Raw genomic sequence first — 57,671 nt, 5'->3', positions numbered from 1 at the left:
TGATGCTCTTCTCTACGCAACTGGACGCAAACCAAATGTAGAACCACTTCAACTTGAAAACACTGATATCAAACTAACTGAACGTGGTGCTATCAAAGTAGATAAACATTGTCAAACAACTGTTCCTGGTGTCTTTGCAGTCGGTGATGTCAATGGTGGACTTCAATTTACCTACGTTTCACTTGATGACTTCCGTGTTGTTTATAGCTATCTTGCTGGAGATGGTAGCTACACGCTTGAAGACCGTCTCAACGTACCAACCACCATGTTTATCACACCCGCTCTTTCTCAAGTCGGTTTGACTGAAAGCCAAGCGGCTGATTTGAAACTTCCATACGCAGTCAAAGAAATGCCTGTTGCTGGAATGCCTCGTGGTCATGTCAATGGAGATCTTCGTGGTGCCTTCAAAGCCGTTGTCAACACTGAAACAAAAGAAATTCTCGGTGCTACTATCTTCTCTGAAGGTTCACAGGAAATCATTAACATCATCACTGTTGCTATGGATAATAAGATTCCATATACTTACTTCACAAAACAAATCTTCACTCACCCAACCTTGGCTGAAAACTTGAATGACTTGTTTGCGATTTAACCTAAGATACACTTATGACAAAAAACAACCCTACTAGGGCTGTTTTTTCTTTTCAAAAATCTCAAATCTATCTTTTCCAGCTTTTATGATATAATAGAAACATGAAATTAAAAACTACTTTGGGCCTTCTTGCTGGGCGTTCTTCTCATTTTATTTTGAGTCGTCTTGGACGTGGAAGTACGCTGCCTGGAAAACTGGCCCTTCAATTTGATAAAGATATTCTACAAAATTTAGCGAAAAACTACGAGATTGTTGTAGTAACTGGTACCAATGGGAAAACCTTGACGACCGCTCTTACTGTCGGTATCCTAAAGGAAATTTACGGTCAAGTTTTGACCAATCCAAGTGGTGCCAATATGATCACAGGGATTACAACGACTTTCTTGACTGCAAAATCTTCAAAAACTGGAAAAAATATTGCCGTCCTTGAAGTCGATGAAGCAAGTCTCTCACATATCTGTGACTACATCCAGCCGAGTCTTTTCGTCATCACCAATATCTTCCGTGACCAAATGGACCGCTATGGTGAAATTTATACGACCTACAACATGATTTTGGACGCTATCCGAAAAGTTCCTACTACTACTGTACTCCTTAACGGTGACAGTCCACTCTTTTACAAACCTGCAATTCCAAATCCTGTTCAGTATTTTGGTTTTGATTTGGAGAAAGGTCCAGCAAAACTTGCTCACTACAATACTGAAGGTATCCTCTGCCCTGAGTGTCAAAGTATTTTGAAATATGAGCTAAATACATATGCCAACTTGGGAGCTTATATCTGTGAGAATTGTGGATGCAAGCGTCCTGACTTGGACTACCGTCTGACTGAACTGGTTGAATTGACCAACAATCGCTCTCGCTTTGTTATTGACGGACAGGAATACGGTATTCAAATCGGTGGACTCTACAACATCTACAATGCTCTGGCTGCGGTTGCTATTGCCCGTTTCTTCGGTGCAGATTCTAAACTCATCAAGCAAGGTTTTGACAAGAGTCGTGCTGTATTTGGTCGCCAAGAAACCTTCCATATCGGTGACAAGGAATGTACACTGGTCCTCATCAAGAATCCTGTCGGTGCTACACAAGCCATTGAAATGATTAAACTCGCTCCTTATCCATTTAGTCTATCGGTTCTCCTCAATGCAAATTATGCAGACGGAATTGATACTAGCTGGATTTGGGATGCTGATTTTGAACAAATTACCGATATGGACATTCCAGAAATTAATGCTGGTGGTGTGCGTCATTCAGAAATCGCTCGTCGTCTACGTGTTACTGACTATCCAGCTGACAAGATTACTGAAACAAGTAACCTGGAACAAGTTCTTAAAACTATTGAAGTCCAAGACTGCAAACATGCCTATATCCTTGCGACCTATACAGCTATGCTGGAATTCCGAGAATTACTAGCAAATCGTCAGATTGTTAGAAAGGAGATGAACTAATGGTTTATACTTCACTTTCCTCAAAAGATGGCAACTATCCTTACCAGCTAAATATCGCCCACCTCTACGGCAATCTCATGAACACCTACGGAGATAATGGGAATATCCTCATGCTCAAGTATGTAGCTGAAAAGCTGGGTGCTCATGTAACAGTTGACATCGTTTCTCTCCATGATAATTTCGATGAAAACCATTACGATATCGCCTTTTTCGGTGGTGGCCAGGACTTCGAACAGAGTATCATTGCTAGTGACTTACCTGACAAAAAAGAAAGTATCGACAACTTTATCCAAAATGACGGAGTTGTCCTTGCTATCTGCGGTGGCTTTCAACTACTAGGCCAATATTATGTTGAAGCTTCTGGAAGACGCATCGAAGGTCTTGGCGTCATGGGACACTACACGCTCAACCAAACCAACAACCGCTTTATCGGTGACATTAAAATTCATAACGAAGAATTCGATGAAACCTACTATGGTTTTGAAAATCACCAAGGCCGCACCTTCCTCTCAGATGACCAAAAACCACTCGGTCAAGTTGTTTACGGAAATGGAAACAACGAAGAAAAGGTCGGTGAAGGTGTTCACTATAAAAACGTCTTTGGTTCATATTTCCACGGGCCTATTTTATCCCGTAATGCAAACTTAGCCTATCGCTTAGTCACTACTGCCCTCAAGAAAAAATACGGTCAGGACATCGTCCTTCCAGCTTATGAGGATATTCTTAGTCAAGAAGTTGCTGAAGAATACAGCGATGTTAAAAGTAAGGCCGAATTCAACTAATATTCCTATTCCAACATGCCATCAGCTGTTGGAATTTTTTTATGCTTTTTCTCCTTCTTCCTTGCATTTTTTCCCATTTTTTGCCAAAATAGAGGGGTAGAAAGAAGGTAGCTTATGTCTAAATTACAACAAATTGAAACATATCTTGAATCAGAAAAACTAGACGTCGCTGTCGTATCTGACCCCGTCACAATTAACTATCTCACTGGCTTTTACAGTGACCCACACGAACGCCAAATGTTCCTCTTTGTCCTTAAAGGTCAAGAACCTCTACTCTTTGTTCCCGCGCTAGAGGTTGAGCGTGCAACCAGCACCGTATCATTCCCAGTTGTTGGCTATGTGGACTCTGAAAATCCTTGGAAAAAAATTCAAAACGCCTTGCCTCAAGTTGAATTTAAGCGTGTAGCTGTTGAGTTTAGCAACCTTATCTTGACCAAGTACCATGGCCTCCAATCAGTATTTGGAAAAGCTGAATTTGAAAACTTAACACCATTGATCCAACGGATGCGCCTCATCAAATCAGCCGATGAAGTTAAAAAAATGATGGTAGCTGGTCAGTATGCAGACAAAGCTGTAAGAGTTGGCTTTGATAATATTTCATTAGATAAAACTGAAACAGATATTATAGCTCAAATCGACTTTGCATTGAAACAAGATGGTTATGAAATGAGTTTTGATACTATGGTCTTAACAGGAAATAATGCTGCAAACCCTCATGGTATCCCTGCTGCTAACAAGGTTGAAAACGATGCTCTTCTCCTCTTTGACCTCGGTGTTATGGTCAATGGTTATGCATCAGATATGACTCGTACAGTCGCTGTTGGTAAACCTGACCAATTCAAGAAAGATATTTACAACTTAACTCTTGAAGCTCAACAAGCTGCCCTTGACTTCATCAAACCTGGTGTGACAGCGCATGAAGTAGACCGTGCAGCTCGTGAAGTGATTGAAAAAGCTGGCTACGGTGAGTACTTCAACCACCGTCTCGGTCATGGTATTGGTATGGATGTGCATGAATTCCCATCCATCATGGAAGGAAATGACATGGTTATCGAAGAAGGCATGTGCTTCTCAGTTGAACCTGGCATCTACATTCCTGGTAAAGTCGGTGTCCGCATCGAAGACTGTGGTGTTGTAACCAAAGATGGCTTTGACCTCTTTACAAGTACCAGCAAAGACTTGCTTTATTTTGATTAAAAAGTATATTACAAAAAATAAGATGGAAAAGAATAACTTTTCCATCTTATTTTTTGATTTGATAATACATTTTATCAGCGATATAACCTTTTCGTTCAACTGCATTTGGAATTGTCTTCCAAAAAGTCATACCCGCCTTTTCCATCACACGACCAGAGGCGGGATTTAAACTTGCATAGCAAGCATCAACCTCTTCAAATCCAATCTCATCTAGACAGTATGATAAAACAGCCTTCAAGGCTTCTGTCATGAGTCCTCGTCCCCAGTAGTCCATCCCTAAGATATATCCGACTTCACAGCTAGAGTTTTCTTCATCCACACTGACCAGACTAATATCTCCAATTACATATTCTGGATTTTCTTTGAGACTAATGGCCCATTTGTAGTAATTTGGATTGTCATAGGATTTTACCCAATTGCCAATAGAATTTCGAGTTTGGTCAACATTTAGGTGTGGATTCCAAGTCACATAAGTCAGATTTTCTGATCGTGAAGCCCAATTGTCAAACATAGCTTGAGCATCAGTTTCCACAAATCTCCTCAAAATCAATCGTTCTGTCTCTATAGTTTGTGTTCCTAGTTCTTTCATAATCGTAACTCGCTTTCTATTTCATGGATTGGTTCAAACTTGCATTGACCTATCTCACTCTCCTAATTTAAGTTATAAAGTGAAAAAGGTCCTCCGGACCTTCTTCGCTTTTCTATTTTCAGGCTCGGGGTAAAAACACTACACTCATAAACATTGAGAAAACAACAGTCTCCTCTAATTTCATGACGCAGTCGCTGTCTGGCTTGAAATGCACTTTGTCAAGTTTGTTCAAGCCTAGTCATCGTTGCGGGGGTGAGACAACGAAATCGAACTCTTCGAGTTACCGGACCTTGCTCGCTTTTCTATTTTCAGGCTCGGGGTAAAAAGGTCCCCCGGACCTTTTTACTCCCAAAACGTATCAAACACTGTGATTGGTAGGTGGCGTTTGTGTTGGCCTTTGTACCACCATTTTTCGATGATTTCTTGGGCTTCCGGGCTGATTGTTTTGCCTTCTAGATAGTCATCAATCTCTGCGTAAGTTACACCGAGTGCAACTTCATCTGCCAAGCCTGGTTTCTCTTCTTCCAGGTCTGCGATTGGTACCTTCTCATATAGGGAGGAGTCAGCTCCGAGCTCCTTCAATAATTGTTTTCCTTGACGTTTATTGAGGCGATAAAGAGGTAAGATATCTGCACCGCCGTCACCGAACTTGGTAAAGAAACCTGTGACATTTTCTGCAGCATGGTCAGTACCAATAACTGCTCCACTATGAGCTCCTGCGAGTGCATATTGGGCAATCATCCGGCTACGAGCCTTGATATTCCCTTTATTAAAGTCTGACATTGAACTTCCAGTAGCCTCTACTGCCGCTACCATAGCATCAACAGAATCTTTGATATTTACTACCAAACTCACATCTGGTTGAATGAAGTGTAAGGCTTTTTGGGCATCATCTTCATCAGCTTGCACACCATAGGGTAAGCGAACAGCGATAAATTTATAGCTATCATCACCCGTTTCTGCACGCATTTCTTCCATAGCTAGTTGGGCTAAGCGTCCAGATAGGCTTGAGTCTTGACCTCCGGAAATCCCTAAAACAAAACTTTTTAGGAAGGGATGCTTTTTCAGATATCTTTTTAGAAAGTCGATGGAGCGTCGGATTTCTTCTTTTGGATCAATTACCGGTTTGACACCCAATTCTTGGATAATCTCTTCTTGTAAGGTCATTCTTCTTCTCCTTCGCCTAGAGCTTCCTTGCGCATCTTGTCAATCAATTCCATCTTATCTTGCCAAATATCACGCGCCAAGTCGACTGGATAATGCTGAGGATTGAGGACACGTTTATATTCGTCCCACAATTTATCAAATTCTTTACGAGCATAGGCTTGAATTTCAGACAGACTTGGTAAATCATAGACTAACTTGCCATCCTTAAAAATATCAACCAAGAGAGGAACGGCATCAAAATCACGAACAGTCTTCTTGATGTAAGTATAAGTTGGATGGAACATCTTAATTTCCGTCATACTTGTGACATCAACACCATCATAGGTAATGTAGTCCCCTTCTGATTTGCCTTTTTCACGACTGGTAATGCGCCAAACTTGTTTCTTACCCGGAGTTGAAACTTTCTCAGCATTGCTAGAGAGTTTAATCGTATTGCGCATGTGACCATTTTCATCTTCGATGGCAACAATCTTATAAACTGCTCCAAGCGCTGGTTGATCGTATGCAGTGATAAGCTTAGTTCCCACACCCCAAACATCAATCTTAGCCTTTTGCATCTTGAGGTTAAGAATGGTATTTTCGTCAAGGTCGTTGGATGCATAAATCTTAGCATCAGTAAATCCAGCCTCATCTAGCTGTTGACGGACTTTCTTAGAAATATAAGCAATATCTCCAGAGTCAATCCGAACTCCTAAAAAGTTGATTTTATCACCAAGTTCACGAGCAACCTGAATAGCAGCTGGAACACCGATACGTAGGGTGTCATAGGTGTCAACTAGAAAAACACAGTTCTTATGAGTCGCTGCATATGCTTTAAAAGCTTGATAATCATTGCCATAGACCTGTACTAAGGAATGGGCGTGAGTTCCTAAAACCGGAATACCAAAAAGCTTTCCTGCACGCACATTACTAGTTCCATTGGCTCCACCAATAACAGCCGCACGAGTCCCCCAGATAGCCGCATCCATTTCTTGTGCACGACGTGTACCGAACTCCATCAAAGGTTCATCATCGATAACCGAACGAATACGAGCTGCCTTGGTCGCAATCAAGGTTTGAAAGTTAACAATATTCAAGAGGGCTGTTTCAACTAATTGACACTGAGCCAAAGGACCTTCCACTTGAACAATCGGTTCATTGGCAAATACCAAGTCCCCTTCTTGAGCAGAACGTACAGTCAATTCCATCTTGAGGTTACGGAGATATTCCAAAAAAGCACCGTGATAACCAAGTGACTCTAAATAATCAATATCGCTATCTGAAAAGTGTAAGTTTTCCAAGTACTTCACAATACGCTCTAATCCTGCAAAGATAGCATACCCATTCTTAAATGGCTGTTGGCGGAAATACACCTCAAAAACTGCTTTCTTATTATGAATGCCTTGATCAAAGTATACTTGCATCATATTAATCTGATACAAATCAGTGTGCAATGTTAAACTATCATCTGGATACATATCTATTCCTTCTTCCTTAGTTTACGGAATGGCGAAACTCTCACCATCTTATAAATTAGTACTATTATATCATATTTGAAAAGGATTGAGAAAATTGTAACAAGCTTTCATTCTTTCTCCAACGCATCCATCGCTTTTTCATACTTCTTCTGGGCCCATTCACCATAACTTTTCAAGCCTAAGTTACCAATAAAGACCCATGGAAGATAAAAGATATAAGTAAATACCCATGCATAAATGTACTTAATATGTAGAGGGTTGTGCTGATAAATTTCGATATTAAACTGGTAGTTTTGTAGCATCAAGGTAGCTGTAATCACTAGAGTTAATAATAGACAACCTAAAATTGTAAAATGAAAACGACTATAGTAGGTCACACCTAGACTTCTAGCACGATTGATAAAGTAAAAATTCCCTATGATGATAATTGCGAGAAGCATGCTAGGATTAAAAAGGCTTGGTGCTAACACTGATATGAAATAAGCTAGAAACAATAATCCGGTAGAAATATGAAAACTCTCTGCACCCGCTTTATGAAGTTGTTGTTCTTCTCTTTCATCCAGTAATTGATAATAAAATAATCTATTTTTCATCTTCTTCCTCCCAAAATAATTGATCTAAAGTTTTCCCTAAGCATCTGCAAATAGACTGGCAAAGGGAAAGACTAGGATTGTACTTTCCTGCTTCTATCAAGCCGATAGTCTGTCGAGTCACACCTACAGCATCTGCCAAGTCACTCTGTGTCATATCTAACTCCACTCGAGCTAGTTTTAATTTTAAATTCTTAGCCACTTCTTACCTCCTTTTAGATTTTAAAAAGTTGCGCTTATTTCTAAGTTTATTATATCATATATTTTACATTATGCAATATATACCTGTCATTTTGTGCGATTTTTTTAACAAAAAAACTCTACCACCGAAATGATAGAGAGTTCTATACTTACAAATCTTTTTGATAATAGTATCTTTGTCCAGTATAGGGATAATCTTTCAAAGTAAAAACTTCCTTGTAGCCATACTTCTGATAAAAGGCTGGCGCTTGAAATTGATAGGTATTCACAAAAGCAAAGCGACAGTTTCTCTTTTTAGCTTCACTTTCTGCTTGGTACAATAGTTGGGAGCCGATTCCTTGTCCTCGCAAGTCCTCCTTCACAAACAAATACTCGATTTCTAACCAATTCCCGAAAGTCTCTGCTACTAAACCAGCCATGAGTTGACCGTTTTCATCTTCGATATATAGATTAAGTGGCTCACTTTCAGCAGCTTCTCTTTTGGAACGATTATAAGAGCGAATCAAGTCTCCTATTATTTGCGATTTCTGAGACTCTATATTCTCCAATTGAATGTGCATCAAACCCTCCTCGAAGATACTTATAGAATTGATTATATTCCTATTTTAAAAAGCTGTCAAACTAGAAAACCCACCAACTAATGTTGATGAGTTTCTGTTTTATTTTCTAAATTTCCACTGGCTATATATACCAAAAGCGACAATCCAGATAGCTGAGCCTTTAGCTCCCATTTCTGTTGATTCTTGTAGGAAAAGAATCACAAATACAAAGATAAAGAAGAGGATTGTTAAGGGATTTAAAAATTTGTAGTAAGGCATGAGATACCCATCCGCCATAAAATCTTTGGAAGTACGATACTTAAGATGCGCTACCATGATCAATATGTAGATGGCAATGTAAACACCCGATGAGGAAGCTGTAATCAAAGCAAAAGCATCTGATACACCAGGAAGTACATTGATAAAGGCAGCAAGACCAATCAATACCGCTGAAGCAATGATGGCATTCTGAGGAACATTATGACGAGAAAGTGTGTCCGCCTTAATGGCTTTTAGGAAGCGATTAGGCGAATCATGGGCAATCTGATACAAGTGTCGACCTGTAGAATATAGGGTTGAATTCAAAGCTGATGCTGCTGAAGCTAAGACAACAAAGTTAATCAAAGCGGCTGCCCATTTAACGCCTGCTAATTGGAATACCGTAACAAATGGTGAATCTGCTGAACCTAGCTCCTTCCATGGAATGATAGCCATGATTGACAAAAGAGCTCCTCCGTAGAAGAAACCAATTCTCAATGGAATTTCTTTAACAGCTTTTGGCAAAACCTGACGAGGATTTTTCGTTTCAGATGTTGTTACACCGATGAATTCAATCATCAGATAAGCAAAAAATACCATTTGAAAAGCCATGACAAAGTTCACAACTCCATTTGGAAAAAGAGAGAAATGATTGGTAATATTTGCTATACTCGCAGCTCCATGAGGTGTCTCAAATCCTGTCAATACCATAAATATCCCTGTGGCAATCATAGCAAGAATAGCCACAATTTTAATCATGGCAAACCAAAATTCAACTTCTCCAAAGATTTTAACGGCAATCAGATTTACCAAACCTAGAATAACCAAAAAGCTAATCTGAATCAGCCATCCTGGCCAAGACGGAAACCAGAACTGAACATACTGGGAAATGGCTGTGATTTCCGCCATTCCTATAAAGATAACTGATAACCAGTAAGACCAGACTGAAAAATATCCCCAGCCCTTACCAAGGTAACGGGTAATAAAATTGATAAAGGTATGTTGTTCAGGATCTTGATAAAGCATTTCACCAACAGCACGCATCATCAAGAACATAAAGGCACCTGTGATCATATAAATCAGAACAATTGAAGGACCTGTCAAACTGATTGAACGGCCTGCTCCTAAAAAGAGTCCTGTTCCGATAGTTCCGGCGATCGCCATAACTTGGACATGACGGTTGGTTAGGCCACGCTTCATCTTATTTTTATTTTTTGTGAACTCATATGTCTCCTATCCATTTTAGAAGAAAAAGGAGTTAGGAAAGACCATACCTCCTTTTCTCATCAATTTGATTAGACTGTTTTTTCTACTTTCAAAATTTTGACATCGTAGCTACCAACAGGTGTTTCAACTGTCGCAATATCTCCAGTTTTCTTACCAATCAAAGCTTGTCCTATTGGACTTTCATTAGAGACTTTACCAGCAAAAGCATCTGCACCAGCTGACCCGACAATGATATAAACTTCTTCATCATCTTCTCCAACTTCTTGAATGGTTACAGTTTTTCCGATAGCAACTTCATCTTGAGCAACTGCATCGCTATTGACGATTTCTGCATAGCGGATTTTTGTTTCTAAACTTGAAATTTGGCCTTCAACGAAAGCTTGTTCGTCCTTAGCGGCTTCATATTCACTGTTTTCAGATAAGTCACCATATGAACGGGCAACCTTAATCCGTTCTACAACTTCTGGACGACGTACTAATTTTAATTCTTCTAATTCTTTTTCAAGTTTTTCTTTTTCTTCCAATGTCATTGGATAAGTTTTTTCTACCATTTTTCTCAACTTTCTTTAAATTATTTAAATAAATATTTACTTTTAAAAGCAAAATTATGTGGAAAACCACATAATTTTAGTTTGTGCTATTGGACTGGTTTAATTTACCATTAATATGCTCTTGAACATTTCGATTATGTTCTTCTAAAGTAGTTGAATAGTAAACTTTACCATCTTGAACATTAGCAACAAAGTATAGATAATCACTCTTAGTCTGATTGATACTTGATTCGATAGCATCTAAGCTTGGGCTATCAACTGGACCAGGCATAAGACCCACTTTTGTATATACGTTATACGGTGAATCAAGAGTAGTATCAATAGCAGCGTCATCAGCAAGACTGATATTTTGACCAAGTTTACCTTCTGCATAAAGAATGGCAATATTACTTTGAAGTGGCATACCAAGATTCAAGCGATTATAGAAAATTCCAGCAATCAACTTACGATCATCTGTTTTTGCACCTTCTTTTTCAACAAGAGAAGCAATCGTTAAGAGCTCATTAACTGTTAAATTCTTTTGTTTGATGGTAGCATAGTGATTAGATAGATTTTTATCCATAGCTGCCAACATATCATCAATTAGACTTTCAACAGTTGTACTTTCTTTAATCGTATAGGTTGCAGGGAAAAGATAGCCTTCTAAACGATAACGGACACCACTATCCTTAGCTGGTAAGCTTTCAAGTAGGTTCGGATATTTAGCAACCTCTTTAGTAATAAAGCTTTCATCTTGAACTTTTGCCATAAATGCATTTGCAGTCAAAGGTTCCTTAAAGTCGCCTTGAAGTTGGCCAACTGTCTGTGCAATTTGTTCCAAAGTATAACCTTCAGGGATAGTCAATTCTGCTAGGGAAGGTTCTTGAGGTTCTGGTGTCCCACCCTTTTGTAGCGCTTTAATCAATTCCTCTGTACTCATACTTTTTTTCAAGTTATAATAACCTGATTTTAAGTCAGAGTAATTCTTATACTTGGCATACATGGTAAATACCAAACTATTTTTAATTAACCCAGAATTCTTCAAGGTTTCACCAATTTGTTGAGTATTAGCTCCATCAGGAATTTGTACAGTCACATATTGTTTAGAACTTGGATCTACAGGTAGCAAAGCTGATTCAGCATAACGGAGACCAAAGAACCCACCAGCACCAAGTAAGATCAACAATACCAATATGGTCATTAAAATTCCTTTAAAGTGGGATTTTTTCTTTTTCTTGATTGGTTTCACAGGCTCTCTATGACTTCTTCTAGAAAGTCCTGGCGCTTCTGTGTCTACTTCAACAGGATTTTCAGTTGTAGTTTCTTCCTGATCTGATTCAGGTTTTACCGTTTCATCCACTTCAGGTGAAGCATCCTGAGTGCGGTATGAAACTGACACCTTTGTTGGAATTGAATGTTTTTCTTCTTTTTCTGAGATAGATTGAGCTGACTCAACAACCTCTTCTGGAGCTTCTTCTGTAATAGTTGGACGTGGAGGAACAACTGGTGCATTATCAATTAACTGATCCACAGCTGAAACTGATTTTTCAATTAACTCTTCATCAGATATGCTCGGTTCTTTTTTTCCTGAAGTTAACTCAGAAGAATTGACTAAAGTTGAAAGGAGGTCGTCAGTTTGTTCTGATTTAGTGGCCTCTTTTCTCTGTTGCTCTAAGTCACGTAGAATTTTTTCTTTAAAACTTAATTTTTCTTCTTCATTTGAATGTTCGCTCAAAGGTAATTACCTCCTTGTTGATAATCCTTAATATTATATCTTAAAAACCAAAGAAAAGCAACCATAGATACCATTCTATCAACTAATTCCTGTTTTCCCAGACCATATCATACCATTCTTCCCCTGCAAACTGCGACTTAGATCTTCCTTCATTGACAAAACCATGTTTTTCATAATATTCAATAAGGTAATCGTGGCAGGTCAAATTGATTCCCTTGCGTTCATACTTAAAAGCCACTTCTTTCAAGGCAGTTAAGAGTTTTCGTCCAAGTCCTAATGATTGGGCTTTCTTAGTAATGGACAGACATGTTACAGATATATAACCACCTTTTTGATGACTATGGTCTTCTATTTCTTCTGTAAAGGATTGGTCCTGCAAGTGACGATTGGGGACTACTGGTCCTTCAATATAGCCAAGAATCTCCCCTTCTTTTTCAGCCACCAGAAAACTGGTCTCAATTTTCTTTAAATGTGCTTCAAAAACAGAGCGAGGTATGGCTTCTTCTATCGAAAAATTGTCTAATTCAATCTCTAAAATACGGTCTAAATCGTCTAGTCTAGCTGGTCGAATAATCATAATTCCTCCTGATAAAAGGGATTTCCCCAACACATGAGAAAGGCATCTTCACTGCTTCTTTCTCCTTCTATGAACCCTTGTTCTATAAATCCATTCAGTTCCAAGTAAGAAAGTAATTCATCTTTACAGAGAAAATAAATAGCTGGACTATTTTTTTGACGGGTAACTTCCTTAAGACTTGCAAGTAACAAGGTTCCAAAACCTTGCTTCTGAAAGTCTGGATGTACTGATAGTTCTTCAATGATTGTTGAGTTTTCGTTAATAGAATCCTCACCTTTGTTATCTACAATCCATTTGTGTAAAGAAAAGTCGGTAATAGTCGTCGCAGTGATATAAGCAATTACCTGATTATCAAAGCTGGCTAAGAGAAACGTATCCGCATGATTGCGGATACGTTCTTCTAGTATTTCTTGAGTTAGTCTGTCTTGGAAATTCAGAGTCCCTTCCTGTATCGAACAAATTTGTTCAATATCAGAATGCTGAGCTTCCCTAATATTAATTGGAAATTCCATGTTACTCCTTACTGAACATTACTGGTCAAATTTGACAAGAGACGTTCAAATGAGTATTCGTAGGTTTGAATATCACCCGCTCCCATGAATACATAGACTGCATTGTCATGGTCAAGAAGAGGAGATACATTTTCAACAGTAATAACTTGATGTTTTTTATGAATCTTATTAGCTAGGTCTTCCACTTTAACATCCCCATGATCAACCTCACGGGCTGAACCATAAATTTGTGCCAAATAAACGGCATCCGCTTGGTTTAGGGCATCCGCAAATTCATCTAACAAGGCAATGGTTCTTGTAAAGGTATGCGGTTGGAAAATAGCTACAATTTCCTTGTGTGGATATTTTTGACGCGCAGCATCTAAGGTAGCAATAATTTCAGTTGGATGGTGTGCAAAATCATCGATAATAACAGTATCATTGACGATTTTTTCTGTAAAGCGACGTTTTACTCCTCCAAAAGTCTTCAAATGTTCGCGAACTAAATCCATGTCAAAGCCTGCAGTATAAAGTAAACCAATTACTGCTGTTGCATTCATGATATTGTGACGACCAAAAGTAGGAATGTGGAACTGCCCAAGATTTTCTCCATGATGATGAACTGTGAAGGTTGAGCCTGTCGTTGAGCGAAGAAGATTGCTGGCTACAATGTCGTCTTTTTCAGCATCAAATCCATAATAATAGATTGGAGCATTACTCGTAATCTTACGCAACTCTTTATCTTCACCGAATACAAACAGACCTTTCGTGATTTGTTTTGCGTAATCGTTAAAGGCATTGAAAACATCATCTAGGCTCGTAAAGTAGTCTGGATGGTCAAAGTCGATATTGGTAATGATAGAGTACTCTGGGTGATATGGCATGAAGTGGCGTTCATACTCGTCTGATTCGAAGACAAAATACTTGGCATTTTCAGAACCACGACCTGTACCGTCCCCAATTAAATAGCTCGTATCAGTAATATGTGATAATACGTGAGAAAGCATCCCTGTTGTTGAAGTTTTACCATGTGCACCAGCAACTCCCATACTGACAAAGTTACGCATAAAGCTACCGAGGAACTCATGATAACGTTTGTAACTTATCCCATTCTTATCTGCGTAGGCAATTTCTACGTTGTTATCTGGGCGAAAAGCATTCCCAGCGATAATCTCTAAATCTCCTTGAAGATTTTTCTCATCAAAAGGTAAAATTTTGATTCCTGCTTGCTCTAAGCCACGTTGTGTAAAGTAATATTTCTCTACATCAGATCCTTGAACCTTATGCCCCATTTGGTGCAACATCAAAGCCAAGGCACTCATTCCTGATCCTTTAATTCCGATAAAATGATAGGTTTTTGCCATCTTATTTCCCCTTTACTCTGTCATCCTTGTCAAGTTTAATTCTTGAGCTATTTTACGTTCTTTTTCTGATTGATTTTCTTTTTTGTTGTAAATTTGACTTTTCTTTAGAAAATCATAATTATTTTTCTTTGGTCCCAGATTCTCTTCTTTGGTTGTTTGTTGTATCTGAGGAGCCATTTCAGCTAAAATATAATGGCTTTGCGCTAACTTGTCACTGTATCTTGTAAGTTCACCAGAATTTTCCTTTTGGAAAGGAGCTGTTGGCTGATTTGGCCGTCTTACTACATTATTTGAAGGTTTATGACGTTTTGTAAAGCTAACATCTTGAGTCAAATACTTTGCTGAACGTTTCCTTTTCAAATCAGCTCTTGCTTCTTCACGAGCAAGCTCAGCGTAGGTTTTTTCTTTTTTTCAGTTAGTTTTTTTTGTACATTAGTCGGAGACTTTTTATCATTAGTAATTGGTGACCATTCCAAGTAGTTTTTATCCTGGTAGTCTCCCTTAATATTACTAATCAAATCCGACTCATCATATAAGTTCATAAATGGCATCTCAGTCAGCATGATCTCATCATCTGACACTATTGGAAATCGTTCGTGCTTCATTTTTATTTCCTTTCAATACTCCATTATAGCGTAAAGTCTTGATTTTTCAAGTCTTGGCTTCAGAAATTCCTAATATTTCTTGAATTTCAGCAAGTGTGAGACTTCCACGGGATTCTGTTCCGTCTAAGACTTCTGAAACTAGATTTTTTTTCTGTTCCTGGAGCTCTTGTATCTTTTCTTCAATTGTTCCCCGAGTCACCAGACGATAAACCTCAACAGCTTGCTCTTGTCCCATGCGATGAGCCCTACTTATAGCCTGTGATTCGACAGCTGGATTCCACCATAGATCTACCAGAATAACGGTGTCCGCACCAGTTAGATTGAGACCAACACCACCAGCTTTTAGCGAAATCAAAAAAACATCGCGTTCTCCTTGATTAAAGGCCTTGGTCATTTCTTGACGTTCCTGTGATGGAGTTGAGCCTGTAATCTTGAAGGAAGTTAAGCCAATATGAGGTAATTCCTGCTCAATTCGGTCCAGCATTCCTCTAAATTGAGAGAAGATGAGTACACGATGATTTGCTTCACCAATTTGATTGAGCAAATCACGTAAACTATCAAGCTTCCCGCTATCTCCTTGATAATCATTCATGAAGAGTGCAGGAGTGTCACAAATCTGGCGAAGACGCATGAGTCCTGTTAATATTTCAACACGATTGCGTTGAAATTCTAACTCAGTTACCTTCCCTAAATGTTCCTGCATCTGTTGTAATTGTGCGAGATAGATGGTCTTTTGCTGATCCTCCAGTTCATTCTTGTAAACTACTTCAATCAAATCAGGTAACTCAGTAAGAACATCCTTTTTTTTACGACGCATAACAAAAGGTTTGATAAACTGGGCAACCCTTTCAGCTGGTAATTTCATAAAGTCTTTTTTTGCTGGTAAAAATTCTGGTATGACAATTTGAAATATAGACCATAATTCTCCTAGATTATTTTCAATTGGGGTCCCAGATAGAGCAAAGACAGATGGGACAACAAACTTCCTCAAAATTTTAGCAATTTTGGTCTGGGCATTTTTCATCACCTGAGCTTCGTCTAGAAATAGAAAGTCAAAAGATAAATCGCGATAAATCTCACTATCCTGGCGGAAAGTAGCATAACTGGTCACATAAATTTGATGCTTTTCTGCTAAGATAGCCTCTCGATAAGGTTTCAATCCATGTACAACCGCTACATCCAAATTTGGTGCAAATTTTTGAAACTCGTCTGTCCAGTTATAGATTAAACCAGACGGAGCGAGGATTAAGACTCGGCTATTTTCTTGAAGCTGGCTACTTAAAAAAGTTATAGCTTGCAAGGTCTTCCCAAGCCCCATATCATCTGCTAATATTCCTCCAAACCCATAATGATGAAGCATTTGAAGCCATTGGATTCCCTTTTTCTGATAGTCTCTGAGTTGAGCTCGAATATCTAGAGGTTTCATCGGGAAATCCTCTGGATGAGTCAAATCATGTGCTAGATTTCGAAATTCTTCAGTAAAAGTAACTTGATCCTGATCCTTAAAAAGATGAGAAAGTGTATAAGCTAAAGATTTGCGTGCATGGAAAGAATCACTCTCTATCTCTTCAATCCCCAAATCCTCTAACTCCTTGCGAATGCGCTTAGTCTGTTCATCGAAATAATAAACCTGGTTTGAGGAAGAAATATAATAGTCCTGTTTGGCAGCGAGAGCCTCCATAGCTCGATTGACTTCTTCTTGATCTATATCTTGAAAATCAAATTGAATCTCTAAAAGACTTCCCTTTGAAGAGATATATACTTGAGGTTTCTGAACCTGATAAAGCTCCTGCAAGCTCTCAGAAATCTTTAATTCCCCGAGAGCTGCAAATGCTGGTAAAATTTCTTGGAAGAAAGCATAGACTGCATCAGCTTTCAAACTTTGACGCCATGAACGAAAATCAGCTTCAAATCCAGCTGAAAGAGCTAGCTGAAAGATTTGTTTTTCCAAATGAATATCACTAGAAAAAGGCAGTTTCTCTAGTTCATTACGATTGGTTACTAGGCAAGTTTCATACTGAAATTGCATGTCCAAACGAATGGAATCATCCTCTTCTCGATCCATGTAAAATGAAGGACGGAAAGTCTGGATTTGAAGAGACTCAGGAGCCTCTACTTTCCCGAGGGCTTTAAACTGGGACAAGGTTGAAGCTAAAAGATCTCGGTCGTTCGTATCAAACTGTAAAATTTTTCGACCACTATAATCTAAAGGAACTTTTTTGAGCTCATCTAATAAAATAGCCTGGTTTTTTGACAAAAGATAAAAATTTCCTTTAGAAAATAAAATTTGTCCCCTATAAAAGAAATTGAGACATTCCTGTTCGAAAATTTCCATCTCATAATAATTAGGTTTTTCTTCAATTCGAAAAGAAAACAAACCTACTTGACCATCAAAATCTTGAAAAATCAAATGATGATAACTTGACAATTGATGGTCAAATTGAAAGACGTCTAAACCCATCAGTAGGTTAGCGCCCTGCTCAAAAAAAGTTTTAGGGAAATAGAGATGTCGCCCTTGGTTTGGGAAAAAGATATTGTACTCTTCTTTCTCCTCAATCAGACCTCGTAAGAAATTCAAGACATCTTGGCTATCTTTATCAAATTGCTCAACTCTCAATGAAGGCTCGTAATATTTTCCAATCATGTAAGGTTTGGCAGTTTCGATGACTTTTAAGAACAGCGGAATATCCCTAATCACATAAAACTTTTCTTGTCCAAAAAGACCAATCCTTAAAGTCCAGACAATACGATTAGTTCCCGCTTCAACCTGCCCTTGAGCAGAAAGCTGATATTTATTAGACTGATTTGGAAGCTGGATAGCTTCTAAAAATTTCCCTCCAATAGATACCTGTGTCTCAACAGTTTCTTTCTCTTCCTGATTAGACTCCAGATTGAGCAAGATTTCCTGTCCTGTGTGGTCATTTTTAAAATAATATTCCAGTGCTGCCAAATGAACACAGTAGCCTCTTTTTTGGAAAAAACTACATGCACAAAAGATCAAATCATCGTCTAAACTATAGCGAATTTCTTCTTCCGCTACACGCGCATAAACGCGATTGTCTTGCTCCTTCATAATTTTAATCTGACCAGTTTCGTAGACTTCTACTCCCTCCATTCGAAGTTTACCTGGAATCAATTTAGCCATAGTTTCCCCTTTACTTTATCCCTTTATTATATCATAATTCTCCCTATTAAAATAGCCTTCCTAAGATATTTTTGTCTTAGAAGGCTATTGTTTTGTTTATTTTGATACAACTTTTACGATTCGTTGACAGACTTCCTCTAGCAAGGTTTTAGGCATAGCTACATTTAAACGTGCGTGGAGAGTACCCTCTTCACCAAAATCCAAACCTCTATTTAGGATAACCTTGGCTTCGTCTCTCAAGAGCTTTCTTAGTTCTTCATCGCTAATATTATAGGCTGAAAAGTCAAGCCAAATGAGGTAGGTCCCTTGTGGCTTCATGACCTTAATCTTTGTTTCTTTTTCGAATACATCAACCACATAATTGATATGATTTTCAATAACTTCCTTAAGTTCTTCTAGCCACTCTTTCCCATGGCGATAAGCAGCTTCTGTTGCCAAATATCCGAGTCCTGAGATTTCATGCTGATTATTTGCAAGCTGACGTTTTTGGAAAGCGACTCTCAACTTAGGATTTTCAATAATGGCATAGGAGTTCTTGGTCCCAGCTATGTTAAAAGTTTTAGTAGCACTGCTTAAAATAATTGAAAAATCCTTGAAGTCAGGGTTCACCGTATTAAAGGAATAATGTTTATGCCCGAAGAGGGCCAAGTCTTGGTGAATCTCATCAGATACTAGCAAGACTCCATGTTTTTGACAAAGTTGGCCAATCTTCTCCAAAACTTCCTTCTCCCAAACTCGTCCCCCAGGATTGTGGGGATTACAGAGAACATAGAGTTTCACGTTCTTTTCGACAAAGTCTTTTTCCAATTGGGTAAAGTCGATTTCAAAGATTCCTTCTTTTTCTACTAAAGAATTCGTAATCAGTTTGCGATTATTGAGCTTAACAGTGCGAGCAAATGGAGGATAGACCGGAGTATTGATGAGAACAGCTTCTCCTTCTTTGGTAAAAGCTTGAATCGCTACTGAAATCGCAGGTACAACACCTTCAATAAAAACGAGGGCATCTTTTTTAAAGTCATAGCCATGTTGGCTTCTTTCCCAATTTTGTACTGCTTCAATCAAGCCATCACTAGCATAGGTATAGCCATAAACTAATTGTTCCGCATAGTCATGTACGGCTTGTTGAATTTCTGGCAAAACCACGAAATCCATATCTGCTATCCAGGCTGGCAACACTTCACGGTCAGTCTCCGCCTCTTTCCATTTATAGGTATGTTGGTCAAAACGATTGGGCAAGGTCGTAAAATCATATTTTCCCATAGTCTTATCCTTCCAATGCTTGACGCAAGTCTTCAATCAAATCTCTAGCATCCTCAATCCCAATAGACAAACGCAAGAGATCATCTGTCAAACCATAAGAATGGCGCACTTCTGCTGGAATATCGGCATGAGTTTGAGTAGTTGGATAGGTAATGAGACTTTCTACACCACCCAGACTTTCAGCAAAAGAGAATACTTTCAAAGTATTTAAGATATGAGGAATGCGTTTCTCATCTGCTACTTTAAAGGAAATCATTCCCCCACGTCCTGTATACAAGACTTCTTTGACTGCAGGCGATTGTTTCAAAAATGCTACGATTTCTTGAGCATTAGCAGTTGAACGCTCCATACGAAGAGACAAGGTTTTAAGTCCACGAATCAATTGATAACTATCAAATGGTGACAAAACAGCCCCTGTCGTATTGAGATTGTAAAAGAGTTTTTCGTATAAATCCGCACAATCTGTCACAACCACACCAGCTAGAACATCATTATGACCTGCAAGGTATTTTGTCGCTGAATGAAGGACAATATCTGCTCCTTCTTCAATTGGACGTTGATAAATAGGACTGTAGAAGGTATTGTCGACAACCACTTTAGCACCCTTAGCATGAGCTAATGTTGACAATTTTTCAATATCAAATTCCAACATCAAAGGGTTGGTTGGTGTTTCAATATAAAGTACATCCACATCCTTTTCTAGCTCAGCAATCAACTCTTCTTCTGTATTGGCATAGGTAAAGTGGAAACGTCCTTCCTGCTCCATTTGATTGAACCAACGGAAAGAACCTCCATAAAGATCACGGACAGCCAAAACCTTGCTGCCAACAGGAAAAATACTAAAGGCTAGTACAATGGCAGACATACCAGAACTAGTTGCTAGAGCATAGTGGGCTGATTCAATAGCCGCTAAGACTTCCTCTGCTTTGGCACGAGTAGGGTTTTTGGTACGCGTATAGTCATAACCCGTTGATTGACCAAATTCTGGATGCTGATATGTCGTTGAAAAATGAAGTGGTGTCACCAAAGCACCAGTAGCTTCATCAGACTTAATCCCTGCTTGTGCTAAAATTGTGTTAATATGAAATGATTTACTCATACAATACCTCCAAATCTATACTAACTATTGTACCACTTATTTCCTCCTACTCATTTTCTTGTTTTCAAGAGCTAGTTATAGTTTCAAACTATATAAAAACGATAGCCAAATTGTAGGCTATCGTTTCTATTTATAAAATTGCTAATTATTTGACATGGTTGGCAAGGTCTTCTTGTGCTTTCTTATTAGATTCTTCTTTTTCTTTCAACCATTTTTCTCTAGCTTTTTCATACTCATCTTTGGTTACAACCTTATCTTGCAATTTAAGGTATTTGAATGATTCAACACCTTTATTACCTGCTTGAGAGTATGCTGATGAGAATGGAACTGTTTTTCTCAAACCAGGAGTACCACCAAGAGAAAGGTTTGGAATAGCTAATGAACTGTCAACCAACCAAGCTTGAGCATCTGCGTATTTATCATAACGCTTATTCAAATCTTGTTCTTTACCAGCTTCTTCGACCATCTTCGTATAAGTGTCAAGTCCAACAGCTTTTGCTTTATCGTTAGCTTCACCTGGTTCAATACCTAGATTTTGAAGAGAACCACCACTTGACAAGCTGAGAGTATCAAGGTAGGTAGATGGGTCTTGATAGTCTGGTGACCAACCACCATTATAAAGGTCGTAATCTTTTTGTGCTGCTGTTTGAGCTTGGTAACTAATACCATCCATTTCATCAGTGCTTAGCATTTGGATATCAATAACAACATTGTCAGCACCCAAAACAGATTCGATCGATTGTTTGAATGAGCTTGCTTCTTGGACACTTCTCTTAGTAGCTTGGTCAACTGGCATGTCTAAGTGGATAGGGAATTGAACACCTTTAGATTCCAATTCGCTCTTAGCTTTACTAAAGGCTTCTTTAGCCTTGTCAGCATTGTAGTAAGCATCTTGAGCATCATCGAACTTCATGTTTTCCCATTCTTTACCGTAATTAACGACCTTAGAAGCTACAACATCACCAAAGTTCTTCCCATCAACAGAAACAAATGTTGGAGGTACAAGTAAGTTTCTCAAGACTTTAGTAGCTCCGTCTTGACCTTGTGATTGTGCTGCATAAGAAGTACGGTCATAAGCAAAGTTGATTGCTTGACGGAAAGATTTATTCAAGACTGCTTCTTGAGTAGATTTCTTCTGAGCATCTGTTGTTTTTGAAGTATATTTATAAGATTTTCTATCTAAGTTAAAGTTATAGTAGAAAGATGATGAATTTTGCATACTGTAGACGATATTGTCTTTGTATTTTTCTTTCACACCTTCAAAACTTGAACTATTTGGGTAAAGACGAGCGAAGCTATAAACTCCTTCAGAGAAGTTACGAACAAGAGCATCTTGGTCACTACCATCAAAGTAGCTCAATTTCACATCATCCACATTGACATTTTTAGCATCCCAGTACTTTGGATTCTTTGTATATTCCATTGCAGATTTTGAAGTGAATGATTTAAGTAAGAAAGGTCCACTGTACAAGATATCTGCAGGATCCATCTTACCAAAGTCAGCACCTTTAGAATTCAAGAACTCTTCATTAACTGGCAACAAAATACTTGAAGTTGTTTTTGAGTTCCAGTATGGTTCTGGTTGTTTCAAAGTGTATTGAACAGTTTGATCATCAAGTGCTTTAACGCCTACAGTTGAGAAATCTTTGGATTTACCAGTAACATAGTCATCCAAACCTACAATTGAATCTTGAACTAAATATAAGGCTTGAGATTTATTATCAGCTGCATACTTCAAACCAGTTACAAAATCTTTTGCAGTAACAGGTGCATATTCTTCACCTTCATTTGTATACCATTTCGCATCTTTACGAAGTTTATAAGTGTATGTCAAACCATCTTGAGAAACACTCCAATCTTCTGCTAATGAAGGAACATAATTACCATATTGGTCGTTTTCCATCAAACCATCTACCAAGTTAGTAACCACATCAAGTGTAGTTGCACGATTTTCTAGAAGATAATTTAGACTGGCTGGGTCAGAAGCATATACATAGCTATAGGTTTTAGGCGCACTAGACGAACTACTACATGCGCTCAATAGGAATCCGGCACTAAGGACGACACCTGCTAGTGTCAGATATTTAGCTTTCGATTTTTTCATTTTCAAAACCTCCTGTTTCAAATATATGTCTTATTATACAACCGGTGTTTTATTTAGTCAAGTATTTACATGTAAAAAATTTACATTTTTGTTCATTTTTATGTTTTTTTCTGTTTTTTTTAATAAAAAATGAACAGTTTGAAGTTTTTAAGATAAAAAAGTTCAAACTGTTCGTTTTATTTATAAACGTTTATGATAATTTCAATCGTGCTCGTAACTGGTCAGCTTTTGCCTTTCCGATAACTTTATCTAAGAGTCGAGTATAAAGACTCATAGCTCCGTAGAGTCCACCACCAATTACACCGATTAGGGCAACATAGAAGAAGCTCCACAAACGTCCAGATGGTTGGAAGACAAATCCAAGAAGCCATTGTAAAAAGCCAACTAAGATAAACATAACTAGAGTCAAAATAGTGACTAAAATTGTTCTCTTCAAAATGATCTTACGACGAGCTCCTGTTATCTGACAGACTTCACGATATATCAAAACAATTGGAATGATGAGACCTATGGTTGTTGAAATCAAAGGGCCATAACTATGGAAAATCGCTATGGCTGGCAATTGAAGGACAAGTTTAGCGATAGCTCCATAAACAAAATATAGAACTGCTTTGCGATTTCGAAACATAGCCTGAAGCATTGGTGATAAGACCATATACAGACCCAAGATAGTTGACTGCAAAACAGCAAATACAAACAATCCCAAGGCTAGATCATCTGGTTTGCCATAAAATACTGTATAAAGAGGCTCACCCACCATAACTACTCCAACTGTAGCAGGTAAAAGAAATAAGAAAAGCATGGTGATACTATTTTGAACTAGACGAGCAGCTGCTGGTAAATCACTCTTGACATAGTTCTCTGTTAGGAGGGGAAGGCCTACACCACCGATTGAAACTCCCACCGAAATTAATATCATGGTAATCTTATTAGGATTAGCAGAGAAATAAGAAAACATGACTACTAAGTCTTCATTACTGTAGTTGGTAAACCACTTCATGCTATTGATAAAGGTCATTTGGTCCAGAATTTGGAAAAGTTGAATTGCTGAACCAGTTATAATAAAGGGAATAGCTTCCTTAATCGTATCGACCAAAAGACTTTTGCCGTCAATTCTATCGCGCGTTTCAAATACTTTTTGAAGTAATCCTTCCTTAAATAGGAAATAAAGCAAGACTGCAAAACTTGCGACCATCCCAACAAAGGCTGCAAAGGTAGATTGAGTTACTGCAGATAGATAATCCTTCGAACCGAGCTTCATGATGATAAAGGTGGCTAAAAGCATCCAAATAACACGGATAACCTGCTCAGCGATTTGACTCATAGCGTAAGGTTTCAGGTTGTTCATCCCTTGGAAGAAGCCACGGATAACACTCATAGATGGAAAAATCAAGACAGCCCATGCTAGACTTTGCATAATGGGAATCAAATCTTTCCCCACACCCGAAAGATCAGCCAACCAAGGGGAAAACAGATACAGAACTAAAGCAAAGACAAAACCGAGCCCCGTCATAAAGCCGAGGAAACTTCGAATCAGGGCAAAACTATGCTCTTCTTCCTGCATAGTATTGTATTTAGCCACTTGCTTTGCAACCGCAACCGGAATTCCTGCTGTTGAAATTAGTAAGAACCATGCATAAATATTATACCCCATGGTAAAGAGGCCATTGGCCTTTGCCGCATAAGTTCCCATCCAGATATACCAGGGAATGATGTACACTGCTCCAAGTAAGCGACTGATAAAGTTACTAGCAGTTAGCCAAGCAGTCCCTCGTAACATCTGGGCTTGCTGATGATTAGTTTCGTTTGACATAGCTTCCTCATTCATATTTAATCACTAGGAAAAGTTCCTTATCTTCCATTATAAACTTTTCCTTGTTACTTGTAAATTTTGGGCTCGAAGTTTATAATAGAAAGTATGATAAAGATTGAAACTGTTTTGAATATTTTAAAAAAAGATGGTCTCTTCCGTGAAATTATCGACCACGAAAATTACCTCTATAACTACACGAATGTTACGTTTGATAGCATTAGCTATGATAGTCGAAAAGCCAAAGAAAACTGCCTCTTTTTTGCAAAGGGTGCAGCTTTTAAAGAAGAATATCTTGTGTCAGCTATCTCACAAGGTTTGGGCTGGTATGTAGCTGAAAAAGATTACCAAGTCGGTATCCCTGTCATTGTAGTTAATAACATCAAAAAAGCCATGAGTTTAATTGCCATGGTGTTTTATGGCAATCCTCAAAAGAAACTCAAAATTCTAGCCTTTACCGGAACTAAGGGGAAGACGACAGCAGCCTACTTTGCTTATCATATCTTGTCTCAACGTTACCAAACCGCGCTCTTGTCCACTATGAATACCACTTTAGATGGCAAGACATTCTTTAAATCTTCATTCTCAACACCCGAAAACATCGATCTCTTTGACATGATGGCACAAGCCGTTAAGAATAACCGTACTCACCTCGTCATGGAAGTTTCCAGTCAAGCTTACCTAGTTCACAGAGTTTACGGTTTAACCTTTGATGTTGGGGTATTCCTTAACATTACTCCTGACCATATTGGTCCCATTGAACATCCGACTTTTGAAGACTACTTCTACCACAAACGGTTACTGATGGAAAATAGTCGTGCTGTTGTAGTCAATAGTGATATGGACCACTTCAACCTTCTCAAAGAAGAAGTTGAACAAAAAGAACATGACTTTTATGGTAGCCAGTCTGATAATCAAATCAAAAATTCCAAGGCCTTTCGCTTTTCAGCTACTGGAAAATTGGCAGGAGATTATGATATTCAATTAATCGGACATTTCAACCAAGAAAATGCTGTAGCAGCAGGTCTTGCCTGTCTGCGTCTCGGAGCTAGTCTAGAGGATATCCAAAAAGGAATTGCCGAAACTCGAGTTCCAGGCCGTATGGAAGTTCTGACTCAGAAAAATGGGGCCAAGGTTATCATTGACTATGCCCACAATGGCGATAGTCTTACAAAACTAATCTCCGTTGTTGAAGAACATCACACTGGTAACATTGCACTCGTTCTCGGATCCACAGGAAACAAGGGAGAAAGTCGCCGAAAAGATTTCGGTCTTCTTTTAAACAAGCATCCTGAAATTCAAGTATTTCTCACCACAGATGATCCTAACTACGAGGATCCACGTGCAATCGCTGATGAAATCAGTAGCTACATTGAGCATCCCGTTAAAACAATCATCGACCGTGAAGAGGCTATTAAAACTGCAATGTCTATTACCAGTCAACCATTAGATGCAGTCATCCTTGCAGGAAAAGGAGCGGATTGCTACCAAATCATCAACGGCGTAAAAGAAGAGTACCCGGGTGATGCAGCCATTGCAAAACGTTATTTATAAACCAAAAACAAGGGATAAAATCCCTTGTTTTTTAGTCTTCTTTTTTAAAAGAGTTTTTCAAACCATTTACTGCACCTTCAACAGTTTCTTTTACTTCTTCAGCTACTTCTTTTAGCTTAGCAACTGTTTTTTCTGTGGTACCTTCAGCTTGAGTTTTACTATCTCCAGTAAGTTTACCAAAACCTTCTTTAATAGAACCTTTAGCTTGGTCAAATTTATTTTCAACTGACATATATTTGTCTCCTTTTATTTTTCCGATAAAAATATCGATTGGTTTCAGTATATCTTTATTCCTACTCAAAGTCAAACAAATAGCTCAAAAAAAAAGTTAAACCAAAACGAAAGTTAGCCTCTCCCGATCAAAATCAACCGCTAATTCGTACTTACTTGCATCATTTTTTCGAATATACCCTAAGATTTCTAAGCTATCCACAAAAATGTCTCGACGTTTTTGCTGGACTTGGTCTTTTTTGAGAAACTTGAGCAAAAAGGTTGTCATATACTTGAGAGCATACTCTGGATTAACATCTCCTAAAATCCCATAAAGCTCTTGCTGCTGTGCTGTTAAAGGATACTGATGTTTAACCTTATAAAAATAATTGGATAAGGTCATTTTTTGTCTTGCAAAGTCCGTCTTTTCCACTAAAAGTGCTGCATTCGTATGATTGCGCAATTCTGTTTGAAAAAGTTTCTCCTGTAATTCCTGATAGACTGAGCTCTCTTCTCTCACAAAGACTTCCTGGTCTAATTCAAGAGAATCTGTAGACTCTAGAAATGGAAGACTGATATAATAGCGTTTATGTTCTCTCAAAATCAAGCCTGCTTTAATGTACTCCTCCATAAACTTATCAACTGGTATCTCTGGAAACTGAGCCTTGATTTCACGGAGGATAACATCATCATGCTGATCAAGATAGTCTACCAAATCTCTAAAGAATGGTTGTCGCGTCAAGCGAGATGGATTAAAAATCTGAATCATGAAGATTCCTTTCTTTACATACTAAAAGTGGAGAGGCTGCTAGTTGACTCGGGTTAGTGCCAGGTTGATTCAGAGGTACAGGAAGCCCCAACTCTCGATAATATTCTCTCCAGAAATCACTGATTTCCTGTGTATCATACCCAAACTTCATGGGAATGGTCTCAAAAATGGGTAAGATGGCTGCAATATATTGGGAACAGTAAAAACCGGTTCCATCTGGGTAAAAGGAAGCATTGTAGGGAGCCCCTAAGAGACTCTCTGCTCGCTTTTTGACCTCTGCACAATCAATCTGCTCATAGTGATAACGGTCATAGACTTTTCCAGCTTCAAAGAAGACCTCAGGAGACTGAGCAAGGACACCACCTTCTACCGTGGCATGATAGACCTGTCCGTCCAAAAAGATAGCCACGTGACTGTAGTTACCTGTAGAAGCCTGGATAGCCTGCCCCATTTCTGTATCTTCTCTCACAAAAATCAAATCGCCATTTTCTATCATCTTTCTCTCCTAGAAAAAAAGGAGTCGAAACTCCTTTAGTTATATGGAAAACATCGTTTTCTCGTGTCAATCTCTAGTCAAATAATTACCATTTAAATAATTCATTAACTATATTCCAAGAATCACTCTAGCTGAAAATAATAAAGAAGCACCAAACTTCCAAAAGACAGAGCTAAGTAGAAGATTCCTATTTGCAATCCATACAAATGCCAAAAAATACAACTAACTAAAATAAAAATCGACGTCTCAGCAACGAGGCGATGCCATTTTTTTAAAGCATGTGGAGATTTTGGCGCCATATATCGTGCCCAAAATAAGATTAATAGAACTGCTAGAAGAAAAAATAGGAATTTTTCCAGCCAAGAAATTTGTATTACAGACACGGAGAAAAGACCAAGTATTGCCACAACCTCAACCAAAAAGCGTAGCCCTTCAATCAATCGCATCATGCTATCACCTTCTATAAATAGTCAAATTAACAGTTCTAAATATTCCTTAAATATTACCCATTAAAGCTTTCAGTCAATTGTGGTACCACTTGTTTCTTACGTGAAACAGCACCTGGAAGGAAAGCATGGTTGTTTTCAAGTTTGAAGTTGAAAGCTGCTTCTACCTTGTCCATATTAGCACCAAGAGCCAAAATTTCTGAGTTTGAGTTGACGATGTCTGTAATCATCAAGACAAAGTCAGAGTAGCCGTTAGCTGCATTTGTAGCTTGGATAGCTGCTTCGATTTCAGCTTGGCGTTCCAATACTTCAGCAATATCAACTGTATTCACTTGAGCCACACGAACATTGTTTCCATTAAGTTCAAATGTCTTAGCATCGATATCAATCAATTCTTCAGCAGATTTGCTTGCCAAGTTTGTACCAGCCTTAAGCATGGCAAGACCGTATTCTTCCAAGTTTACACCAGCCAATTCAGCCAATTCAGGAGCAATGACTTTATCTGATGGGTGAGTGGTTGGAGATTTCAAAAGAAGAGTATCTGAAATCAAACCTGATAGCATTAAACCTGCGATTTCTTTTGGAACAGCTACGCCATGCTCTTTGAACATGCGGTAAACGATAGATGATGCTGATCCAACTGGTTCCAAACGCATGTAAAGTGGGCTGGCAGTTTCAAAGTTAGCCACACGGTGGTGGTCCACAACACCATAAACTTCAACTTCAGCAATATCTGAAACTGATTGTTGGAATTCATTGTGGTCTGTTAAGATGACTTGTTCTGCACCTTCTGCTTTAGCAGATGTGATCACGCGCGGTGCGTCTACACCAAAATAGTTCAAGACGAAAGCTGTTTCTTCATTTGGAGTTCCAAGAGCCACCGCTTCTGTGTCCAAACCGTATGCTTCTTTTGCAAGATAAGCAAAAGCTACAGATGAACCAATAGCATCTGAGTCTGGATTTTGGTGACCAAATACTAGAATCTTAGACATGATAATACCTCGTTTCTTTATTCTCTTTATTGTAGCATTTTTTTCAATTTTTGACAAAAGTAAGAGGAGCCAAAGGACTCCACGTTACACGTCAAAAGTATCGACTAAATTTCTATATTGACTCTCTTTGAGATAATGTTCTTTTTGCATGCGTGTCTTGCGCTTGAAAAGAGCTTCAGCAGACATGGCTTCTTCCTTACTATCAAAACCTTCTGCAAATATGAGTTTTACTGGCAATCGAGCTCGTGTATATTTGGCTCCTTTACCGCTATTGTGAACAGTAATCCGTTTCTTAACATCTGTCGTGTAACCAGTATAGTAGGAACCATCACAACACTCAACCACATACATATAAGCCTTATGATCCATAGTAAATCTCTTGAATTTCTGGTGTATAAGTACCATCACTATTATGAACAATGAGTGGTGGTAAAACCTTAAAACCACTAGTGGAGCCGTCCTTAATAGCCTCAATCAAAAGCATATTAGCTTCCTTCTCCCGTTTAGGATAAACAAATTGCAGACGTTTTGGAGCCAGATTATGCTGTTGGAGCGTAGCTAAGATATCTAATAATCGATCAGGACGATGAACCATTGCCAAACGTCCATTTGATTTGAGAATTTTTTGAGCACTTCTACAAATTTCTTCTAAATTAGTTGTGATCTCATGCCTAGCCAAAAGATAATGCTCGCTCTCGTTCAGATTAGAATGAGGATCTACCTTGAAATAAGGCGGATTGCATAAAATCATATCTACTTTGCTTCCTTGAAGATGATTAGGCATGTTTTTCAAATCATCACAAATGACCCGCATCTGTTCTTCTAAGCTATTTAAACGAACTGAGCGTTCTGCCATATCTGCTAGACGTTCTTGGATTTCTACAGATAGGATTTTCGCCTTGGTACGACTACTAGCAAAAAGTCCGACAGCCCCATTGCCTGCACAAAAATCCACAATTAAGCCCTTTTTAGGAAAACGTGGAAAACGTGATAAGAGGACACTATCCACCGAATAGCTAAAAACCTCTCTATTTTGAATGATTTTGATATCCGTAGAGAATAGTTGATTGATTCTCTCACCTGATTTTAATAACTGTTCTTCCATCATTTTTCCTAATTTGTCACGTCAGCTTCTTCACATATTTGAATGACCTAATGTTTCATCTCATTTAGATTCGAAAGAGCTTCTTTAGTCCATATTGGCATCATCTGTCCTAAAGGGGCAAAACCATATTTGTATCGATCGCTTGAAAAGCGTCTCCGTCTTGGTAGTTGATGTTTTTCTTCTTCTAAAGTACGGATGGAAAGACTAGCTTTCCCAGTAAACTCATCAAAATCAACCACTTGAACCTGTACTTCTTCACCAACTTTTAAAACGTCATGGATATTTTCTATAAATCCTGTCCGAATCTCTGAGATATGAATCAGTCCTGTCACTCCTGTTTCTAACTCAACAAAAGCACCATAAGGCTGAATCCCAGTAATACGGCCATTTAACTTATCACCGATTTTCATTTTAGTCCTCAATTTCAATCGTTTCAATGACTACATCTTCAACTGGCTTGTCCATTGCACCTGTTTCCACACCTGCAATAGCATCCAAAACCTTATAAGATGCTTCATCTGCAAGTTGACCGAAAACTGTATGACGGCGGTCTAAGTGAGGAGTTCCACCTTTTTCTGCATAAATTTCTGCAATTGGTTCTGGCCAACCACCACGAGCAATTTCTTTCTTAGAATATGGCAAGTGTTGATTTTGCACGATAAAGAACTGGCTACCATTTGTATTTGGTCCAGCATTAGCCATAGAAAGGGCTCCACGTACATTGTAAAGTTCTTCTGAAAACTCATCTTCAAATGACTGACCATAGATAGATTCACCACCCATACCTGTACCAGTTGGGTCCCCACCTTGAATCATAAAGTCTTTAATAATACGGTGGAAAATGACACCATCATAGTAACCATCTTTTGATAAAGCAATAAAGTTGGCTACTGTTTTTGGTGCATGTTCAGGGAAAAGCTTAATGTGCATATCTCCATGATTTGTTTTAATAGTCGCAATCGGACCTTCTACTGTTTCAATGTCTACTTGTGGAAAATGTAATTCTTTTTCTACCATACCAAATCCTTCTAAGGCATCAAAAATGCCGTTTTCTTCTATTGTTTTTGTAATATAATCTGCTTTTTCTTTGATTTTGTCATGAGAAATTCCCATAGCAACACTAATACCTGCATAATCAAAGAGTTCTGAATCGTTAAGACCGTCTCCAAAAACCATGACGTTTTCAGGTTTAAGACCTAATTGGTCTACCACTTTGGCTACTCCAGCTGCTTTTGAACCAGAAATCGACACAACATCTGATGAATGTTCATGCCAGCGTACCATACGCAAAGTTGATGCTAAACTTTCAGGCAAAGTCAAATCATCTCCCTGATCCTCAAAGGTCCACATCTGATAAATATCTTCTTTTTGGTAAAAATCAGGGTCCACATCTAAATCTGGATAAATTGGATCGATGGCCTGGCTAATCATTTCTGTTCGTCTAGATAATTTAGCCTCATGACTACCAACCAAACCGTAGTCAATTCCCACTTCCTTTGTCCAAGCAATATACTCCTCAACCTTATCCCTAGCGATTTTATGACTATACAGAACACTACCTTTTTTATCTTCAATATAGGCACCATTCAAGGTTACAAAGAAATCAGGCTTGAGTGCTTTAATCTCTGGTACGACGCCAAAAATGCCTCGACCAGTCGCAATTCCTGTCAAGATTCCTCTATCGCACAATTGTTGAAATACTGTAGGAATAGTACTTGGAATAAAGCCAGTCTTTGAATTACGTAAAGTATCATCTATATCAAAAAAGATAACCTTAATCTTCTTAGCCTTGTATCTTAACTTGGCATCCATTGCAAGACCTCCTTAACTCACTCTATTCATTATACCATAAACTGATGAAATTCCCTACTAACCCTATCCAGCTTGTAAAAAAGCGGTCTACCCGGACCTGAAAAAAAGACCCACCCGGGTCTAACTCGCCTTCTCGTTTCAAAACTCGTGAAAAAAAGACCCGTTGGGGTCTTAATTCGCTTTCTTGTTTTCAAGCTCATGAAAAAGAGGTCCGTTGGGGTCTAACTAGCTCTCTTGTTTTCGAGCTCATGAAAAAGAGGTCCACTGGACCTGAAAAAAAGACCCACCCGGGTCTTTTTTTTAATCTTCGTTTACGAAAGGCATCAAAGCCATTACGCGAGCGCGTTTGATAGCTGTTGTTACTTTACGTTGGTTTTTAGCTGAAGTTCCAGTTACACGACGAGGAAGGATTTTCCCACGTTCTGAAACGAAACGGCTAAGAAGCTCAGTATCTTTGTAATCAACATATTCAATTTTGTTTGCTGCGATGTAATCAACTTTTTTACGGCGTTTGAATCCGCCACGACGTTGTTGAGCCATGTTTTTTCTCCTTTATAGTATTAATTGTCCATTAGAATGGTAAATCATCATCTGAAATATCCAAAGGATTTGTTGATCCGAATGGATTTTCATCACGTGAAAAGTCTGGTACTGAATTTGTAGGTGCTGCATTGTTAGCAGTTGGGGCTGTATAAGCTCCACCAGTATGTCCCTCACGCACGCTACGACTTTCCAACATTTGGAAATTTTCAGCCACAACTTCGGTGATATAGACACGTTGTCCTTGCTGATTATCGTAACTACGAGTCTGAATACGACCTGTCACCCCGATAAGTGAGCCTTTTTTAGCCCAGTTAGCAAGATTTTCAGCCTGTTGGCGCCACATGACAACATTGATAAAATCAGTTTCACGTTCACCATTTTGACTCTTAAATGTACGGTTTACTGCAAGAGTAAAAGTCGCAACTGCTACATTTGATGGGGTATAGCGCAACTCTGCATCACGTGTCATACGCCCTACAAGTACAACATTGTTAATCATAATCTACCTTCTTACGCGTCAAGTTTGACGATCATGTGACGAAGAATGTCAGCGTTGATTTTTGACAAACGGTCAAACTCTTTAAGAGCTGCGTCATCATTTGCTTCAACGTTAACGATGTGGTAAAGTCCTTCACGGAAATCTTGGATTTCGTATGCAAGACGACGTTTTTCCCAATCTTTTGATTCAACAACAGTTGCACCGTTGTCAGTCAAGATAGAGTCAAAACGTGCTACCAAAGCGTTTTTCGCTTCTTCTTCAATGTTTGGACGAATGATATAAAGAATTTCGTATTTAGCCATTGATAGGTTCCTCCTTTTGGTCTAATGACCCCAAGACATTGCAAGGGGTAAGTGAGGTTTGCTCACAATAAACTATTATACTAGAAAAAAAATTTTTTCGCAAGTGTAAAACAATAATAGTTTACTCTTTAGAGTTTTTTAGCAGAAGTTTTTGCAATTTCATCTACGAGAATATCCTCTTCTTCGAATTTCTTCTTCAAGGAATTAAGATCAATCGTTCCCTCAATTTGAACTTCAATAACGATCTTACCATCTTTACGTGGAATATTAACGGTATGAGAGATATTAAGATTTTCCTCAACGATTAAAGAAACAATCTTACCTAAAACTCCAACTTCATTTTCTGTGATAAAACGAACACGGATTCCCTCTTCACCATAGCCAGCAATTTCAAGAAAGGCTCTGAATACATCTCTATCCGTAATAACGCCGTACAGTTGACCATTGTCAACAACTGGTAAAATACCAATCTTATTTTTTAGCATGAGATAAGTTGCATCTTCCAAACTTGCATAGCCTGAAACAGTAACAACATCACGAATCATGACATCTTTTACCTTTGTCTTGTTAAGCAAGTAGTTCATCTCAAAGATTGAAAGACTAGTTGCTTTAGATGGACTAGCTTCTGCTATTGTACCTTCCGTTACAAGGCCTACTAATTTATCATTTTCAATAACAGGAAGACGGTGTAAGCCTTGTTCACGCATCAAATCGGCTGCATGTGCTACATTTGTATCTGGACTAATATAAACGACCTTGCGAGTCATAAAATCTTTAACTGCCATAGGAAATCTCCTTAATGTTTATAGATTTATTATACACTTTTTACGAAAAGCTATCAAACGCTTTCATTTCTTTTTCAAAATTTAGAAAAATCTGATAGCTAAAAAGAAAAAGAGCCCCACCTAAGAGCTCTTAAACTTTTACTTATGTGGATTCTATGATTGCAAAGTAATCTATATCCGCCGACTAAAACAATCCAGTGGATTTGATGATTGCTTTGCAATCTCTATCCGCCGACTAAAAAGGTCCCCCGGACTAGATGAAGATTGTTTGCGCAATCTCTATCCGCCGACTAAAAAGGTCCCCCGGACTAGATGAAGATTGTTTGCGCAATCTCTATCCGCCGACTAAAAAGGTCCCCCGGACCTTTTTAGCCACCTAGATATGCTTTTCTGACTTCATCTGATGCTGCGAGTTCTTTTCCTGTGCCTGATAGGACAATCTTTCCTGTTTCAAGTACATAGCCTCTATCTGCAATAGCAAGTGCTTTATTGGCATTTTGTTCAATCAAGAGAACGGTTGTTCCTTGTTTTTGGATATCCTGGATAATATCAAAAATTTCTTGTATAAAAATCGGAGCAAGTCCCATTGATGGTTCGTCTAACAAAAGAAGTTTCGGTGTTGACATGAGCGCACGTCCCATAGCAAGCATCTGCTGTTCACCACCAGATAGAGTAGCCGCATCTTGGTTTTTACGCTCTTCTAAACGTGGAAAACGTGAAAAGACTTTTTTCAAATTCGCTTGATTTTCTTCACGATTTTTCTTAAGAAAGGCTCCCATCTCCAAATTTTCCAATACTGTCAATCCTGGGAAGACGTGACGACCTTCTGGTACTTGAGAAAGTCCTGATGCCACAATCTTTTGCGCAGGCATCTTTTGGATTTCTTGCCCCAGAAATGCAATTCTACCAGAACTTGGGCGAACAAGGCCTGACAAGGTACGAAGAATGGTTGTTTTACCAGCACCATTGGCACCGATGAGGGAAACAACTTCTCCTTCATTTACTTCAAAGCTCACATCACGTACAGCCTGAATCATACCGTAGTGTACTGAGAGGTTTTCAACTTTCAACATAGACATTAGGCTTCACCTCCTAGATAAGCTTCGATAACTCGTTTATTGCTCTTGATTTCCTCTGGAGTCCCATGAGCAATCAAGCGACCATATTCGAGAACATAGATACGTTCTGTCACATCCATGACCAAGTTCATATCATGTTCAATCAGCATAATAGTAATGTTGAATTCATCCTTAATCCGACGGATTAATTCAGTCAACTCAGCTGTTTCCTGTGGATTCATACCTGCTGCAGGTTCATCCAAAAAGAGAATTTTAGGTTCTGTAGCAAGGGCACGTACAATTTCCAAACGACGTTGTTGGCCATAAGCAAGATTTTTTGCAAGGGTTTGAGCATCCTTATCGAGTTCAAAAATCTTCAGCAAGTCCATCGCTTTTATTTTTAGTTCTTCTTCGTTCTTGTAATAGGCAGGTAAACGGAAGAAACTAGCCAAAACATGCTTTTTGTGATGATTACTAAAAGCAATCAAAACATTCTCTAAAACTGTCAAATCCTTAAAGAGACGAATATTTTGGAAGGTGCGACTAAGTCCTAGAGAGGCAATCTTATAAGGCTGTTTCCCATTTAATAAATGTCCATCCAAGGTTACTGTTCCTTCGCTTGGTTCATAAACTCCTGTCAACAAGTTGAAAAGAGTCGTTTTACCAGCTCCATTTGGCCCAATCAAGCCAACAAGTTCCCCTTCATTCAATTCAAGAGTTACATCTCCAACAGCTGTTAAACCACCAAAATGCTTGGTTAACTGTTTTACTTCAAGTAATGCCATTAGTTTTGTCCCTCCTTCTTACCTTTTTTAAAGAGACGTGACAGGCTCAATTCCCATGTTCCAAGAAGACCACCTGGTCTGAAAATCATAACAAGTACCAAAGCCAGAGCATAAATAATCATGCGAACGCTAGCCACGTCTTGAAGAAGCATATTCAAAATTCCAAGAACAATTGCAGCGACAATTGACCCTGTAATTGATCCTAAACCACCAAATACAACGATAATCAAGATATTGATGGAGTTGATAAAAGTATAATCCTTTGGAACTACAGAACCGATAAAACCAGCTTGGAGAGAACCTGCAATACTTGCCGTAATGGCTCCGAAAACAAAGGCAATGATTTTAATCTTAGTAGTATTGACACCTACAGACTCTGCTGCAATTTCGTCTTCACGAACAGATAAGGTCGTTCTCCCAATCGGACTACGAAGAAAATTCAAAGTCGCTATCGTCGTAAGGACCGCAAAAATGTAAACCATTGGCCAGCTTGTGAAATTTGGAATCCCTAAAATCCCAGCAGCACCATTGGTAAGACTTCCACCATTTATAATGAAAATACGAATAATTTCTGCGACACCTAGAGTTGCAACAGCAAGATAATCTCCTTTTAAGCGAAGCGTTGGAATACCGACAATCAAAGCAACAGCTCCAGATATCAAGGCTCCTAGTAACATTGCTCCAAAGAAAGCACCATAAGTAGGAGATTTAGATCCGATAATAGCTGCCGCATAGGCACCAATTGCCATAAAACCAGCATGGCCCAGTGAAAACTGACCTGAGAAACCAACGATGAGGTTCAGACCAACAGCAAGAATAATATTAATACCGATTTGTTCTAAAATCTGGATATAGAAAAGATTGAGGACCCCGGCTAAAACTAAAACTTGGATCAAGATAAAACCTGCGACCAAAAGACCAAGCCAGGCTAAATTTGCTTTTAAATTTTGTTTCATGGCTTACACCTTCTCTTTCACATTTTTACCAAGAATACCTGCTGGTCTTACAATCAAGATCAACAATAAGATTCCAAACACAATCGCATCACGGAAATCAGACATACCAAAGGCCGTTGCGAATGTTTCCAATAGACCAATAACAAAGCCTCCTAGAGCTGCACCAGGAATAATTCCGATACCACCAAGAACAGCTGCTACGAAAGATTTCAAACCTGGAGTAACCCCCATCAACGGTTCTAAAGAGTTATAGTAAAGGGCAATGAGAACTCCTGCCGCACCCGCAAGGGCTGACCCTAAAGCAAAGGTGAAACTAATCGTACGGTTTACGTTAATCCCCATCAACTGGGCTGCATCACTATCTACAGACACTGCACGCATGGCTTTCCCCATTTTCGTTTTTTGTACGATAAGCTGTAAAAGTACCATCAAGACCAGGGAAACACCCAAAATTAGCAGTTGAATATTTGTCAAACTGATGGGCCCTAGGTCATAACGTACTGTTTGGATTGCTTGAGGGAAGGCACGAGTATTGGCACCTACTAGATAAACCATCCCATACTCAAGTAAGAAAGAAACCCCGATAGCTGTAATTAGTACAGATATTCGAGTTGAATGACGCAATGGACGGTAAGCTAGGAACTCAATGACAACACCGAGAATAGCTGAACCAATCATTGATAAGATTAAAGCTACGAAGAAATTTAATTGTAGAGAATTAATCAAAAAATAACCCATGAAAGCACCCATCATATAGATATCACCATGAGCAAAGTTAATGAGTTTGATAATTCCATAAACCATGGTATAACCCAAGGCCAGTAGTGCATAGACACTTCCCAGAATTAAACCATTGACAAGTTGTTGAAGCATATGGTCCACTCTTTCTAATTATTATTTTTAGGATTTTTAAAAATATAATCACTCTATAAATACTGAAACAGGGAGTGAGTAAAAGCTCATTCCCCATTTTCAATATCTATCAATAAATTATGGTTTTACGACTTCTGCCGCATCTACCTTACCATTGTTCATGGTCATCATGAAGGCTGTTTTCACTGTATTGTGGTCTGAGTCAAAACTTGTTTGTCCTGTCACACCTTCAAAGTTTTGTGTTTTAGCAAGGTTATCTTTAAGTTCTACAGATGTTTTAGCACCTTTTGCTGCATTTGCTACAAGGTATACTGAGTCGTAGGCAAGTGCTGCAAATGTTGAAGGTTCTTCATTGTATTTTGCACGATAGGCTTCAAGAAAAGCTTTTGCTTTATCAGAAACATCAACCGTAGAGGAGAATCCAGAGATGAAGTAGATATTTGAAGCTCTTTCAGCAGTTGCTTGTTGAACAAACTCTTCACCATTGAAGCCATCACCACCGATGATTGGTTTATTGATTCCCATACCACGAGCTTGGTTTACAATTTTACCAGCTTCTGTGTAGTACCCTGGCAAGACAATCGCATCAAAATCTTTGTCTTTAATTTTTGTCAAAGCTGCTTGGAAATCTGTATCTCCTGATACGAAGGTTTCGTCTGCAACAATTTCGCCTTGATAAGAATCACGGAAGGCTTTTGCAACACCCTTAGCGTAATCGCTTGAGTTATCAGAATACAAGACAACTTTCTTAGCGTTCAATTTGTTTGAAACATAGTTTGAGATGATCTTTCCTTGGTAGCTATCTTGGAAGGTACCAATGAAAAGGTAGTCTTGACCTTTTGTAAGTCCATCTTGAGTAGCACTAGGTGAAATCAATGGAACTGCTGCTTTAGTAGCATTTGCTACAGATGCAGCAGTTGCACCTGATGTAGCAGGTCCGACAACTACTGATACTTTTGATTGAGTTACAAGGTTAGTTGTAACAGACGCAGCTTCAGCTGTTTCAGATTTATTATCTTTATCAACTACTTCGATTTTTTTACCGTCAACACCACCAGCCGCGTTGATTTCATCAACAGCAAGTTGAGCACCTTTTTGTTCAGATGTTCCGTAGGCCGCTACTGCTCCAGTTTCCTCAAAGTTGAAACCAACTTTAATCGTATCTCCAATTGTATTACCAGTTGCATTTGATGTACCTGATTTTACTTCACCACACGCAGCAAGAACTGCTACACTTGCAAGAGCTACAAGTGAGAATGCAAATTTTTTCTTCATGTTTATCTCCTTTTTGAATTCATAATTCATTTATATGTTAAGAATATACCGAATTATCTGACAATTGTCAACTCATATAACTCAATTTATTCAATGATAACGTTTTCTTTATATTTATAAAGACTTCCAACAAATGGCATCTCCAATTCTTGGATATGACACAATCGAACATCCTTAATAAATTTTTCTTTTTCCAAACGATTGGCTATCTCTTCTATCTCTTGAGTAGGTGCATATAATTGTACATAACGATGTTTTTTTGAATGATAACAAATATCGCCGTAACTTTGAAGTTTTTTGGCATCACGATTATAATAAAGGTAGACAATCAAGCCAGACCGGCTCTCTTTTTCAAACATAGTAAATCCACTTTCTAAAGAATCTTTATCCCATTATAGCAAAAAAAGCAAACTCAGTCGAGTTTGCTTTAGTAGATTAATTCAAAGAATTATTGGCCATAATTTCATCGATAAATCCATATTCAAGAGTTTCTTGAGCACTCATCCAGTAATCACGTTCAGCATCTACATGGATTTGCTCAACTGATTTACCAGAATTATCTGCAAGAATTTGCTCTAAATTCTTACGGGTTTTGAGTAAGTGTTCAGCAGCAATAGCCATGTCTGACTGTTGCGTTCCGCCACCTGTACCACCCATTGGTTGGTGAATCATGTATTCAGCATTTGGAAGCATGAAGCGTTTACCTTTTGCTCCACTTGATGCAATAATTGTTCCCATGGATGCAGCCATCCCCATAACGATAGTTTGGACATCTGCCTTGATAAAGTTCATGGTATCTACAATTGCCAAACCAGCTGATACAGAACCCCCAGGAGTATTTACATAAAGGTAGATATCTTTTGTGCTATCTTGAGCATCCAAGAAAAGCAACTGGGCAATAACTGAGTTCGCCATATTGTCTTCAACTGGTCCAGTCAACATGATGATACGATCTTTTAAAAGGCGTGAGTATATATCATATGAACGTTCTCCACGACTTGTTTGTTCAATAACTACAGGAATCATTCATTTCTCCTTCTGATTTCAATATTTCTTAGTCAAACGACTCGATACAGGATTATTATATCTTTTTAGTCAAAAAAGGTCAAAATTTTGCTCTATTCTTTTAGACAGATACAAAAATTCAACCTTCTTTCGAAACTAAAACCAATTATCAGATTTAGTGTAAGCTTAGAATCTTATTTAGTTCCGAACAAACGGTCCCCAGCGTCACCAAGACCTGGAACGATGTATCCGTGTTCGTTCAAATGTTCATCCAAGGCTGCTGTAAAGATTTCAACATCTGGGTGAGCCTCTTGAAGAGCTTTTACTCCTTCTGGAGCAGAGACAAGGCAGACAAACTTAATGTTTGAAGCCCCACGCTTTTTGAGGGAATCAACAGCCAAGATTGCTGAACCACCAGTTGCAAGCATTGGATCAACCACAAAAACTTGACGTTGATTGATATCTTCAGGTAATTTTACCAAGTATTCGACTGGTTGAAGTGTTTCTTCATCACGGTACATACCAATATGGCCCACTTTAGCAGCTGGTACTAAGCTTAATAATCCATCAACCATCCCGATACCCGCTCGCAAGATTGGGACAATTGCTAGTTTTTTACCAGCAATCTGTTTTTGTACAGTCTTAGTAATAGGTGTTTCAATTTCTACATCTTCTAAAGGAAGATCACGAAGAACTTCATACCCCATCAACATGGCTATTTCATTAACTAATTCACGAAAAGCTTTTGTTGAGGTATCTGTACGACGTAAGATTGATAATTTGTGTTGAATCAATGGGTGATTGATGACTTCAAGTTTTGCCATTTATGCGTATCCTACTTTCAATTTGTTCTTCTAATTATACCAAAAAATGGTTTAAAAATCTTTCTAAACCATTTGTTTTTTCATATTCTATATCAGGTCAGTTTCCTTAATGGCTAGCTGAACTGTTTCAAGTGGTAGATGAGTCAACTCTGTTCCTTTTTCATGATAAAGGTGTTGGGCATAGTCATCCATTCGATATTGGTTAATATAAACGACCCGCTCACAGCCAACTTGTAACAATTGCTTGGTGCAGTTGAGACATGGAAAATGAGTAACATAGGCTGTGAAACCTTTTGGAACGCCACGCTCTGCCCCTTGCAAAATAGCATTTACCTCTGCATGAAGAGTGCGCACACAGTGGCCTTCAATCACTAGGCAATCATGGTCAATACAATGCTCTGTTCCTGATACAGATCCATTATAACCTGTTGAAATAACCTTGTTATCCTTGACTAAAACGGCCCCTACCTTAGCACGTTTACAAGTTGAACGATTAGCAATCAATAAAGCTTGAGCAGCAAAATACTCATCCCAAGCCAGTCTTTTTTCTGTCATAGCTTCTTTCCTCTTGATTTATTTTTTAAAAAATGGCAAGCGCAAATCTGCGATTTTTTCAGCAGGAACCTTCATCCCATCCTTGATCCATTTAAGTAAAACCGATACGATAGCGGAACTCCAAAAAGAATGCAGATAGCTACTGACTCCTTTAGATTTTCCATAATATTTTTCTAAAAATTCTTGCATAGCTTGCACAAAGATTTTTTCTAAGTGATAATCTAGGGCAAGTTGAATAACCTTAGCTTCTTTCTTGGCTTCTCGAAAGAGGTGAACCCAAACCAGATAAAGGTCTGTTTTGACATCGTAATGGCCCAATTGCTCCATGATGTTATGAACGCTCCGTTTAAAGACACTTTCTAAAATCTCTTCTTTGGATTCATAGTTTCGATAAAAGGCTGCACGAGAAACGCCAGCACGCTTAACTAACTCAGAAATGCTAATCTTAGCTAACTCCTTTTTCTCCAAGAGTTGCAAAAGAGCTGTTTCAATCGCTTCTCTGGTTAGCAAATTAGATTCTTGATTTGACTTTCTTAGATTCTCAAGCGATTTTTCAGATATTTTACGTTCAGACATAACAATTTCTTTCTACTTGTGACAACAGAGAGGTACTACTTTTGTTTCAAGGGCTTTCATGATATAATTGTAAAAAAAGACAGAACCTTTGTCAATGTATAAGTGATAAAGATGGAGAATTTCTATGACTTGGAAGATTGTAGCTGACTCTGGTTGTGATTATCGCCAACTGGCAAACCTTGCTTCTGATACTGAGTTTGTCAGTGTCCCATTAACGATTCAGGTAGCAGATACAGTATTTACCGATGATGCCAATCTGGATATTGATCAGATGATGGAAACCATGTATGCTACTTCTGAAGCTTCTAAATCAGCCTGCCCTAGTCCAGATGATTATTTAAGAGCATTCGAAGGTGCCAAACATATTTTTGTAGTAACTATCACTGGAACTCTGTCTGGTAGCCACAATAGTGCTCAATTAGCAAAGAATATTTATCTCGAAGAACACCCTGACGCACAGATTCATGTTATTGATAGTTTGTCTGCTGGTGGAGAAGTTGACCTAATCGTCGAAAAGATCAATGACTTGATCAACCAAGGACTTTCTTTTGAAGAAGTGGTTGAAGTTATTACTACTTATCAAGAAAAAACCAAGTTGTTGTTCGTTCTTGCTAAAGTGGATAACTTGGTTAAAAACGGTCGATTGAGTAAGCTTATTGGTACAGTTGTCGGGCTCCTCAATATTCGTATGGTCGGTGAAGCAAGCGAAACCGGAACCTTGGAGCTCCTCCAAAAAGCTCGTGGTGCCAAGAAATCTCTTCAAGCTGCTTATGAAGAGTTAATTAAAGCAGGCTATGCTGGTGGGCGTATCGTCATGGCTCACCGTAGCAATGAAAAATTCTGTCAACAGCTTTCAGAGCTCTTACGAGAAAAATTCCCAGCAGCAAATATTAAAATCATTCCAACTTCTGGACTTTGTAGTTTTTATGCTGAAGAGGGTGGTCTTCTCATGGGATATGAAATCAACTAATAAATCAGACAAGAGATGACTTATCATCTCTTGTTTTTTTATGGTACAATATTTCTATGAAACATTTTGATACGATTGTCATCGGAGGTGGTCCTGCTGGAATGATGGCTACTATTTCCAGTAGCTTTTACGGGCAGAAAACGCTTCTCATCGAAAAAAATCGAAAACTTGGAAAAAAATTAGCCGGAACTGGTGGTGGTCGTTGCAACGTCACCAACAATGGAACCCTAGATGACCTATTAGCCGGCATTCCCGGAAATGGGCGCTTTCTTTACAGCGTCTTCTCCCAGTTCGATAACCATGATATCATTAATTTTTTCACGGAAAATGGAGTCAAACTAAAAGTAGAAGACCATGGACGCGTCTTTCCAGCCAGTGACAAATCTCGGACCATTATCGAAGCACTGGAAAAGAAAATCAGTGAGCTAGGTGGTCAAGTTGCTACTCAAACCGAGATTGTTTCGGTTAAAAAGGTGGATGACCAGTTTGTCCTGAAGTCCGCAGACCAAAATTTCACTTGTGATAAACTGATTGTCACAACTGGTGGAAAATCCTATCCTTCCACTGGTTCTACTGGTTTTGGTCATGAGATTGCTCGCCATTTCAAACACACCATTACCGAACTTGAGGCGGCCGAGAGTCCCTTATTGACAGATTTCCCACACAAGGCCTTGCAGGGAATTTCTCTAGATGATGTGACTCTAAGCTATGGCAAGCACGTCATTACTCATGATCTGCTCTTTACCCACTTTGGTTTATCTGGTCCTGCTGCTTTGCGTATGTCTAGCTTTGTCAAGGGTGGTGAGGTACTTTCCTTAGACACTTTGCCTCAGCTTTCTGAGAGAGAATTAGTTGACTTTTTAGAAGAAAACCGGGAAAAATCCTTGAAAAATGCCTTGAAGACTTTGTTGCCAGAACGCTTGGCAGAATTCTTGGTGCAAGGCTACCCAGAAAAGGTCAAACAACTAACTGAAAAAGAACGAGACCAACTTCTCCAGTCTATCAAGTCCCTCAAGATTCCTGTGACTGGAAAGATGTCATTGGCTAAATCCTTTGTCACCAAAGGTGGCGTTAGTCTCAAGAAAATCAATCCTAAAACTCTGGAAAGTAAGCTGGTACCTGGTCTTCACTTTGCAGGGGAGGTGCTAGATATCAATGCCCACACAGGTGGCTTTAACATTACTTCTGCCCTCTGTACCGGCTGGGTGGCAGGAAGCTTGCATTTTGACTAAACTTAAAAGTAAGAAATCGGCAGAGATTACTCCGCCGATTTTTATTTTGTCTGAGTTCGAACATAGTGGGCAATAACATCTGAAGTGTATTGAGCTGTTCCAGGTCCAAATTTGTCAATGTTTTCTTTGAACTCTGGATTATAGACATAGCCTTTACCGATATGACCGAAGACTTCAATTGAACAATCAAACCCATACGTACGAATGGCTTGTAAGAGCTTGGATGCTTCTTCTTGGTTTTCGGTTGCTGTTGTAGGTAGTCCATCTTTGAGATTTTGAGCCAGGGCTTGAAAAACCTGATTAAAGGCTGATGCAACCTCATCCTCTCGTCCTTTTTGACGCTCAAGGGCTTGATCCATGACTTCTTGGCCATACTTGTCTACCGCCTCTTGGTGGTATTTTTGATTGTCTTGATAGCTAAATCCAGTGAATTTTTCCTCAATGGTCATTTTTCTTTCTCCTTTCTGTTCTTGAATAGTTTTCTGTAAGGTTGAAATTAAGGTATCCAGATGTTGTCTTTCTCGAGTCAGGTAATCCAACTGTCTCGTCAAATGTGGTAACAAGTTCATCTTTTCTTCCTTCAATAGCTCTGCTATTTTTTCTAAAGAAAAACCTAGATACTTGTAATAAAGGATAACCTGAAGTCGTTCCAAATCATCCTGACTGTAGGTCCGATAGCCGTTTTCCGATTTTAAAGGAACCAAGAGTCCTATCTTATCATAATGGTAAAGTGTCTTGACAGAAACGCCTGAAAGCTGCGCAGCTTCTTTGATATGGTACATGATTTCCTCCTCACATAAATAATATATACCCTCCCCTTTGGGGAGAGTCAAGTATTTTATCATATTTTTTTAGATTTATGAAAACGTAAAATTGAATTTCTTGACAGACTTCAAAAATCATGATAGGATAATCAAGTCTATCAATCAAATAAAAGGCTCTTAAAGAGCAATTGAGAGAGGGCTATTTGACGATTTCAAGTAGCCTTTTCTTATTTTAAAAATGGATTGGAGTTTTAACGATGTCTGAAAAATCGCAATGGGGATCAAAACTGGGCTTCATCCTTGCATCTGCTGGTTCTGCTATTGGTCTTGGAGCTGTTTGGAAGTTCCCTTATATGACCGTTGCCAATGGTGGGGGAGGTTTTTTACTGGTCTTTCTCATTTCGACACTGTTGATTGGATTTCCTCTCTTACTGGCTGAATTTGCTCTTGGTCGAAGCGCTGGCGTATCAGCAATCAAAACCTTTGGTAAGCTTGGAAACAATCAAAAGTACAACTTTATTGGTTGGATTGGCGCCTTTGCTCTTTTCATCCTTCTCTCATTTTATAGTGTTATTGGGGGTTGGATTCTGGTATACCTTGGTATCGAGATTGGGAGATTATTCCACCTAATCGGAAATGGAGATTATGCCCAGCAATTCTCTTCCATCATTTCTAATCCAGTCATTGCGCTTGGAGCCCAAGCATCCTTCATTTTCTTGAACATTTTCATTGTTTCACACGGCGTTCAAAAAGGGATTGAAAGAGCATCTAAGGTTATGATGCCCCTACTCTTTATTATCTTTGTTGTTATTATCGGGCGTTCTCTTAGTTTGCCAAACGCTATGGAAGGGGTCAAATACTTCCTCAAACCGGACTTTTCAAAACTGACAAGTGCTGGACTACTTTATGCCCTAGGGCAATCTTTCTTTGCCCTGTCCCTTGGAGTTACAGCCATGCTGACCTACGCTTCTTACTTGGATAAGAAGACCAATCTGGTTCAATCAGGAATTTCCATCGTAGCCTTGAACATCTCAGTTTCTATCATGGCGGGACTTGCGATTTTCCCTGCTATGTCAGCCTTTAATATCCAATCTGAAGGTGGACCGAGTCTCCTCTTTATCGTTTTACCACAACTCTTTGACAAGATGCCTTTAGGTACGATTTTCTATATTCTCTTTCTCTTGCTTTTCCTCTTTGCGACGATAACTTCCTCAGTCGTTATGCTTGAGATCAACGTTGGTAACATCACCAACCAAGACAATCGTAAGCGTGCCAAGTGGAGTATGATTTTAGGAATCTTGACTTTTGTCTTTGGTATCCCTTCGGCCCTATCCTATGGTCTTATGGCTGATGTCCATATCTTTGGGAAGACCTTCTTTGATGCCATGGATTTCTTGGTTTCCAACCTCCTTATGCCTTTTGGTGCTCTCTGCTTGTCTCTTTTTACAGGCTATATTTTCAAGAAGACACTGGCTATGAAAGAACTTCATCTTGATGAAACACCATGGAAACAAGGACTTTTGCAAGTCTGGCTTTTCCTTCTTCGTTTCATCATTCCAATTATCATCATCGTGGTCTTTATCGCCCAATTTATGTAAATACAAAAAAGGACTTGAGAATATCTCTCAAGTCCTTTCTTTTTATGGATGGCTAACAATCAATTCTAGACCTTGCCCTTCCAAGGTCCAAGCTTCAACATCACTTGGAAGGATAAAGTGGCTACCTTTTTGAATTGGATAGTCTTTTCCATCAACAGTCAGGTGACCTTGACCAGCCAAGACGCTCAACAAGCTATAGTCAGCTGTCTTTTCAAAGTCCACTTTTCCTGTGATTTCCCACTTGTAAACCGCGAAGAAATCATTAGAGACAAGTAAAGTTGAACGCAAATCATCTGCTTTGACAGTCACAGGACGGCTGTTAGCTGGCTCACCAATATTTAAAACATCGATGGATTTTTCAAGGTGAAGCTCGCGCAAGTTGCCATTGTCGTCCTTGCGATCAAAATCATAAACACGGTAGGTGGTATCACTAGACTGTTGCGTTTCAAGGATTAAGATACCTGCACCGATCGCGTGCATTGTTCCACTTGGTACATAAAAGAAATCTCCAGCTTTTACAGGAACTTTTGTTAACAAGGCATCCCAGTTTTTATCTTCGATTTGCTGACGAAGCTCTTCCTTAGACTTAGCATTGTGACCATAGATAATCTCTGAACCTTCATCTGCTGCGATGATGTACCAGCACTCTGTCTTTCCAAGTTCGCCTTCATGCTCTAGTCCATAAGCATCGTCTGGGTGAACTTGAACACTAAGCCAACCGTTGGCATCGAGGATTTTAGTCAAGAGTGGAAATACTGACTCTGGACGGTTCCCAAATAACTCACGGTGTTCCTCATACAAACTAGCGAGGTCTGTTCCTTCATAGCGGCCATTGGCTACCTTAGACACTCCATTTGGATGAGCTGAGATCGCCCAATATTCTCCGATTTTTTCGCTTGGAATGTCGTAACCAAACTCATCACGTAGTTTAGTCCCACCCCAAATTTTTTCTTGCATAATGGAATTTAAAAATAATGGTTCTGACATGCGCTATCTCCTGTCTGGTTTACTCCTTTCATTATAGCAAAAAAAGAGTCCTAATTGAACTCTTTTTCTTATCTTATAAAGTAAGGAGAAGATTTTATAAAAATAGTAACGATATGGTTTTCATACTTTTGAAAAAACTACCAGAAACTATTAGTTCACAAGATTTGGAAGAATGAACACTATAAAGAAAGCTAGAGCAACCATCAGAAAAACAAGGAAATAAACTAAACATTTAGTCAACCATGCATAACGACCTGGTTTTAAAGGTCTTTCTACATAGGAATGTTTTGGTTTTTTAGGGTCATAATAAACAGTTACATTTCCACCAATTGGGAATCGTTCCATTAAAGGTGATTTTGTTAAAGAGATGAAACTGTTCCTATAAATCTTGTATCTTAAATCCTGAGGAATTTCCCCATCTTCAAAATTATCCATTTTGACATCAGATACGATTGACCCCAAGGGAGTACTGATTGTATTTGAAATCGCATATAGAAATTTCGGCCCTAAAACCTTGTATCGGTTCCCATCAACAGTGTACTCAACCACTGGGAGACTAATCCCGTTATAAAGAGCATAGGAATATCGGATAATAACTCCTTCCGTTCTTTCGGTGCATCTCTTGGCATTTCTGTAATTACTAAAGATAAAAATGTCGAACATGAAATAGGTGAAGGCAGCAAAGCCTAAAACCATTAAACCAAATAATAGAAAGAAAATTGTGGGCATTTTTTTCTCCTTAGAATATTGTTATGAAGCTATTTTAACAAATTTAACAAAAAAGACAAGAAAAAAAAGACCGGATTGCTCCGATCTTTCAATAGTTCATATTCGCACATTCTGTTTTAAGAATCATTAAGGTTAACTTCAAATGACTAGCATCCTATTTCATACGATAAAAATCAATGACTAGACCAGCAGGGCCTTCAACTAACATGGATTCTGTTCCCCAATCAGTTACAACTGGCCCATGTAGAATCTCAATTCCTAATTCTTTCAAACGCTTTTGATTCTGTTCCAAATCTTCAACTTCAATGTGTAGGATGATTCCTGACTGAAAATTTTCCAGAGGTATCAAATGGCTTTGTGAGAACATAAGACAGTGACTGCCAATCGTGAACTGAGCAAAACTGTTATCAACATAGTCCGCCTTTTTATCCAAGATACATTCTAATTCAGCACAGACTTGGGGAACATCTGACACGATAATATCTAATTGATTTAAATTCATTTACTATCCTCCAGAAAAAGACCGGATTGCTCCGATCTTTTATGTTTCTCTCTATGAAAATCAAAGTATAAAATCTACAATGTTTACATTTGATTTTCGACGAGAGGAATTATTTGATTGCGCGTGATTGCAATCCTTCTTCTTCCAAGAAGAGGCGGAATGGTACGAGTTCTTCTGCTTCGTATTTTTCCTTGAAGGCTTTGATAGCTTCTTCTGAGTGTTGTTTTGGATCCAACTCAAGTACTTCTACTGGAAGTGGACGATGTGGAGTGATATGAGCATCGATAACAACAGTTTTACCTTCTTTGTTGAGTTTCACAGCTTCTGCAACAACAGCATCGATATCTTCGATACGGTCAACTGTAAATCCTACAGCACCTTGCGCTTCAGCGATTTTCGCATAGTCAGCATTAGAGAAGTCACAACCAAACAAGTGTTTGTTTGTGTCTTCGTATTTGTCCTTGATGAAGGCATATTTACCATTTGAGAAGACAACGTTGATAACTGGAAGGTCGTATTGAACGTTTGTGATAACGTCTGGGTAGCACATGTTGAATGCACCGTCACCCATGATGTTCCATACTTGGCGATCTGGATTGTCTTTCTTAGCAGCGATACCACCAGGAAGGGCAATACCCATTGTCGCAAAGAGTGGAGATGTACGCCACATGTTCTTAGGTGTCATGTGAAGGTGACGAGTAGATGTTTGAGTAGTGTCACCTACGTCGATTGAGTAAATAGCGTCTTGATCAGCATGTTTGTTGATTGCATTGTAAACTTGATACAATTGCAATTCACCCTCAGTTTTACCTTCGAGTTTGTTCATGTAATCGCGCCAGTTTTGGTTGTTCTTCACGTTTGCACGCCACCATGGAGTAGACTCAACTGGGTTTACTTTATCAAAGATAGCTTTAGCTGCTTGACCTGCATCACCAAGGATTGAAGCGTCAAGGGCGTGACGTTTACCAAGTTTGTAAGGGTCGATATCCACTTGGATGAATTTTTCAGTGTTCTTGAATGCTTCGTAAACTTCAGCAAATGGGAAGTTTGAACCAAGGAAAAGAACTGTGTCTGCTTCAAAGACCACTTCGTTGGCTGGTTTCCAACCAACACGGTAAGCAGAACCTGTCAAACCTTCGTAGTTCCATTCGAACGCTTCGAAGTTTTTACCAGTTGTGATGATCGGTGCTTTGATTTTACGTGACAATTCAGTGATCACTTCACCAGCTTTAACACCACCGTAACCAGCATAGATAACTGGACGTTCAGCATTGTTCAAGATTTCAACAGCTTTGTCAATTTCAGTTTCGTTCAAAGCAGGAGCGATGAATGAACGTTCGTATGAACCTGAACCGTAGTATGAGTTTTCGTCGATTTCTTGGAAACCGAAGTTTACTGGGATTTCAACAACAGCTGGACCTTTTTTAGAAACAGCTGCACGGCAAGCTTCGTCAATGACTTTTGGCAATTGTTCTGCGTAAGCTACACGTTTGTTGTAAACAGCGATACCGTTGTACATTGGGTTTTGGTTCAATTCTTGGAAAGCATCCAAGTTCAACTCGTTAACTGGACGTGATCCAAGAATAGCAAGAAATGGAGTGTTATCCATAGCTGCATCGTAAACACCATTGATCAAGTGAGTCGCACCAGGTCCACCTGAACCAACTGCAACCCCGATAGAGCCACCAAATTTAGCTTGCATAACCGCTGCAAGAGCACCAGTTTCTTCGTGACGAACTTGCAAGAAACGGATATCTTTGTCTTCAGCCAAAGCGTCCATGAGGGAGCTAAGTGTTCCTGATGGAATACCGTAGATAGTATCTACGCCCCAGGTTTTCAATACATTAAGCATCGCTGCAGATGCAGTAATTTTTCCTTGAGTCATAAGTATAACTCTCCTTAAATTAATATTGTCATTTACAAAAAGCGCTTTTATATGTTACTTGAAAACGATTCAGTAAATTTACAATCCTAATTTATCACATTTGTTTTCAGATTCATAAGAATTTGCTCAGAAACTTTCATTCTCTATTACAGTACAGTTTGGAAGCGTTTCGAAAATCTGTTTTAGAATAGAAAAAAGCGGTTAAGACCGCCTTTTTAATCGACTTTAGTAAAATTAAGCATGAGAGAGCTAATTAAAACAGATACTGAACTAAAGGCCATGGCCAATCCTGCAAGTTCTGGATTGAGGGTCAATCCCAGTCCTACAAAGACTCCAGCAGCAATTGGAAGCCCAAGGATATTGTAGATAGAGGCCCAGAAGAGATTGAGTAAGATCCTGCGGAAGGTCCTTTGACTCATGTCAAAGGCGCGCACAACGCCAAGCAAATCATTTTGCGTGAGCACGATGCCACCGGACTCGATCGCAATATCCGTTCCAGATCCCATAGCGATCCCCACATCCGCGATCGAGAGAGCTGGAGCATCATTGATCCCATCTCCAACAAACGCGACCTTGCTAGTTTCTTGCAGTTTTTGGATGGCGCTAGCTTTTTCTTGAGGAAGGACATCAGCAATGACGGTATCAATTCCCACTTGCTTAGCAATAGCTTGGGCCACCCGTTCATTATCCCCCGTTAACATGACCGTTTTCAAGCCCCGTTCTCTGAGCTTTTTGATCGCTTCTTTTGAGCTGGCCTTTGGAGCATCTTGAATGGCAATCAAGCCAATCACTTGCCCATCCACAGACAAACTGATCACTGTTTTGGCCTGCTCTTGCAACTCTACCATCCGTTTTTCAAGCTCCGGATCCATCGCTGTCCCGTCATGAAGTTTGCCATTTCCCAAGGTCACCAACTGCTGGTCGATCTGACCTTGGACCCCTTTTCCTTCAATCGCTTGGAAGTTTTCCACAGGGGATAACACCAAACCTTTTTCTTCTGCTTGTGATAACACCGCTTGGGCTAGTGGGTGTTCTGAAAAAGTTTCAAGACTAGCAGCCAGTGTCAAGACACGCGCTTCATCTCCTACAACATCGGTTACAAGTGGTTGGCCAATGGTAATGGTCCCTGTCTTATCAAACACAACGGTTTGAATCTTTTGCACTTCTTGAAGAACTGTTCCATTTTTAATCAGAACCCCCATCTTGGCACTACGGCCGGTTCCGACCATGAGGGCTGTTGGGGTTGCTAAACCAAGGGCACAAGGACAGGCAATAATGAGGACAGAGACTGCATAGAGCATGGCCTCTTGAAGCGATGCTCCCAAAAGCACGGACCAAACCCAGAAAGTCACAATGGCCAAAATCGTCACTGCTGGAACAAAGATACCTGAAATCTTATCCGTCAAATCTTGAATAGGAGCACGACTGGATTGGGCCATTTTGACAAAGTCCACAATTTGAGATAAGAGGGTCTCACTACCGACTTTTTCAGCCTTAAAGAGAATGGTCCCATTGCTGTTGATAGTGGAGCCGATAACTGCATCACCAACTGATTTTTCCACAGGCAAGCTTTCACCTGTCACCATCGACTCATCAATGGTCGTACTTCCTTCTACAATCGTCCCATCAACCGCAATCTTTTCCCCAGGACGGACCCGAATCAAGTCATCAATTTGGATATCTTCTGCCGCCACCTCGACATAGTTCCCATCACGGAGAACTTGAGCCGTTTTTGCCTGCAAATCCAACAACTTTTCCACAGCCTCGGAGGCATTGTTACGCATCCGTTCTTCAAAGATTTGCCCTAAGAGGATAAAGAAGATGATAAAACCCGCAGCCTCAAAGTATACTGGCTGACCAGTAAAAAGCGCAAATACACTATAGACATAGGCTACCAGGGTTCCAAGAGCTACCAAGGTATCCATATTGGAATGGTGCTTCTTAAATGAGGCCCAGGCACTCTTGATAAAAGGTACTCCTGCTACCAACATGATCGGCGTTGTCGCTAGAAAAGTCCCCCAGCGATTGACTGGATGGGATACAAGTCCTGCCCACATCCCGATCATCAAGATCAATAAAGGAAGGGTAAAGATACTAGTAATCCAAAAGCGACCCAGTAAACCTAAGACACGACGGCGTTTTTCCACAACCGTGTAGGAACCCTTTTGCATCTTCATTCCACATGAAAACTCAAAGTCCCCTGTTTCTGTCGGGGTAAAGGATATCACCTTATCCACACCGACTTCCAAAGGCTCTAAAATCCCCTGATCTTCAAACAAAATTTCCTTGTAACAGCCGGAAGGATTGACCCGATGGAAGGTGATTTCAGCAGGGATCCCTTTTTGAAGTTGAAATTCTTTGGGACTATAGCCCTTTTCTGCTGTAATACGGATCTTTTGCACTCCGTTTTCCACAACTGCTTTTTGTTTTTCTACCATACCTACTCCTTTATTCCACAATCATTTGACCATGCATCATGTTCATTCCACATGAAAACCCATATTCGCCCGCTTTTTCTGGCGTAATTTCAATGACATGTTTTTCACCTAAAGGCAAATCTTCATGAACGCCAAAATCTGGAAAGATCACTTGAGCCAGGCATGAAGATGGATCCTTGCGATTAAAGATGATCCGGGCAGGAACATTCTTTTTCAGGACAATGGTTTCAGGCGAATAGCCCCCCATGACTTCGACTTCAATTTCTTGATAACCTGATTTCTGATGAGCTTGGCCGCTTACCTTTTCATGCTCTGCAAAGAACCACCAAGCAATAAAAGCAACCCCAAGTAAACAAACAATACTAATTAACAATCCAAACATTGAAATTCCTTCTTTCTATTACATACAATTGCAAGGGACTGTTTCGACAGCCTCTGCTTTCTTTTCTTCCAGGACCTGCTGCAGCTGATTAAGATCTGCAAGCGTAAAGTCACATTCTTCAATCAAATCAGCTAGCAAGAGCTTTATTCTTCGAGAACAAAGCTTGTCTTTGATATCCTGAACCATTAAGCCCCTACTATCATCTAGCGTTAAAAGGGCCGAATAGACAAAGGACTTGCCCTGCTTCTCCCGAGTCAAACATTCTTTCTCCACCAAACGGGCCAAAAGTGTCTGGATCGTGGACTTGGACCAGCTGAATCTTTTTTCTAATACTTTTATAAGATCAGTGCTTGTCTGTTCTCCCTGCATCCAGATAATCTTCATGACCTGCCATTCTGCATCTGAAATTTGCATGATTATCTCCTCCAAAATCTACATTTGTAAATTATAAATATGAGTATACTCTGAAAATTTACATTTGTCAACTATAAAGTTAATACATTCTGCTTTTTTCTCCTCATTACAAATTTACCAAAACATCTGCATAATCATCTCCTCCAAAATCTACATTTGTCAATCACAATTATTACTATACTCCTAAAATCTACATTTGTCAACTAAATTTCCTAAAAATTTTAAAATAATTTAAAATGTATTAAAATTTTTTCTTATATACTCGTTAAGTTCACTTGTTAAACTCTCTTTCATGTTTACAAAGACATAACTCAAAAACCTCCACTTGGAGTGGAGGTTTTCTACTTTATCAATACAATTTTAAGTCACGAGGATCAACTGGGAAAGTTGGATTGTATGGATTGTGACGAAGTTTGAAGTGTTTCACATCTTCAATAGTTTGTGTTCCAGATAACTGCATGACTGTCTTCAATTCTGCATTCAAGTGCTCAAATACTTGACGGACACCAACACTACCACCAAGAGCCAAACCATAAATAACAGGACGCCCAATTGCTACCAAGTCTGCTCCTGAAGCCAAGGCTTTAAAGACATGTTGACCACGACGAATACCAGAGTCAAAAACAATTGGTACACGTTTATCAACTGCTTCTGCTACTTCTTGAAGTGAGTCAAAGGCGGCTGGGCCACCATCGATTTGACGTCCACCGTGGTTGGTTACCCAGATACCAGATGCACCCGCAGCAAGAGAACGTTCAACATCTTCACGGCATTGAGGCCCCTTCACATAAACTGGGAGTCCAGAGTATTCAGCGATAAATTCTACATCTCGTGGAGAGAGGCGTTGTTTAGCTGATTTGTAGACAAAGTCCATTGACTTACCAGCACCCTCTGGCAAGTATTCCTCAACGATTGGCATCCCAACTGGGAAGACAAAACCATTACGTTTATCAACTTCACGATTGCCCCCCACGGTTGCATCTGCCGTTAAGACGATCGCTTTATAACCTTCTGCCTTCACGCGATCCATAATGTGGCGGTTAATCCCATCATCTTTACTAAAGTAAAATTGGAACCAATGAGGAGTCCCTTGAAGTGCTTCCGTAATTTCTGGCAGATCAACTGTAGAGTAGGAGCTTGTAGTATAGAGGGAACCAAACTCATGTACACCACGCGCAGTAGCCACTTCCCCTTGTTCATTGGCTAATTTATGAGCTGCAACTGGAGCCATAATGATGGGTGAAGATAGTTTTTCACCAGCAAATTCAATCTCTGTACTTGGATTTTCCACATCACAAAGCGTATGCGGAACGATGAGTTTGTGGTTAAAGGCACGGATATTCTCCCGTAAAGTAAAGGTATCTTCCGCTCCACTAGCGATATAACCAAATGCTGCCTTTGGAATAACTTGCTGCGCCATAGGCTCCAAATCGTAGGTGTTAATGAAATCTACAGGTCCTTCTGCATTGCTTGTTTTATATGACATAAAATATCCTCCTTGTTGAGTAAGCGTTTACTTCTTCTTACATAAATATCTTAACTCTTCTTCATGATCTTTTCAAAACATTTGCCTGGAAATTTCATAATAAAGGTAAACAGCCTTAGAACTAAAAAGTAAAGAAGATACAGATTCACCACCTATCCTACTCTAAACAGGAACTATTGTTATAAATCTTCCATTAGATAAAAAACTCAGGTAGTTCTATAGTTACCTGAGTTTATCTGCCAAAAATTTTATAATTTGCTTTTAAATGCCACAATTTTTAAAATTTAACTATTGTTAATTTTTACAGTATAAAGAATTTATCTTATATGTTTTTTTGAAAATTGGTAATTTTTATAAGTACCGATAATACTACCTACACTTAAACCAAATAGAATAAAGATAAAAATTGCAAACCCATCACCGATTGCTTTACTATTAAATAGATGATTAAATAGTAAAAATAGAGGTAGAACGATAGGGAGCAATACACTACTTACAGCTGCACGTCGCATCTCCTTTGTCTCTCCTGTAATAAACCAAGTAAAAGGTAAAAATCTCATCCAATTTAGGTATTCCTTTTGTTGAAATTTTTCTTCAAATAAATGAGTAAACAGAACATAAAATGGTAATGCGATGTAATAAGTTACTTTAACCAAGAAGTACATTGCACCAATAAATACTGCAACTCCCCACCACATTCCTTCCATTGTTTCTTCGTAATCTCGTTGATACTTTGGTTTTCTAGACATAATAGTTCTCCTTTAGTTTTTCATCCATTATTTCATTAAGTTTGTAAATGTATTGATCGTTGTCAATTTATTATTGTAACTAACTTGTCTTTGTAACTCTTGGAACTGTTGTTTTAATTGCTCATTTCTCTTCAGTTCTTCATATAAGTTTTGAGCTTGTCCTATATCATAGGCTCTTCCTTGATCTATCAAATTAATCATATATACAAAAGCACTATAATGAACATCTAACCCGGCTTGTTGTCTTGCTGTAACAAATGGAAGACAATTTATTTTTCCTATAAAATAATCTCTAGCCTTAGTAACTTCATTTTGTAGTTGTCGAATTTGTTCAGCTTTTGGCTTATCCTTCTTTACTCGTTGAAAAGCAAAATAAATTGGAGACCAAAGAATGACCCACATAGCTATCCAAACAGTATATTCAAACGGTCTACTTAAAACACCCAAGCCAGAGCTACTAAATTCACCAAGTCTTTCTTTGTAGGCTACTAGAAGCAACGATCCTAATATCCTAACAACCCATCCAAATCCACTAAGTTTAACATTAATCAAATCAACATATTTACTATCTAAATTATAGAAATACTTCGTTGCTTCTTCAATACGTTTTGACCAAATTGCAGCATCAATGAGCAATTCTCTACTTCGCTCAGGCTCTTCAAGAGTTGAAACATGTTCTTGAATTACCGTCTGGTATGGTTGTGGATTAGCAATTGGGTAGTATTTATAAGCTTTACCTTCTTTGGTAATGATTTCCATAGAATGGTATTCCCCATTATCAAATACTTCTGACCAACGTTTATTAGGTATTCTACCTCTCGCATATGCATCCCAAATTGTCCAATCATTAAAACTTGCTGATTTAAACTCTTCAGGAATAATCCCTAAAAAATAATCTAATTCCTTCTCATCTTGAGAGATAATTCTATTCATATATGTTTCTCCTTCCATATCTATTTTAACATATTGTGGTTATATACACAATATGAAGAAGTGCTCTTTTTACTTATAATTAAGTTAAAGGAGTTGATAACGATTATCAGTTTTAGCCCCCTTTGGGATACGATGAAGAAAAAAGAAATTTCTCAATATAGATTATTAAAATCAGGGATTGACAACAAAACCCTAGATAGTTTAAAGAAAAATAAAAACATAACTTTACTGACATTAGAAAAGCTATGTTGTATTTTAGATTGTCTTCCAAATGATATCGTAGAATTTATCGAAGAAACTCCTGACTACAATCAAAATCAATAATACCATCTTGGGTAGTTAAATGATTTAATGTAATTAAACAACTAAATAAAGTTATTTAACCAATAATTGTGAACAACTCTTGGTTAAATTATTT

The 57,671-nt window shown here is 38.9% G+C and carries 60 protein-coding genes and 1 pseudogene (1 of these 61 only partly in view); 9 read left to right on the top strand and 52 right to left on the bottom strand.

The features are described 5' to 3' along the window. From HMPREF9180_RS04555 to HMPREF9180_RS04540, 4 genes are all read left to right on the top strand, one after another. Positions 1-592: the 3' portion of an FAD-containing oxidoreductase gene (locus tag HMPREF9180_RS04555; RefSeq protein ID WP_006145305.1), read on the top strand. Its footprint begins 725 nt before the window's first position; 592 of the gene's 1,317 nt are visible here — the last part of the coding sequence; the start codon falls outside the window, past its left edge; its stop codon occupies positions 590-592. Positions 593-693: 101 nt separating this feature from the next. Then, positions 694-2,037 carry a lipid II isoglutaminyl synthase subunit MurT gene (murT, locus tag HMPREF9180_RS04550; protein WP_006145304.1) on the top strand — a complete coding sequence of 448 codons (1,344 nt, stop codon included), beginning with the start codon at positions 694-696 and terminating at the stop codon, positions 2,035-2,037. Then, positions 2,037-2,819: a lipid II isoglutaminyl synthase subunit GatD gene (gene gatD, locus HMPREF9180_RS04545; protein ID WP_006145303.1), complete on the top strand. Its 783-nt coding sequence runs from the start codon at positions 2,037-2,039 to the stop codon at positions 2,817-2,819. The genes murT and gatD overlap by 1 nt, the downstream gene beginning before the upstream one ends. A 114-nt stretch (positions 2,820-2,933) precedes the next feature. Continuing rightward, positions 2,934-4,016, top strand: coding sequence for a M24 family metallopeptidase (locus HMPREF9180_RS04540; RefSeq protein WP_006145302.1), 1,083 nt, complete (start codon positions 2,934-2,936; stop codon positions 4,014-4,016). 46 nt (positions 4,017-4,062) lie between these two features. Here the strand turns inward: HMPREF9180_RS04540 and HMPREF9180_RS04535 are convergent, their stop codons facing one another. The 18 genes and pseudogenes from HMPREF9180_RS04535 to HMPREF9180_RS04450 form a co-directional block, all read right to left on the bottom strand. After that, positions 4,063-4,605, bottom strand: coding sequence for a GNAT family N-acetyltransferase (locus HMPREF9180_RS04535; protein WP_006145301.1), 543 nt, complete (start codon positions 4,603-4,605; stop codon positions 4,063-4,065). 342 nt (positions 4,606-4,947) lie between these two features. Then, a complete protein-coding gene (gene nadE / locus HMPREF9180_RS04530) occupies positions 4,948-5,772 on the bottom strand; it encodes an ammonia-dependent NAD(+) synthetase (RefSeq protein WP_006145300.1) in 825 nt (274 codons plus the stop codon). Beyond that, positions 5,769-7,229, bottom strand: coding sequence for a nicotinate phosphoribosyltransferase (locus HMPREF9180_RS04525; RefSeq protein ID WP_006145299.1), 1,461 nt, complete (start codon positions 7,227-7,229; stop codon positions 5,769-5,771). The genes nadE and HMPREF9180_RS04525 overlap by 4 nt, the downstream gene beginning before the upstream one ends. 107 nt (positions 7,230-7,336) lie before the next feature. Further along, positions 7,337-7,822 (bottom strand): DUF6773 family protein, encoded by a 486-nt coding sequence (locus HMPREF9180_RS04520; protein WP_006145298.1) that lies wholly within the window; start codon positions 7,820-7,822, stop codon positions 7,337-7,339. Beyond that, entirely contained in the window at positions 7,812-8,021 is a 210-nt protein-coding gene (locus HMPREF9180_RS04515) for a helix-turn-helix transcriptional regulator (RefSeq protein ID WP_006145297.1), read from the bottom strand. The genes HMPREF9180_RS04520 and HMPREF9180_RS04515 overlap by 11 nt, the downstream gene beginning before the upstream one ends. A 148-nt stretch (positions 8,022-8,169) precedes the next feature. Further along, a complete protein-coding gene (locus HMPREF9180_RS04510) occupies positions 8,170-8,580 on the bottom strand; it encodes a GNAT family N-acetyltransferase (RefSeq protein WP_006145296.1) in 411 nt (136 codons plus the stop codon). Positions 8,581-8,679: 99 nt separating this feature from the next. Then, positions 8,680-10,017: an amino acid permease gene (locus HMPREF9180_RS04505; protein WP_006145295.1), complete on the bottom strand. Its 1,338-nt coding sequence runs from the start codon at positions 10,015-10,017 to the stop codon at positions 8,680-8,682. 95 nt (positions 10,018-10,112) lie between these two features. After that, on the bottom strand, positions 10,113-10,595 hold the full coding sequence (gene greA, locus HMPREF9180_RS04500) for a transcription elongation factor GreA (RefSeq protein WP_006145294.1): 483 nt from the start codon (positions 10,593-10,595) through the stop codon (positions 10,113-10,115). A 76-nt stretch (positions 10,596-10,671) separates the two neighbouring features. Further along, complete coding sequence (gene mltG / locus HMPREF9180_RS04495) at positions 10,672-12,309, bottom strand: endolytic transglycosylase MltG (protein WP_006145293.1); 1,638 nt, start codon at positions 12,307-12,309, stop codon at positions 10,672-10,674. 82 nt (positions 12,310-12,391) lie between these two features. Next, positions 12,392-12,886, bottom strand: a complete 495-nt coding sequence (locus tag HMPREF9180_RS04490) for a GNAT family N-acetyltransferase (RefSeq protein WP_006145292.1) — start codon at positions 12,884-12,886, stop codon at positions 12,392-12,394. Then, the gene (locus tag HMPREF9180_RS04485; protein ID WP_006145291.1) at positions 12,883-13,398 is read right to left on the bottom strand and encodes a GNAT family N-acetyltransferase; all 516 of its coding nucleotides are present in this window, start codon (positions 13,396-13,398) and stop codon (positions 12,883-12,885) included. The genes HMPREF9180_RS04490 and HMPREF9180_RS04485 overlap by 4 nt, the downstream gene beginning before the upstream one ends. A gap of 8 nt (positions 13,399-13,406) precedes the next feature. Continuing rightward, a complete protein-coding gene (gene murC, locus HMPREF9180_RS04480; RefSeq protein ID WP_006145290.1) occupies positions 13,407-14,741 on the bottom strand; it encodes a UDP-N-acetylmuramate--L-alanine ligase in 1,335 nt (444 codons plus the stop codon). 12 nt (positions 14,742-14,753) lie between these two features. Next, a pseudogene (zapJ, locus tag HMPREF9180_RS09985) lies at positions 14,754-15,346 on the bottom strand (divisome accessory protein ZapJ). Positions 15,347-15,392: 46 nt separating this feature from the next. Then, positions 15,393-18,491: a pilus expression-regulating Snf2 family helicase gene (locus HMPREF9180_RS04470; protein ID WP_006145287.1), complete on the bottom strand. Its 3,099-nt coding sequence runs from the start codon at positions 18,489-18,491 to the stop codon at positions 15,393-15,395. Positions 18,492-18,587: 96 nt separating this feature from the next. Beyond that, positions 18,588-19,751 (bottom strand): MalY/PatB family protein, encoded by a 1,164-nt coding sequence (locus HMPREF9180_RS04465; protein WP_006145286.1) that lies wholly within the window; start codon positions 19,749-19,751, stop codon positions 18,588-18,590. A 4-nt stretch (positions 19,752-19,755) separates the two neighbouring features. Continuing rightward, the gene (locus HMPREF9180_RS04460; RefSeq protein WP_006145285.1) at positions 19,756-20,850 is read right to left on the bottom strand and encodes a cystathionine gamma-synthase; all 1,095 of its coding nucleotides are present in this window, start codon (positions 20,848-20,850) and stop codon (positions 19,756-19,758) included. A 145-nt stretch (positions 20,851-20,995) separates the two neighbouring features. Then, on the bottom strand, positions 20,996-22,954 hold the full coding sequence (locus tag HMPREF9180_RS04455; RefSeq protein ID WP_006145284.1) for a peptide ABC transporter substrate-binding protein: 1,959 nt from the start codon (positions 22,952-22,954) through the stop codon (positions 20,996-20,998). A 190-nt stretch (positions 22,955-23,144) separates the two neighbouring features. Then, positions 23,145-24,767 (bottom strand): putative polysaccharide biosynthesis protein, encoded by a 1,623-nt coding sequence (locus HMPREF9180_RS04450; protein ID WP_025168638.1) that lies wholly within the window; start codon positions 24,765-24,767, stop codon positions 23,145-23,147. A gap of 105 nt (positions 24,768-24,872) precedes the next feature. Here HMPREF9180_RS04450 and HMPREF9180_RS04445 point away from each other — a divergent pair, with 105 nt between their 5' ends. Then, on the top strand, positions 24,873-26,318 hold the full coding sequence (locus tag HMPREF9180_RS04445; protein WP_006145282.1) for a UDP-N-acetylmuramoyl-L-alanyl-D-glutamate--L-lysine ligase: 1,446 nt from the start codon (positions 24,873-24,875) through the stop codon (positions 26,316-26,318). A gap of 31 nt (positions 26,319-26,349) precedes the next feature. Here HMPREF9180_RS04445 and HMPREF9180_RS0101720 read toward each other — a convergent pair whose 3' ends face one another. The 23 genes from HMPREF9180_RS0101720 to HMPREF9180_RS04335 all read right to left on the bottom strand — a co-directional run bounded on the left by HMPREF9180_RS0101720 (position 26,350) and on the right by HMPREF9180_RS04335 (position 42,184). Then, positions 26,350-26,550, bottom strand: a complete 201-nt coding sequence (locus tag HMPREF9180_RS0101720) for a CsbD family protein (RefSeq protein WP_025168637.1) — start codon at positions 26,548-26,550, stop codon at positions 26,350-26,352. Positions 26,551-26,646: 96 nt separating this feature from the next. Then, positions 26,647-27,297, bottom strand: coding sequence for a DUF1803 domain-containing protein (locus HMPREF9180_RS04440; protein ID WP_006145280.1), 651 nt, complete (start codon positions 27,295-27,297; stop codon positions 26,647-26,649). Further along, a complete protein-coding gene (locus tag HMPREF9180_RS04435; RefSeq protein ID WP_006145279.1) occupies positions 27,281-27,793 on the bottom strand; it encodes a YiiX/YebB-like N1pC/P60 family cysteine hydrolase in 513 nt (170 codons plus the stop codon). Before HMPREF9180_RS04435 ends, HMPREF9180_RS04440 begins: the two co-directional genes overlap by 17 nt. Positions 27,794-27,915: 122 nt before the next feature. Then, positions 27,916-28,239 (bottom strand): DUF2568 domain-containing protein, encoded by a 324-nt coding sequence (locus HMPREF9180_RS04430; RefSeq protein ID WP_244261767.1) that lies wholly within the window; start codon positions 28,237-28,239, stop codon positions 27,916-27,918. Between the two features lie 56 nt (positions 28,240-28,295). Next, the gene (locus HMPREF9180_RS04425) at positions 28,296-29,231 is read right to left on the bottom strand and encodes a manganese-dependent inorganic pyrophosphatase (RefSeq protein WP_025168636.1); all 936 of its coding nucleotides are present in this window, start codon (positions 29,229-29,231) and stop codon (positions 28,296-28,298) included. An 84-nt stretch (positions 29,232-29,315) separates the two neighbouring features. Beyond that, the gene (locus HMPREF9180_RS04420) at positions 29,316-29,600 is read right to left on the bottom strand and encodes a GIY-YIG nuclease family protein (protein WP_006145276.1); all 285 of its coding nucleotides are present in this window, start codon (positions 29,598-29,600) and stop codon (positions 29,316-29,318) included. Beyond that, a complete protein-coding gene (locus tag HMPREF9180_RS04415; RefSeq protein WP_006145275.1) occupies positions 29,590-30,339 on the bottom strand; it encodes a tRNA1(Val) (adenine(37)-N6)-methyltransferase in 750 nt (249 codons plus the stop codon). Before HMPREF9180_RS04415 ends, HMPREF9180_RS04420 begins: the two co-directional genes overlap by 11 nt. A 44-nt stretch (positions 30,340-30,383) precedes the next feature. After that, complete coding sequence (locus tag HMPREF9180_RS04410; RefSeq protein WP_083801013.1) at positions 30,384-30,773, bottom strand: S1 RNA-binding domain-containing protein; 390 nt, start codon at positions 30,771-30,773, stop codon at positions 30,384-30,386. Further along, entirely contained in the window at positions 30,748-32,148 is a 1,401-nt protein-coding gene (locus HMPREF9180_RS04405) for a Cof-type HAD-IIB family hydrolase (RefSeq protein WP_006145273.1), read from the bottom strand. The genes HMPREF9180_RS04410 and HMPREF9180_RS04405 overlap by 26 nt, the downstream gene beginning before the upstream one ends. Positions 32,149-32,448: 300 nt before the next feature. Continuing rightward, a complete protein-coding gene (gene rpsR / locus HMPREF9180_RS04400; RefSeq protein ID WP_000068664.1) occupies positions 32,449-32,688 on the bottom strand; it encodes a 30S ribosomal protein S18 in 240 nt (79 codons plus the stop codon). A 31-nt stretch (positions 32,689-32,719) separates the two neighbouring features. Further along, a complete protein-coding gene (ssbA, locus tag HMPREF9180_RS04395; protein WP_006145264.1) occupies positions 32,720-33,190 on the bottom strand; it encodes a single-stranded DNA-binding protein SsbA in 471 nt (156 codons plus the stop codon). Between the two features lie 11 nt (positions 33,191-33,201). Further along, positions 33,202-33,492 (bottom strand): 30S ribosomal protein S6, encoded by a 291-nt coding sequence (gene rpsF / locus HMPREF9180_RS04390; protein WP_002896497.1) that lies wholly within the window; start codon positions 33,490-33,492, stop codon positions 33,202-33,204. Between the two features lie 128 nt (positions 33,493-33,620). Beyond that, complete coding sequence (locus HMPREF9180_RS04385; RefSeq protein ID WP_006145259.1) at positions 33,621-34,277, bottom strand: CBS domain-containing protein; 657 nt, start codon at positions 34,275-34,277, stop codon at positions 33,621-33,623. A gap of 368 nt (positions 34,278-34,645) precedes the next feature. Continuing rightward, positions 34,646-35,356 (bottom strand): ABC transporter ATP-binding protein, encoded by a 711-nt coding sequence (locus HMPREF9180_RS04380; RefSeq protein WP_006145257.1) that lies wholly within the window; start codon positions 35,354-35,356, stop codon positions 34,646-34,648. Beyond that, positions 35,356-36,120: an ABC transporter ATP-binding protein gene (locus HMPREF9180_RS04375; protein WP_006145255.1), complete on the bottom strand. Its 765-nt coding sequence runs from the start codon at positions 36,118-36,120 to the stop codon at positions 35,356-35,358. Before HMPREF9180_RS04375 ends, HMPREF9180_RS04380 begins: the two co-directional genes overlap by 1 nt. Further along, the gene (locus HMPREF9180_RS04370; protein ID WP_006145254.1) at positions 36,120-37,076 is read right to left on the bottom strand and encodes a branched-chain amino acid ABC transporter permease; all 957 of its coding nucleotides are present in this window, start codon (positions 37,074-37,076) and stop codon (positions 36,120-36,122) included. The genes HMPREF9180_RS04375 and HMPREF9180_RS04370 overlap by 1 nt, the downstream gene beginning before the upstream one ends. A 3-nt stretch (positions 37,077-37,079) precedes the next feature. Then, positions 37,080-37,949: a branched-chain amino acid ABC transporter permease gene (locus tag HMPREF9180_RS04365; protein ID WP_006145253.1), complete on the bottom strand. Its 870-nt coding sequence runs from the start codon at positions 37,947-37,949 to the stop codon at positions 37,080-37,082. A gap of 117 nt (positions 37,950-38,066) precedes the next feature. Next, a complete protein-coding gene (locus HMPREF9180_RS04360) occupies positions 38,067-39,224 on the bottom strand; it encodes an ABC transporter substrate-binding protein (protein ID WP_025168635.1) in 1,158 nt (385 codons plus the stop codon). Between the two features lie 86 nt (positions 39,225-39,310). Then, positions 39,311-39,583, bottom strand: a complete 273-nt coding sequence (locus tag HMPREF9180_RS04355) for a YlbG family protein (protein ID WP_006145246.1) — start codon at positions 39,581-39,583, stop codon at positions 39,311-39,313. 76 nt (positions 39,584-39,659) lie between these two features. Then, complete coding sequence (locus HMPREF9180_RS04350; RefSeq protein WP_006145241.1) at positions 39,660-40,250, bottom strand: ATP-dependent Clp protease proteolytic subunit; 591 nt, start codon at positions 40,248-40,250, stop codon at positions 39,660-39,662. Positions 40,251-40,423: 173 nt separating this feature from the next. Next, a complete protein-coding gene (upp, locus tag HMPREF9180_RS04345) occupies positions 40,424-41,053 on the bottom strand; it encodes a uracil phosphoribosyltransferase (RefSeq protein ID WP_006145239.1) in 630 nt (209 codons plus the stop codon). Positions 41,054-41,140: 87 nt separating this feature from the next. Then, positions 41,141-41,608, bottom strand: a complete 468-nt coding sequence (locus tag HMPREF9180_RS04340; RefSeq protein ID WP_006145238.1) for a deoxycytidylate deaminase — start codon at positions 41,606-41,608, stop codon at positions 41,141-41,143. A gap of 18 nt (positions 41,609-41,626) precedes the next feature. Further along, the gene (locus HMPREF9180_RS04335) at positions 41,627-42,184 is read right to left on the bottom strand and encodes a TetR/AcrR family transcriptional regulator (RefSeq protein ID WP_006145237.1); all 558 of its coding nucleotides are present in this window, start codon (positions 42,182-42,184) and stop codon (positions 41,627-41,629) included. A gap of 124 nt (positions 42,185-42,308) precedes the next feature. On the opposite strand from HMPREF9180_RS04335, the gene HMPREF9180_RS04330 reads away from it, so the two are divergent. Both HMPREF9180_RS04330 and aao read left to right on the top strand, forming a co-directional pair. After that, positions 42,309-43,154, top strand: a complete 846-nt coding sequence (locus tag HMPREF9180_RS04330) for a DegV family protein (protein WP_006145236.1) — start codon at positions 42,309-42,311, stop codon at positions 43,152-43,154. A 56-nt stretch (positions 43,155-43,210) separates the two neighbouring features. After that, the gene (aao, locus tag HMPREF9180_RS04325; RefSeq protein WP_006145235.1) at positions 43,211-44,386 is read left to right on the top strand and encodes an aminoacetone oxidase; all 1,176 of its coding nucleotides are present in this window, start codon (positions 43,211-43,213) and stop codon (positions 44,384-44,386) included. A gap of 41 nt (positions 44,387-44,427) precedes the next feature. Here the strand turns inward: aao and HMPREF9180_RS04320 are convergent, their stop codons facing one another. Next, on the bottom strand, positions 44,428-45,168 hold the full coding sequence (locus HMPREF9180_RS04320; protein ID WP_025168634.1) for a MerR family transcriptional regulator: 741 nt from the start codon (positions 45,166-45,168) through the stop codon (positions 44,428-44,430). A 239-nt stretch (positions 45,169-45,407) separates the two neighbouring features. On the opposite strand from HMPREF9180_RS04320, the gene HMPREF9180_RS04315 reads away from it, so the two are divergent. Then, entirely contained in the window at positions 45,408-46,748 is a 1,341-nt protein-coding gene (locus HMPREF9180_RS04315; protein ID WP_006145232.1) for a sodium-dependent transporter, read from the top strand. Positions 46,749-46,790: 42 nt separating this feature from the next. Here HMPREF9180_RS04315 and manA read toward each other — a convergent pair whose 3' ends face one another. From manA to HMPREF9180_RS04265, 10 genes are all read right to left on the bottom strand, one after another. Beyond that, positions 46,791-47,735, bottom strand: a complete 945-nt coding sequence (gene manA, locus HMPREF9180_RS04310) for a mannose-6-phosphate isomerase, class I (protein ID WP_006145230.1) — start codon at positions 47,733-47,735, stop codon at positions 46,791-46,793. 150 nt (positions 47,736-47,885) lie between these two features. Next, positions 47,886-48,464 carry a DUF3592 domain-containing protein gene (locus tag HMPREF9180_RS04305; RefSeq protein ID WP_006145228.1) on the bottom strand — a complete coding sequence of 193 codons (579 nt, stop codon included), beginning with the start codon at positions 48,462-48,464 and terminating at the stop codon, positions 47,886-47,888. Positions 48,465-48,618: 154 nt separating this feature from the next. Beyond that, entirely contained in the window at positions 48,619-48,966 is a 348-nt protein-coding gene (locus HMPREF9180_RS04300) for a VOC family protein (protein ID WP_006145227.1), read from the bottom strand. Between the two features lie 109 nt (positions 48,967-49,075). After that, a complete protein-coding gene (gene spxB, locus HMPREF9180_RS04295; RefSeq protein ID WP_006145225.1) occupies positions 49,076-50,851 on the bottom strand; it encodes a pyruvate oxidase in 1,776 nt (591 codons plus the stop codon). Between the two features lie 215 nt (positions 50,852-51,066). Continuing rightward, positions 51,067-53,289, bottom strand: coding sequence for a heavy metal translocating P-type ATPase (locus HMPREF9180_RS04290; RefSeq protein ID WP_025168633.1), 2,223 nt, complete (start codon positions 53,287-53,289; stop codon positions 51,067-51,069). Between the two features lie 10 nt (positions 53,290-53,299). Continuing rightward, the gene (locus HMPREF9180_RS04285; protein WP_006145222.1) at positions 53,300-53,671 is read right to left on the bottom strand and encodes a cupredoxin domain-containing protein; all 372 of its coding nucleotides are present in this window, start codon (positions 53,669-53,671) and stop codon (positions 53,300-53,302) included. A gap of 18 nt (positions 53,672-53,689) precedes the next feature. Further along, positions 53,690-54,085, bottom strand: coding sequence for a CopY/TcrY family copper transport repressor (locus HMPREF9180_RS04280; protein ID WP_006145219.1), 396 nt, complete (start codon positions 54,083-54,085; stop codon positions 53,690-53,692). Positions 54,086-54,434: 349 nt separating this feature from the next. Then, positions 54,435-55,571 (bottom strand): L-lactate oxidase, encoded by a 1,137-nt coding sequence (lctO, locus tag HMPREF9180_RS04275; RefSeq protein WP_006145218.1) that lies wholly within the window; start codon positions 55,569-55,571, stop codon positions 54,435-54,437. A gap of 317 nt (positions 55,572-55,888) precedes the next feature. After that, a complete protein-coding gene (locus tag HMPREF9180_RS04270) occupies positions 55,889-56,320 on the bottom strand; it encodes a hypothetical protein (protein WP_006145217.1) in 432 nt (143 codons plus the stop codon). 27 nt (positions 56,321-56,347) lie between these two features. Then, positions 56,348-57,253, bottom strand: a complete 906-nt coding sequence (locus HMPREF9180_RS04265; RefSeq protein ID WP_154645144.1) for a hypothetical protein — start codon at positions 57,251-57,253, stop codon at positions 56,348-56,350. 132 nt (positions 57,254-57,385) lie between these two features. Here HMPREF9180_RS04265 and HMPREF9180_RS0101715 point away from each other — a divergent pair, with 132 nt between their 5' ends. After that, on the top strand, positions 57,386-57,577 hold the full coding sequence (locus HMPREF9180_RS0101715; RefSeq protein ID WP_006155562.1) for a helix-turn-helix domain-containing protein: 192 nt from the start codon (positions 57,386-57,388) through the stop codon (positions 57,575-57,577). Positions 57,578-57,671 lie beyond the last annotated feature (94 nt).

The sequence above is a fragment of the Streptococcus peroris ATCC 700780 genome (assembly GCF_000187585.1).
Lineage (GTDB): Bacteria > Bacillota > Bacilli > Lactobacillales > Streptococcaceae > Streptococcus > Streptococcus peroris.
The sequence above is the reverse complement of the archived record's forward strand: the minus strand, read 5'-3'. Positions and strand labels throughout refer to the sequence as shown.

Excerpts from the sequence above, each read along its gene's own strand:
- murT (WP_006145304.1), top strand. The coding sequence starts at position 694 with ATGAAATTAAAAACTACTTTGGGCCTTCTTGCTGGGCGTTCTTCTCAT.
- gatD (WP_006145303.1), top strand. The coding sequence starts at position 2,037 with ATGGTTTATACTTCACTTTCCTCAAAAGATGGCAACTATCCTTACCAG.
- HMPREF9180_RS04540 (WP_006145302.1), top strand. The coding sequence starts at position 2,934 with ATGTCTAAATTACAACAAATTGAAACATATCTTGAATCAGAAAAACTA.
- HMPREF9180_RS04535 (WP_006145301.1), bottom strand. The coding sequence starts at position 4,605 with ATGAAAGAACTAGGAACACAAACTATAGAGACAGAACGATTGATTTTG.
- nadE (WP_006145300.1), bottom strand. The coding sequence starts at position 5,772 with ATGACCTTACAAGAAGAGATTATCCAAGAATTGGGTGTCAAACCGGTA.
- HMPREF9180_RS04525 (WP_006145299.1), bottom strand. The coding sequence starts at position 7,229 with ATGTATCCAGATGATAGTTTAACATTGCACACTGATTTGTATCAGATT.
- HMPREF9180_RS04520 (WP_006145298.1), bottom strand. The coding sequence starts at position 7,822 with ATGAAAAATAGATTATTTTATTATCAATTACTGGATGAAAGAGAAGAA.
- HMPREF9180_RS04510 (WP_006145296.1), bottom strand. The coding sequence starts at position 8,580 with ATGCACATTCAATTGGAGAATATAGAGTCTCAGAAATCGCAAATAATA.
- HMPREF9180_RS04505 (WP_006145295.1), bottom strand. The coding sequence starts at position 10,017 with ATGAAGCGTGGCCTAACCAACCGTCATGTCCAAGTTATGGCGATCGCC.
- greA (WP_006145294.1), bottom strand. The coding sequence starts at position 10,595 with ATGGTAGAAAAAACTTATCCAATGACATTGGAAGAAAAAGAAAAACTT.
- HMPREF9180_RS04490 (WP_006145292.1), bottom strand. The coding sequence starts at position 12,886 with ATGATTATTCGACCAGCTAGACTAGACGATTTAGACCGTATTTTAGAG.
- HMPREF9180_RS04485 (WP_006145291.1), bottom strand. The coding sequence starts at position 13,398 with ATGGAATTTCCAATTAATATTAGGGAAGCTCAGCATTCTGATATTGAA.
- murC (WP_006145290.1), bottom strand. The coding sequence starts at position 14,741 with ATGGCAAAAACCTATCATTTTATCGGAATTAAAGGATCAGGAATGAGT.
- HMPREF9180_RS04470 (WP_006145287.1), bottom strand. The coding sequence starts at position 18,491 with ATGGCTAAATTGATTCCAGGTAAACTTCGAATGGAGGGAGTAGAAGTC.
- HMPREF9180_RS04465 (WP_006145286.1), bottom strand. The coding sequence starts at position 19,751 with ATGGGAAAATATGATTTTACGACCTTGCCCAATCGTTTTGACCAACAT.
- HMPREF9180_RS04460 (WP_006145285.1), bottom strand. The coding sequence starts at position 20,850 with ATGAGTAAATCATTTCATATTAACACAATTTTAGCACAAGCAGGGATT.
- HMPREF9180_RS04455 (WP_006145284.1), bottom strand. The coding sequence starts at position 22,954 with ATGAAAAAATCGAAAGCTAAATATCTGACACTAGCAGGTGTCGTCCTT.
- HMPREF9180_RS04450 (WP_025168638.1), bottom strand. The coding sequence starts at position 24,767 with ATGTCAAACGAAACTAATCATCAGCAAGCCCAGATGTTACGAGGGACT.
- HMPREF9180_RS04445 (WP_006145282.1), top strand. The coding sequence starts at position 24,873 with ATGATAAAGATTGAAACTGTTTTGAATATTTTAAAAAAAGATGGTCTC.
- HMPREF9180_RS0101720 (WP_025168637.1), bottom strand. The coding sequence starts at position 26,550 with ATGTCAGTTGAAAATAAATTTGACCAAGCTAAAGGTTCTATTAAAGAA.
- HMPREF9180_RS04440 (WP_006145280.1), bottom strand. The coding sequence starts at position 27,297 with ATGATTCAGATTTTTAATCCATCTCGCTTGACGCGACAACCATTCTTT.
- HMPREF9180_RS04435 (WP_006145279.1), bottom strand. The coding sequence starts at position 27,793 with ATGATAGAAAATGGCGATTTGATTTTTGTGAGAGAAGATACAGAAATG.
- HMPREF9180_RS04430 (WP_244261767.1), bottom strand. The coding sequence starts at position 28,239 with ATGCGATTGATTGAAGGGCTACGCTTTTTGGTTGAGGTTGTGGCAATA.
- HMPREF9180_RS04425 (WP_025168636.1), bottom strand. The coding sequence starts at position 29,231 with ATGTCTAAGATTCTAGTATTTGGTCACCAAAATCCAGACTCAGATGCT.
- HMPREF9180_RS04420 (WP_006145276.1), bottom strand. The coding sequence starts at position 29,600 with ATGGATCATAAGGCTTATATGTATGTGGTTGAGTGTTGTGATGGTTCC.
- HMPREF9180_RS04415 (WP_006145275.1), bottom strand. The coding sequence starts at position 30,339 with ATGATGGAAGAACAGTTATTAAAATCAGGTGAGAGAATCAATCAACTA.
- HMPREF9180_RS04405 (WP_006145273.1), bottom strand. The coding sequence starts at position 32,148 with ATGGATGCCAAGTTAAGATACAAGGCTAAGAAGATTAAGGTTATCTTT.
- rpsR (WP_000068664.1), bottom strand. The coding sequence starts at position 32,688 with ATGGCTCAACAACGTCGTGGCGGATTCAAACGCCGTAAAAAAGTTGAT.
- ssbA (WP_006145264.1), bottom strand. The coding sequence starts at position 33,190 with ATGATTAACAATGTTGTACTTGTAGGGCGTATGACACGTGATGCAGAG.
- rpsF (WP_002896497.1), bottom strand. The coding sequence starts at position 33,492 with ATGGCTAAATACGAAATTCTTTATATCATTCGTCCAAACATTGAAGAA.
- HMPREF9180_RS04385 (WP_006145259.1), bottom strand. The coding sequence starts at position 34,277 with ATGGCAGTTAAAGATTTTATGACTCGCAAGGTCGTTTATATTAGTCCA.
- HMPREF9180_RS04380 (WP_006145257.1), bottom strand. The coding sequence starts at position 35,356 with ATGTCTATGTTGAAAGTTGAAAACCTCTCAGTACACTACGGTATGATT.
- HMPREF9180_RS04375 (WP_006145255.1), bottom strand. The coding sequence starts at position 36,120 with ATGGCATTACTTGAAGTAAAACAGTTAACCAAGCATTTTGGTGGTTTA.
- HMPREF9180_RS04370 (WP_006145254.1), bottom strand. The coding sequence starts at position 37,076 with ATGAAACAAAATTTAAAAGCAAATTTAGCCTGGCTTGGTCTTTTGGTC.
- HMPREF9180_RS04365 (WP_006145253.1), bottom strand. The coding sequence starts at position 37,949 with ATGCTTCAACAACTTGTCAATGGTTTAATTCTGGGAAGTGTCTATGCA.
- HMPREF9180_RS04360 (WP_025168635.1), bottom strand. The coding sequence starts at position 39,224 with ATGAAGAAAAAATTTGCATTCTCACTTGTAGCTCTTGCAAGTGTAGCA.
- HMPREF9180_RS04355 (WP_006145246.1), bottom strand. The coding sequence starts at position 39,583 with ATGTTTGAAAAAGAGAGCCGGTCTGGCTTGATTGTCTACCTTTATTAT.
- HMPREF9180_RS04350 (WP_006145241.1), bottom strand. The coding sequence starts at position 40,250 with ATGATTCCTGTAGTTATTGAACAAACAAGTCGTGGAGAACGTTCATAT.
- upp (WP_006145239.1), bottom strand. The coding sequence starts at position 41,053 with ATGGCAAAACTTGAAGTCATCAATCACCCATTGATTCAACACAAATTA.
- HMPREF9180_RS04340 (WP_006145238.1), bottom strand. The coding sequence starts at position 41,608 with ATGACAGAAAAAAGACTGGCTTGGGATGAGTATTTTGCTGCTCAAGCT.
- HMPREF9180_RS04335 (WP_006145237.1), bottom strand. The coding sequence starts at position 42,184 with ATGTCTGAACGTAAAATATCTGAAAAATCGCTTGAGAATCTAAGAAAG.
- HMPREF9180_RS04330 (WP_006145236.1), top strand. The coding sequence starts at position 42,309 with ATGACTTGGAAGATTGTAGCTGACTCTGGTTGTGATTATCGCCAACTG.
- aao (WP_006145235.1), top strand. The coding sequence starts at position 43,211 with ATGAAACATTTTGATACGATTGTCATCGGAGGTGGTCCTGCTGGAATG.
- HMPREF9180_RS04320 (WP_025168634.1), bottom strand. The coding sequence starts at position 45,168 with ATGTACCATATCAAAGAAGCTGCGCAGCTTTCAGGCGTTTCTGTCAAG.
- HMPREF9180_RS04315 (WP_006145232.1), top strand. The coding sequence starts at position 45,408 with ATGTCTGAAAAATCGCAATGGGGATCAAAACTGGGCTTCATCCTTGCA.
- manA (WP_006145230.1), bottom strand. The coding sequence starts at position 47,735 with ATGTCAGAACCATTATTTTTAAATTCCATTATGCAAGAAAAAATTTGG.
- HMPREF9180_RS04305 (WP_006145228.1), bottom strand. The coding sequence starts at position 48,464 with ATGCCCACAATTTTCTTTCTATTATTTGGTTTAATGGTTTTAGGCTTT.
- HMPREF9180_RS04300 (WP_006145227.1), bottom strand. The coding sequence starts at position 48,966 with ATGAATTTAAATCAATTAGATATTATCGTGTCAGATGTTCCCCAAGTC.
- spxB (WP_006145225.1), bottom strand. The coding sequence starts at position 50,851 with ATGACTCAAGGAAAAATTACTGCATCTGCAGCGATGCTTAATGTATTG.
- HMPREF9180_RS04290 (WP_025168633.1), bottom strand. The coding sequence starts at position 53,289 with ATGGTAGAAAAACAAAAAGCAGTTGTGGAAAACGGAGTGCAAAAGATC.
- HMPREF9180_RS04285 (WP_006145222.1), bottom strand. The coding sequence starts at position 53,671 with ATGTTTGGATTGTTAATTAGTATTGTTTGTTTACTTGGGGTTGCTTTT.
- HMPREF9180_RS04280 (WP_006145219.1), bottom strand. The coding sequence starts at position 54,085 with ATGCAAATTTCAGATGCAGAATGGCAGGTCATGAAGATTATCTGGATG.
- lctO (WP_006145218.1), bottom strand. The coding sequence starts at position 55,571 with ATGTCATATAAAACAAGCAATGCAGAAGGACCTGTAGATTTCATTAAC.
- HMPREF9180_RS04270 (WP_006145217.1), bottom strand. The coding sequence starts at position 56,320 with ATGTCTAGAAAACCAAAGTATCAACGAGATTACGAAGAAACAATGGAA.
- HMPREF9180_RS04265 (WP_154645144.1), bottom strand. The coding sequence starts at position 57,253 with ATGAATAGAATTATCTCTCAAGATGAGAAGGAATTAGATTATTTTTTA.
- HMPREF9180_RS0101715 (WP_006155562.1), top strand. The coding sequence starts at position 57,386 with ATGAAGAAAAAAGAAATTTCTCAATATAGATTATTAAAATCAGGGATT.